Annotated in this window: 49 protein-coding genes (2 of these 49 running past the window's edge); 16 read left to right on the top strand and 33 right to left on the bottom strand. The window is 68.3% G+C overall.

Annotated elements, in window-relative coordinates:
- From sdhA to ACZ5XO_RS15295, 5 genes are all read right to left on the bottom strand, one after another.
- On the bottom strand, window positions 1-634 hold the 5' end (the start) of the coding sequence (gene sdhA / locus ACZ5XO_RS15275) for a succinate dehydrogenase flavoprotein subunit (RefSeq protein WP_312781573.1). The gene continues 1,151 nt to the left of window position 1, outside the view; 634 of the gene's 1,785 nt are visible here — the first part of the coding sequence; it begins with the start codon at window positions 632-634; its stop codon lies beyond the left edge, outside the window.
- 7 nt (window positions 635-641) lie between these two features.
- Window positions 642-1,040: a succinate dehydrogenase, hydrophobic membrane anchor protein gene (locus tag ACZ5XO_RS15280; RefSeq protein WP_314428753.1), complete on the bottom strand. Its 399-nt coding sequence runs from the start codon at window positions 1,038-1,040 to the stop codon at window positions 642-644.
- The gene (gene sdhC, locus ACZ5XO_RS15285; protein ID WP_464163234.1) at window positions 1,037-1,489 is read right to left on the bottom strand and encodes a succinate dehydrogenase, cytochrome b556 subunit; all 453 of its coding nucleotides are present in this window, start codon (window positions 1,487-1,489) and stop codon (window positions 1,037-1,039) included. The genes ACZ5XO_RS15280 and sdhC overlap by 4 nt, the downstream gene beginning before the upstream one ends.
- A gap of 125 nt (window positions 1,490-1,614) precedes the next feature.
- Window positions 1,615-2,031 carry an HIT domain-containing protein gene (locus ACZ5XO_RS15290; RefSeq protein WP_464163235.1) on the bottom strand — a complete coding sequence of 139 codons (417 nt, stop codon included), beginning with the start codon at window positions 2,029-2,031 and terminating at the stop codon, window positions 1,615-1,617.
- A complete protein-coding gene (locus ACZ5XO_RS15295; protein WP_464163236.1) occupies window positions 2,028-2,774 on the bottom strand; it encodes an EcsC family protein in 747 nt (248 codons plus the stop codon). The genes ACZ5XO_RS15290 and ACZ5XO_RS15295 overlap by 4 nt, the downstream gene beginning before the upstream one ends.
- 141 nt (window positions 2,775-2,915) lie before the next feature.
- Here ACZ5XO_RS15295 and mdh point away from each other — a divergent pair, with 141 nt between their 5' ends.
- Window positions 2,916-3,878 carry a malate dehydrogenase gene (mdh, locus tag ACZ5XO_RS15300; RefSeq protein ID WP_300197549.1) on the top strand — a complete coding sequence of 321 codons (963 nt, stop codon included), beginning with the start codon at window positions 2,916-2,918 and terminating at the stop codon, window positions 3,876-3,878.
- 160 nt (window positions 3,879-4,038) lie between these two features.
- Here the strand turns inward: mdh and zapE are convergent, their stop codons facing one another.
- Window positions 4,039-5,172: a cell division protein ZapE gene (gene zapE / locus ACZ5XO_RS15305; RefSeq protein WP_464163237.1), complete on the bottom strand. Its 1,134-nt coding sequence runs from the start codon at window positions 5,170-5,172 to the stop codon at window positions 4,039-4,041.
- Between the two features lie 158 nt (window positions 5,173-5,330).
- Between zapE and ACZ5XO_RS15310 the strand changes: the two genes are divergently transcribed.
- The 3 genes from ACZ5XO_RS15310 (at window position 5,331) to ACZ5XO_RS15320 (ending at window position 8,073) form a co-directional block, all read left to right on the top strand.
- Entirely contained in the window at window positions 5,331-6,377 is a 1,047-nt protein-coding gene (locus tag ACZ5XO_RS15310) for an aspartate-semialdehyde dehydrogenase (RefSeq protein ID WP_464163238.1), read from the top strand.
- A 108-nt stretch (window positions 6,378-6,485) separates the two neighbouring features.
- Complete coding sequence (rarD, locus tag ACZ5XO_RS15315; RefSeq protein WP_464163239.1) at window positions 6,486-7,490, top strand: EamA family transporter RarD; 1,005 nt, start codon at window positions 6,486-6,488, stop codon at window positions 7,488-7,490.
- Between the two features lie 31 nt (window positions 7,491-7,521).
- On the top strand, window positions 7,522-8,073 hold the full coding sequence (locus ACZ5XO_RS15320) for a YybH family protein (protein WP_464163240.1): 552 nt from the start codon (window positions 7,522-7,524) through the stop codon (window positions 8,071-8,073).
- Between the two features lie 7 nt (window positions 8,074-8,080).
- On the opposite strand, the gene ACZ5XO_RS15325 is transcribed toward ACZ5XO_RS15320, so the two are convergent.
- From ACZ5XO_RS15325 to ACZ5XO_RS15335, 3 genes are all read right to left on the bottom strand, one after another.
- Window positions 8,081-9,226, bottom strand: a complete 1,146-nt coding sequence (locus ACZ5XO_RS15325; RefSeq protein ID WP_464163241.1) for a serine hydrolase domain-containing protein — start codon at window positions 9,224-9,226, stop codon at window positions 8,081-8,083.
- 31 nt (window positions 9,227-9,257) lie between these two features.
- Window positions 9,258-10,913, bottom strand: a complete 1,656-nt coding sequence (locus ACZ5XO_RS15330; protein ID WP_464163242.1) for a M28 family peptidase — start codon at window positions 10,911-10,913, stop codon at window positions 9,258-9,260.
- A 77-nt stretch (window positions 10,914-10,990) separates the two neighbouring features.
- Window positions 10,991-12,217, bottom strand: coding sequence for a TIGR03862 family flavoprotein (locus ACZ5XO_RS15335; RefSeq protein ID WP_464163243.1), 1,227 nt, complete (start codon window positions 12,215-12,217; stop codon window positions 10,991-10,993).
- A 49-nt stretch (window positions 12,218-12,266) separates the two neighbouring features.
- On the opposite strand from ACZ5XO_RS15335, the gene greA reads away from it, so the two are divergent.
- Window positions 12,267-12,743 (top strand): transcription elongation factor GreA, encoded by a 477-nt coding sequence (greA, locus tag ACZ5XO_RS15340; protein WP_464163244.1) that lies wholly within the window; start codon window positions 12,267-12,269, stop codon window positions 12,741-12,743.
- Window positions 12,744-12,750: 7 nt separating this feature from the next.
- Here the strand turns inward: greA and ACZ5XO_RS15345 are convergent, their stop codons facing one another.
- Window positions 12,751-14,391 carry a leucyl aminopeptidase gene (locus tag ACZ5XO_RS15345; RefSeq protein WP_464163245.1) on the bottom strand — a complete coding sequence of 547 codons (1,641 nt, stop codon included), beginning with the start codon at window positions 14,389-14,391 and terminating at the stop codon, window positions 12,751-12,753.
- Between the two features lie 351 nt (window positions 14,392-14,742).
- On the opposite strand from ACZ5XO_RS15345, the gene ACZ5XO_RS15350 reads away from it, so the two are divergent.
- The gene (locus ACZ5XO_RS15350; protein ID WP_464163246.1) at window positions 14,743-15,687 is read left to right on the top strand and encodes a LysR substrate-binding domain-containing protein; all 945 of its coding nucleotides are present in this window, start codon (window positions 14,743-14,745) and stop codon (window positions 15,685-15,687) included.
- A 24-nt stretch (window positions 15,688-15,711) separates the two neighbouring features.
- Here the strand turns inward: ACZ5XO_RS15350 and ACZ5XO_RS15355 are convergent, their stop codons facing one another.
- Together ACZ5XO_RS15355 and ACZ5XO_RS15360 are read right to left on the bottom strand one after the other, a co-directional pair.
- Window positions 15,712-16,566, bottom strand: coding sequence for an HAD family hydrolase (locus tag ACZ5XO_RS15355; RefSeq protein ID WP_464163247.1), 855 nt, complete (start codon window positions 16,564-16,566; stop codon window positions 15,712-15,714).
- Window positions 16,567-16,620: 54 nt separating this feature from the next.
- The gene (locus tag ACZ5XO_RS15360; RefSeq protein ID WP_464163248.1) at window positions 16,621-18,930 is read right to left on the bottom strand and encodes a sensor histidine kinase; all 2,310 of its coding nucleotides are present in this window, start codon (window positions 18,928-18,930) and stop codon (window positions 16,621-16,623) included.
- 148 nt (window positions 18,931-19,078) lie between these two features.
- Here ACZ5XO_RS15360 and ACZ5XO_RS15365 point away from each other — a divergent pair, with 148 nt between their 5' ends.
- Window positions 19,079-19,489, top strand: coding sequence for a metallopeptidase family protein (locus ACZ5XO_RS15365; RefSeq protein ID WP_464163249.1), 411 nt, complete (start codon window positions 19,079-19,081; stop codon window positions 19,487-19,489).
- A 160-nt stretch (window positions 19,490-19,649) separates the two neighbouring features.
- The gene (locus ACZ5XO_RS15370) at window positions 19,650-19,796 is read left to right on the top strand and encodes a hypothetical protein (RefSeq protein WP_464163250.1); all 147 of its coding nucleotides are present in this window, start codon (window positions 19,650-19,652) and stop codon (window positions 19,794-19,796) included.
- 7 nt (window positions 19,797-19,803) lie between these two features.
- Here ACZ5XO_RS15370 and ACZ5XO_RS15375 read toward each other — a convergent pair whose 3' ends face one another.
- From ACZ5XO_RS15375 to ACZ5XO_RS15400, 6 genes are all read right to left on the bottom strand, one after another.
- Window positions 19,804-21,147: an RsmB/NOP family class I SAM-dependent RNA methyltransferase gene (locus ACZ5XO_RS15375; protein ID WP_464163251.1), complete on the bottom strand. Its 1,344-nt coding sequence runs from the start codon at window positions 21,145-21,147 to the stop codon at window positions 19,804-19,806.
- A gap of 47 nt (window positions 21,148-21,194) precedes the next feature.
- Window positions 21,195-23,150, bottom strand: coding sequence for a potassium transporter Kup (locus ACZ5XO_RS15380; RefSeq protein WP_464163252.1), 1,956 nt, complete (start codon window positions 23,148-23,150; stop codon window positions 21,195-21,197).
- Window positions 23,151-23,223: 73 nt separating this feature from the next.
- Window positions 23,224-23,991, bottom strand: a complete 768-nt coding sequence (locus ACZ5XO_RS15385; protein ID WP_464163253.1) for a DUF1223 domain-containing protein — start codon at window positions 23,989-23,991, stop codon at window positions 23,224-23,226.
- A 75-nt stretch (window positions 23,992-24,066) separates the two neighbouring features.
- Entirely contained in the window at window positions 24,067-26,268 is a 2,202-nt protein-coding gene (locus ACZ5XO_RS15390; RefSeq protein WP_464163254.1) for a prolyl oligopeptidase family serine peptidase, read from the bottom strand.
- Window positions 26,269-26,412: 144 nt separating this feature from the next.
- Window positions 26,413-28,584, bottom strand: a complete 2,172-nt coding sequence (locus tag ACZ5XO_RS15395; protein ID WP_464163255.1) for a prolyl oligopeptidase family serine peptidase — start codon at window positions 28,582-28,584, stop codon at window positions 26,413-26,415.
- A 100-nt stretch (window positions 28,585-28,684) separates the two neighbouring features.
- The gene (locus ACZ5XO_RS15400) at window positions 28,685-29,488 is read right to left on the bottom strand and encodes a potassium channel family protein (RefSeq protein ID WP_464163256.1); all 804 of its coding nucleotides are present in this window, start codon (window positions 29,486-29,488) and stop codon (window positions 28,685-28,687) included.
- A 49-nt stretch (window positions 29,489-29,537) separates the two neighbouring features.
- Between ACZ5XO_RS15400 and dapF the strand changes: the two genes are divergently transcribed.
- Window positions 29,538-30,392, top strand: a complete 855-nt coding sequence (gene dapF / locus ACZ5XO_RS15405; protein WP_464163257.1) for a diaminopimelate epimerase — start codon at window positions 29,538-29,540, stop codon at window positions 30,390-30,392.
- Window positions 30,393-30,470: 78 nt separating this feature from the next.
- Window positions 30,471-32,750, top strand: coding sequence for an NADP-dependent malic enzyme (locus ACZ5XO_RS15410; protein WP_464163258.1), 2,280 nt, complete (start codon window positions 30,471-30,473; stop codon window positions 32,748-32,750).
- 61 nt (window positions 32,751-32,811) lie between these two features.
- Here the strand turns inward: ACZ5XO_RS15410 and ACZ5XO_RS15415 are convergent, their stop codons facing one another.
- The 10 genes from ACZ5XO_RS15415 to rdgB form a co-directional block, all read right to left on the bottom strand.
- Complete coding sequence (locus ACZ5XO_RS15415) at window positions 32,812-34,491, bottom strand: AmpG family muropeptide MFS transporter (RefSeq protein ID WP_464163259.1); 1,680 nt, start codon at window positions 34,489-34,491, stop codon at window positions 32,812-32,814.
- A gap of 41 nt (window positions 34,492-34,532) precedes the next feature.
- Complete coding sequence (locus tag ACZ5XO_RS15420; RefSeq protein WP_464163260.1) at window positions 34,533-36,071, bottom strand: response regulator; 1,539 nt, start codon at window positions 36,069-36,071, stop codon at window positions 34,533-34,535.
- A gap of 54 nt (window positions 36,072-36,125) precedes the next feature.
- Window positions 36,126-37,712, bottom strand: coding sequence for a YifB family Mg chelatase-like AAA ATPase (locus tag ACZ5XO_RS15425; RefSeq protein ID WP_464163261.1), 1,587 nt, complete (start codon window positions 37,710-37,712; stop codon window positions 36,126-36,128).
- A gap of 76 nt (window positions 37,713-37,788) precedes the next feature.
- Window positions 37,789-38,487 (bottom strand): hypothetical protein, encoded by a 699-nt coding sequence (locus tag ACZ5XO_RS15430; RefSeq protein ID WP_464163262.1) that lies wholly within the window; start codon window positions 38,485-38,487, stop codon window positions 37,789-37,791.
- A gap of 26 nt (window positions 38,488-38,513) precedes the next feature.
- A complete protein-coding gene (gene gshB, locus ACZ5XO_RS15435; protein ID WP_464163263.1) occupies window positions 38,514-39,464 on the bottom strand; it encodes a glutathione synthase in 951 nt (316 codons plus the stop codon).
- A 95-nt stretch (window positions 39,465-39,559) separates the two neighbouring features.
- The gene (locus ACZ5XO_RS15440; protein WP_464163264.1) at window positions 39,560-40,372 is read right to left on the bottom strand and encodes a SirB1 family protein; all 813 of its coding nucleotides are present in this window, start codon (window positions 40,370-40,372) and stop codon (window positions 39,560-39,562) included.
- Window positions 40,369-40,797 (bottom strand): YraN family protein, encoded by a 429-nt coding sequence (locus ACZ5XO_RS15445; RefSeq protein ID WP_464163265.1) that lies wholly within the window; start codon window positions 40,795-40,797, stop codon window positions 40,369-40,371. The genes ACZ5XO_RS15440 and ACZ5XO_RS15445 overlap by 4 nt, the downstream gene beginning before the upstream one ends.
- Window positions 40,794-41,669 carry a 16S rRNA (cytidine(1402)-2'-O)-methyltransferase gene (gene rsmI / locus ACZ5XO_RS15450; protein WP_464163266.1) on the bottom strand — a complete coding sequence of 292 codons (876 nt, stop codon included), beginning with the start codon at window positions 41,667-41,669 and terminating at the stop codon, window positions 40,794-40,796. The genes ACZ5XO_RS15445 and rsmI overlap by 4 nt, the downstream gene beginning before the upstream one ends.
- A 46-nt stretch (window positions 41,670-41,715) precedes the next feature.
- Window positions 41,716-42,870: a radical SAM family heme chaperone HemW gene (hemW, locus tag ACZ5XO_RS15455; RefSeq protein WP_464163267.1), complete on the bottom strand. Its 1,155-nt coding sequence runs from the start codon at window positions 42,868-42,870 to the stop codon at window positions 41,716-41,718.
- On the bottom strand, window positions 42,863-43,465 hold the full coding sequence (gene rdgB / locus ACZ5XO_RS15460) for an RdgB/HAM1 family non-canonical purine NTP pyrophosphatase (protein ID WP_464163268.1): 603 nt from the start codon (window positions 43,463-43,465) through the stop codon (window positions 42,863-42,865). The genes hemW and rdgB overlap by 8 nt, the downstream gene beginning before the upstream one ends.
- Before the next feature lie 457 nt (window positions 43,466-43,922).
- Between rdgB and ACZ5XO_RS15465 the strand changes: the two genes are divergently transcribed.
- From ACZ5XO_RS15465 to ACZ5XO_RS15475, 3 genes are all read left to right on the top strand, one after another.
- A complete protein-coding gene (locus ACZ5XO_RS15465; RefSeq protein WP_464163269.1) occupies window positions 43,923-44,531 on the top strand; it encodes a DUF2975 domain-containing protein in 609 nt (202 codons plus the stop codon).
- Window positions 44,532-44,554: 23 nt separating this feature from the next.
- Window positions 44,555-44,791, top strand: a complete 237-nt coding sequence (locus tag ACZ5XO_RS15470; protein ID WP_464163270.1) for a helix-turn-helix domain-containing protein — start codon at window positions 44,555-44,557, stop codon at window positions 44,789-44,791.
- A 70-nt stretch (window positions 44,792-44,861) separates the two neighbouring features.
- Complete coding sequence (locus tag ACZ5XO_RS15475; RefSeq protein WP_464163271.1) at window positions 44,862-45,383, top strand: Smr/MutS family protein; 522 nt, start codon at window positions 44,862-44,864, stop codon at window positions 45,381-45,383.
- Between the two features lies 1 nt (window position 45,384).
- On the opposite strand, the gene ccmB is transcribed toward ACZ5XO_RS15475, so the two are convergent.
- Both ccmB and ccmA read right to left on the bottom strand, forming a co-directional pair.
- Window positions 45,385-46,050 carry a heme exporter protein CcmB gene (gene ccmB, locus ACZ5XO_RS15480; protein WP_464163272.1) on the bottom strand — a complete coding sequence of 222 codons (666 nt, stop codon included), beginning with the start codon at window positions 46,048-46,050 and terminating at the stop codon, window positions 45,385-45,387.
- Window positions 46,047-46,670 carry a heme ABC exporter ATP-binding protein CcmA gene (gene ccmA / locus ACZ5XO_RS15485; protein WP_464164936.1) on the bottom strand — a complete coding sequence of 208 codons (624 nt, stop codon included), beginning with the start codon at window positions 46,668-46,670 and terminating at the stop codon, window positions 46,047-46,049. The genes ccmB and ccmA overlap by 4 nt, the downstream gene beginning before the upstream one ends.
- Before the next feature lie 198 nt (window positions 46,671-46,868).
- Here ccmA and acnA point away from each other — a divergent pair, with 198 nt between their 5' ends.
- Entirely contained in the window at window positions 46,869-49,595 is a 2,727-nt protein-coding gene (gene acnA, locus ACZ5XO_RS15490; RefSeq protein ID WP_464163273.1) for an aconitate hydratase AcnA, read from the top strand.
- 118 nt (window positions 49,596-49,713) lie between these two features.
- Complete coding sequence (locus ACZ5XO_RS15495; RefSeq protein ID WP_464163274.1) at window positions 49,714-51,327, top strand: NAD(P)/FAD-dependent oxidoreductase; 1,614 nt, start codon at window positions 49,714-49,716, stop codon at window positions 51,325-51,327.
- A gap of 69 nt (window positions 51,328-51,396) precedes the next feature.
- Here the strand turns inward: ACZ5XO_RS15495 and acnB are convergent, their stop codons facing one another.
- The gene (gene acnB / locus ACZ5XO_RS15500; RefSeq protein ID WP_464163275.1) at window positions 51,397-53,979 is read right to left on the bottom strand and encodes a bifunctional aconitate hydratase 2/2-methylisocitrate dehydratase; all 2,583 of its coding nucleotides are present in this window, start codon (window positions 53,977-53,979) and stop codon (window positions 51,397-51,399) included.
- 222 nt (window positions 53,980-54,201) lie between these two features.
- On the opposite strand from acnB, the gene ACZ5XO_RS15505 reads away from it, so the two are divergent.
- Complete coding sequence (locus tag ACZ5XO_RS15505) at window positions 54,202-54,876, top strand: hypothetical protein (protein WP_464163276.1); 675 nt, start codon at window positions 54,202-54,204, stop codon at window positions 54,874-54,876.
- A gap of 10 nt (window positions 54,877-54,886) precedes the next feature.
- Here ACZ5XO_RS15505 and ACZ5XO_RS15510 read toward each other — a convergent pair whose 3' ends face one another.
- Window positions 54,887-55,774 (bottom strand): hydrogen peroxide-inducible genes activator, encoded by an 888-nt coding sequence (locus ACZ5XO_RS15510; protein ID WP_464163277.1) that lies wholly within the window; start codon window positions 55,772-55,774, stop codon window positions 54,887-54,889.
- A 100-nt stretch (window positions 55,775-55,874) separates the two neighbouring features.
- On the bottom strand, window positions 55,875-56,506 hold the 3' end of the coding sequence (gene katG / locus ACZ5XO_RS15515) for a catalase/peroxidase HPI (RefSeq protein WP_464163278.1). Its footprint extends 1,582 nt past the window's final position; the window shows 632 of its 2,214 coding nt (coding positions 1,583-2,214); its start codon lies beyond the right edge, outside the window; its stop codon occupies window positions 55,875-55,877.

The following is a 56,506-nucleotide window of genomic DNA, read 5'->3' on the forward strand; positions in this document are numbered from 1 at the left end:
AGTAGGCGCGGCCGTAACCGCCGGTCGCCAGCACCACCATCTTGGCGCGGAACTGGTGCAGTTGGCCGGTGTCGAGCTGCAGGGCGGTGACGCCAGTGCAGGCGCCGTCCTGCATGATCAGGTCCAGGGCGAAGTATTCGACGAAGAACTTCACTTCGCGGCGGACCGACTGGCCGTACAGGGTGTGCAGGATGGCGTGGCCGGTGCGGTCGGCGGCGGCGCAGGTGCGCTGCACCGGGCCTTCGCCGAAGTTGCGGGTCATGCCGCCGAAGGCGCGCTGGTAGATCTTGCCTTCTTCGGTGCGCGAGAAGGGCACGCCCCAGTGTTCCAGCTCGTAGACGGCCTTGGGCGCGTTACGGACCAGGTATTCGATGGCGTCCTGGTCGCCCAGCCAGTCCGACCCCTTGACGGTGTCGTACATGTGCCACTGCCAGCTGTCCTCGCCCATGTTGCCGAGCGAGGCGGAGATGCCGCCCTGGGCCGCAACGGTGTGCGAGCGCGTGGGGAAGACCTTGGTGACGCAGGCGACCTTCAGGCCCTGTTGCGCCGCGCCCAAGGCGGCACGGAGACCCGAACCGCCCGCGCCGACGACGACGACGTCGTATTCGTGATCGATAAGCTCGTAAGCAGCCATGACGGGATCAGACTCCGGCGGGCAGCGGGGCGGAGCCCATCGCCACACGCACGATGAAGAAGATGCTGGCGGCGGCCAGCACCAGGAAGACGAGGTTCGACAGGTTGATCAGGGTCGTCCGGGCCGAGGGCGTCGGGACGTAGTCCTCGATGATCACCTTCCAGGCCAGGCTGGCGAACAGGAAGAAGACGATGGCGGTCAGGCCCAGCAGGCCGGCGTTCAGGGCGTTGCCGAACCAGGCGAGCACGGCCTCATAGCCGGCGCCGGCCAGGGTGAAGCCCGACGACAGGACCCACAGGCCCAGCGGCATCAGGGCCAGCAGGGCCAGCTTCTCGATCTTCCACTCGCCGGCGCCGTGGCGCTCCGAGATCTTCACATGGTTCTTGAACTTGGGGGCGGCGCTCACAGCGAAACCTTTCCGGCGGCGAACAGGACGACCCAGAACAGCATGGTCAGGACCAGGGGGCCCCAGACGGCGATGTTGGCCATCAGATTGGCGGACTTCAGATCAAGGCCCTTGCCGGCGTCGTTGATCAGGTGGCGGGCGCCGTTCAGCAGGAAGGAGAAGACCACCAGCGACAGGCCGAACCAGATGAAGAGACCAAAGGGCGAGGCCGAGCAGGCCAGAACCTTGGCGTAGGCCTCGGGCCCCGCCGCGACCGCCGCGACCCAGGCCAGCAGCAGGACGGCGCCGACCGTGGCCGCGCCAATGGTGACGCGGAACAGGATGGAGGCCGTCATGGTGATGTGCCACCGCCAGACGTCGGTGAAGGGCGACATCGGCGCCACATGGCCATTGGGATGGCGGACGTAGCGGCCAGTGGGGTCGCCCGCACCCTGGGGAAGGTTCGACATGCGAATGGTTCTCAAAAAACCTGTGGAAAAACAGGTCCGGTTGCAGTGCGATAGGCTTTAGTGACCGCAAAGGCCGGGTGTCAACGAACCGGGCCGGATAAGCGGCGCTGATCGCAATTTCCTGATCAGGCCTCGCGAATCGCTCGCAACAAGACCTCTCGATCGGGCTCCGCCAGCCGCACGGCGCCGGGGCGGCCCCAGATCGGGTCGGGCCACAGGCCGTCGTCGCGGCGGCGGCCGACGACATGGACGTGAAGCTGGCGGGTGACGTTGCCCAGGGCCGCCGTGTTCAGCTTGTCGATGGGGCGTCCCGCCGCGTCGGCGAGGGCGCGCACCACCTCTCCGGCCCGCACCACCTCTTCCATAAGGACCGCACGCTGTTCCGCGGTCAGATCGTCCAGTTCGACCGCCCCCTCGACGCGGGGCAGCAGGATCAGCCAGGGGAAACGGGCGTCGTCCTGCAGCCGGACCTGGCACAGGGGCCAATCGACGGCGAAGACGGATCCGGCCTCAAAGGCGGGGTCAGCTTTGAATTCAGTCATGTCAGATGCTCGTCCTCGAACCAGCGCAGGCGATAGGCGTTCATCGCCGTCGTCGCCAGCCGGGTCGTCAGCCGCCAGTTGACCACGGCCCCGACCGGCGCCCCGATGACCGGGATCAGCTGGGCCAGTTTGGCCAGGTCGATGTAGTCCCGGTACTCCAGCTGGAACTTGCGCCAGTCGAAGTCCTGGATGCGTTCGGGCTGGTGCAGGCCGCGTCCCGCCGCCTCCAGCGCGGACAGGGCCTCGGGCCGATGCTTGGCGCTGGAAAAGGCCAGCTGGAAGATGCGCAGCAGATAGAGCCGCTCCGCCAGGCTCTTGCCCGAGTGGCCGTAAAGGGCGCCGATCTCGGCCAGCAGCTTGACCTTGATGGCCAGAAGGGCCGGGAAGTCCGCCGCCGCCAGCAGGAAGCCGCCCGCCCCCGCCACCCCGCCCTCGGCGCTGGCCGTGGTGCGATAGAGGTCGATGCGGGTGCGGATCAGGTCTTCGCGCGTCCTCAGGTCGCCGTGCAGCAGGGGCTTGGCCGTGGTCCATTCAGCCCCGGCCATGATGCCCCGCGTGGTCAGCTCGACGCCGGAGGTGACGATCTGATGCACCCGTTCGGGGATGATCCTGTTGATCCGGTCCTGGGCGGCGCGGGTGGTCGTGTCCCACAGGCCGGGACGACGCAGCTGGCGTTCACGCCAGGCTTCGGCTTCCCCGAGGACGCGGGCTTCATATTGTCGGTCGTCTTCCGTGGCGGTCATCATGCCCCTCTGGATGCGGCGACCCTCGCAGGGGCCGACCAAAGGCGCAACGCCCGGCGCTTGCTCCCGCTCCCTTGCGGGTCTAGACCGCCCGCCATCGAGTACCGTTTCGCACACGCAACATCGACTGGAGAGACCTGTATGGCTCGCGCGAAGATCGCCCTCATCGGCGCCGGAATGATCGGCGGAACCCTGGCCCACGTGGCCGCGCGCGAAGCGCTGGGCGACGTCATCCTGTTCGACATCGCCGAAGGCACGCCGCAAGGCAAAGCCCTCGACATCGCCGAAGCCTCGGCCGTCTTCGGTCAGGACGTGGCCCTGAAGGGCGCCAACGACTACGCCGACATCGCGGGCGCCGACGTCTGCATCGTCACCGCCGGCGTGCCGCGCAAGCCGGGCATGAGCCGCGACGACCTGATCGGCATCAACCTGAAGGTCATGAAGGCCGTCGGCGAAGGCATCAAGGCCCACGCCCCCAACGCCTTCGTCATCTGCATCACCAACCCGCTCGACGCCATGGTCTGGGCCCTGCAGAAGTTCTCGGGCCTGCCCAAGGAGAAGGTCGTGGGCATGGCCGGCGTGCTGGACTCGGCCCGCTTCGCCTACTTCCTGGCTGAAAAGACCGGCGTCTCGGTGCAGGACATCCACGCCTGGACCCTGGGCGGTCACGGCGACGACATGGTGCCGATGGTGCGCCACTCGACCGTCGGCGGCCTGCCGCTGCCGGACGCCGTCGCCGCCGGCTTCCTGTCGCAAGCCGACCTGGACGCCATCGTCGAGCGCACCCGCAAGGGCGGCGGCGAGATCGTGGCCCTGCTGAAGACCGGCTCGGCCTTCTACGCCCCGGCCGAAAGCGCGATTGCGATGGCCAAGTCCTACCTGCTGGACCAGAAGCGCGTCCTGCCTTGCGCCGTCTGGCTGTCGGGCGAGTACGGCCTGTCCGATCTTTACGTGGGCGTCCCGGCCCTGATCGGCGCCGCCGGCGTCGAGAAGATCGTCGAGTTCACCACCAACGACGACGAGAAGGCCATGTTCGCCAAGTCGGTCGAGTCGGTGAACGGCCTGATCCAGGCCTGCAAGGACATTGAGCCGTCGCTGGCTTAAGCCAACGAAGGGGCGCTATCGCGCGGCTCGCGGAGCCGCGCTGCTTGAGCGCTTAAGCGTTTGAATACGGAAGGGGTCGCGCTGGAAGGTGCGGCCCTTTTTCGTGCGCCATCGCTTGAAGCCGCTCATCCCGGCGTCCGCCGGGGGGGCGGGGCAAGGCTCAGGCGTGAACCGCCTCCGCCTCCACTTCGTCGTCCTCGCCCCGCTGTTCCAGCCACGAGGCGCTGCGCATCTCGTTCAGGCGCGACACCGTGCGCTCGAATTCGAAGGCGCCGACGCCCTCGGCGTAGAGGGCTTCCGGCTCGGCCTCGGCCAGGACCACCAGCCGGGTCTTCGCCTCATAGAGCGCGTCGATCAGGGTCACCAGGCGCCGCGCCTCATGGTGGTTGGCGGGGCTGAGGGTCGGGACGTCGGACAGGAAGAGGGTGTGGAAGCGCCGGGCGATCGCCAGATAGTCCTGCGGTCCCAGCGGCGACCCGCACAACTCGTTGAAGCTGGCCCGCGCCATGCCGCCGACCGTGCGCTGCACCCGAACCTGACGGCCCAGGACGGGCAGGGCGACGGGTTCTTCCGGCTCGCCGCCCCTGAGGTCCGACCACAGGGTCTCGAAGCCGTCACGCGCCGCCTCGTCCAGCGGCGAGAACCAGACCTTGGCCCCCGCCATGCGGTCCAGACGGAAGTCCCGCGCTCCCGCCGTCTCCACCACCTCGCAACGCTCGCGCAGGATGTCGATGAAGGGCAGGAAGAGCTGGCGGTTGATGCCGTTCTTGTAGAGGTCTTCCGGCGCGCGGTTCGAGGTGACGGCCAGAACCACCCGCTTCTCGAACAGGGCCTCGAACAGCCGGCCCAGGATCATGGCGTCGGCGATGTCGGTGACCTGCAGCTCGTCAAAGCACAGCAGGCGGGCTTCGGAGGCGATCAGGGCCGCGATCGGCGGAATGGGGTCGTCGCCCTTGCTGGTCCCGAACACGGCCTTGCGGGTGCGACTGTCGCCGTCCCGCCACTGTTTCACCAGGTCGTGGATGCGGGCCATGAAGGCGTGGAAGTGGGCGCGCACCTTCTTCTGCTCGGGCGTGGCCGAATAGAAGAGGTCCATCAGCATCGACTTGCCGCGCCCCGGTGGTCCCCAGATGTAGATGCCCCTGACCTCGGGCGGGCGGCCGAACAGGCCCTTCTTCGACAGGTCCGCTTCCAGCCTTTCCAGCGCGGTCAGGAGGTCCAGTTGCTGAGGATCAGGGGCGATGACGCCCTCTTCGACGCGGATGTCGTAGGCGTTGCGGATGCGGGAGGTCATGGTCAGCGGCATAGCCCCAAGGGGCGGATCAGGAAAGGCGGAGCGGTTTCATGCCTTCTGAAGCGGCAATTTGGCGAAAACCGGTTGCTTCGCGCCTGCGAAAGACCCAAATGCAGAACCGCTTTTCTCCCCAACGCCCTTACAAGGATATTTTCATCATGGGCTATCGCGTCGCCATCGTGGGCGCCACCGGCAATGTCGGCCGGGAAATGCTGAACATCATCGAGGAGCTGAACTTCCCGGTCGATAAAATGCATGCGATCGCCTCGCGAAAATCCAAGGGCGTCGAGGTGGCCTTCGGCGACAAGACGCTGAAGTGCGAGGACCTGGAGCAGTTCGACTTCTCGACCGTGGACGTGGTGCTGATGAGCGCCGGCGGCTCGGTGTCCAAGGCCTGGTCGGAAAAGATCGGCAAGGCCGGTCCCATCGTCATCGACAACTCCTCGGCCTTCCGCATGGACCCGGACGTGCCGCTGATCGTGCCGGAAGTGAACCCGGACGCGGTCAAGGACGCGAAGAAGAAGAACATCGTCGCCAACCCCAACTGCTCGACGGCCCAGCTGGTCGTGGCGCTGAAGCCCCTGCATGACGCGGCCAAGGTGAAGCGCGTGGTGGTCTCGACCTATCAGTCCGTGTCGGGCGCCGGCAAGGAAGGCATGGACGAGCTGTGGAACCAGACCAAGGCCATCTACGGCCTGGGCGACGCCACGCCCAAGAAGTTCCCCAAGCAGATCGCCTTCAACGTCATTCCCTACATCGGGTCGTTCAACGACGACGGCTACACCGATGAAGAAGCCAAGATGTGGAACGAGACGCACAAAATGATCGACCCGTCGATCAAGCTGACCGTGACCTGCGTCCGCGTGCCGGTCTTCGTCGGCCACTCAGAGGCGGTGACGGTCGAGTTCGATCGCCCGATCGAGCCGGACGAGGCCCGCGAGATCCTGCGCGAGGCCCCGGGCGTCCTGGTCGTCGATAAGCTGGAGCACGACGGCTACATCACCCCGGTCGACGTCGCCGGCGAGCACGCCGTCTATGTCAGCCGCATCCGCAAGGACCCGACCGTCAAGAACGGCCTGAGCTTCTGGGTCGTTGGCGACAACCTGCGCAAGGGCGCGGCTCTGAACGCCGTCCAGATCGCCCAGCTGCTGGACGAGACCGGGACCATCACCCCGTCCAGCGGCTATCGCAGCCTGACTGTGTAAGAAGGGGCCCCTGACGCCCCGCGCGCGGCGCGGGGTTGCTTGAGGGGCTTTGTGTTTCTCTTGAAGCCTCCGTCGCGCATGCCTGCGGCGGAGGTCGAAAGGTCCGCCGTGACCGCGTCCCCCTCCCCGACCTCGTCCGAAGCCCGCGCCGCCCTGATGGCGGGGGTGGGCTGCTATCTGCTTTGGGGCTTCATCCCCCTGGTCTTCCAGCAGATGGCGCATCAGGGCGCCGACGCCTGGGAGATCATGGGCCACCGCGCCGTCTGGGGCGTGCTGTGGGCCCTGTTGCTGGTGCTGATCGCCCGCCAGTGGACGCAAGTTCTAGCCGTTTTCCGCCAGCCCAAGGTGCTGGGCTGGCTGGCCCTGTCGGCGGTGCTGATCGCCACCAACTGGACCACCTATGTGGTGGCGGTGAACAATGGGCGGACGCTGGACGCCTCGCTCGGCTACTATCTCAATCCCCTGCTCAACATGGCCGCCGGAGCCTGGCTGTTCCGTGAACGGATCGACCGCTTCGGCGCCGCCGCCATCGGTCTGGCGGCCGTCGGCGTGGTGCTGCAGACCCTGGCGCTTGGCCACGCCCCCTGGGTGTCCCTGCTGCTGGCCTTCAGCTTCGCGGCCTATGGCATTATCCGCAAGCGCGTCTCGGTCGACGCCCAGACGGGGCTGTTCATGGAGTGTCTGCTACTGGCCGCGCCCGGCCTGGCCTGGGTCATCTTCATCGAGGCGACGGGTCAGGGGCATTTCATCGCCTCGCCCGCCGCCACCTTCTGGCTGCTGTTCGCCGGTCCGGCGACCGTCATCCCGCTGGCCCTCTTCGCCTGGGCGGCGCGGCGGATGCCCCTGTCCAGCATGGGCTTCCTTCAGTTCCTGGCCCCGACCATCGTCTTCTTCATCGGCATGGTTCAGGGCGAGGCTCTGGGGGCGCTGCGCATCGCCTCCTTCGCCTTCATCTGGCTGGGCGCCGTCGTCTTCGCCGTCGGCGCTGTGCTCAAGGTGCGCCGCGCCAGCCGCACCGCCGAGACGATCGTCGCGCCTGAACCCGGCCTGCTGGATGACCCGGCCGAGGACCGCATGGCGGCCCTGGACGAGGAAGCGCGTCCTTCGCGTTGAGATCGGACGCGGTTCCAGCCTAGAAAGGGCGATGATCCGCGCTCGCCCTCTCGCCGCCCTCGCCCGCTCCCTCGTCGTGGCCGTCGCCCTGGCGACCGGTTCGACCGCCTGCGCCCAGAGCGTCGGTGGGGATGAGGTCATCCGCACCGCCCGGACCGAAGCGCCTGCGCCGCTGGCGCCGCCGGTCGCCGTGCCGACCACTGCCGAGACCTTCGACGCGGTCAGCAACACCCTGGACGCCGCCGCCGAGGCCTGGTCCTCGGGCGACGTCGAGGCGGTCATGGCCACCTATGTTCAGGACGAGCCTCTACTGGTTTTTCTGGGGGACACCCCGCTGAAGGGGCCGGACAGCGTGCGCGCCGCGCTTCAGGCCCGCGCCGCCCAGCCCGGCGGCCTGGGCCAGATGACCTATGAGTGGTTCGAGACTCTGCAGTTCGACGTCAACACCACCGTGGTCTCGGGCCGGGTAGTCATGCGCCGCGAAGGCAAGACCGATCGCGGCCTGTTCACCCGCGTTCTGCGGCGCACCGAGGACGGCTGGCGCATCGTCCACGACCAGCTGGCCTGGGGGCCGAACGCCTGACCAACGTCTAAAGGGCCGCGTAGAGGGCTTCGATCAGACGCAGGGCGCGCGGGTCGCCGATCAGGTGCGGTGACTGGCGGGTCATGACATAGGCCGCCGAAACCCCCGTCGCCGGATCGGCGAAAGCCATCGACCCGCCCCAACCGCAGTGACCCACGGCCTCCGGATTGGGTCCGAAGACGTTCAGGCCCGCGTTGCGCGTGAAGCCTGCGCCCCAGCTCATGACATAGGGCAGGACCTTGTCCTGACCGTGGATGCGTTCGCGCGTGGCCTGGGTCAGGGTCTGCTGCGACAGGACGGACAGGTCATCCAGCGCGCCGCCGGTGGCGATGATCGACATCATCCGCGCCAGATCCTTCGCCGTGCCATGCAGGTTAGCCGAGGGGATTTCCGCCATCCGCCATTCGGTCGAGCCGCGTCCGCCCGGCGCCGAACCACGATCCAGGAAGGCGGCCTTCTTGATCACGTCGATGGGGCCGAGGTCCGGGGCGGCCGCCGGTTTGCGAAGCTGGGCCACCCGCCCATGCTCGCTCTCGGGCAGGCCGATCCACAGGTCCAGATCAAAGGGCCGGGCGAAGTCCTCGCGCAGAGCCGTCCCCATGCTGCGTCCATCGACGATGCGGAACAGCTCACCCGCCAGATAGCCGATGGTGATGGGATGATAGCCCGAGGCCGTCCCTGGCTCCCATAGCGGGGCCTGAGCCGCCAGCCGGTCCAGCACCGCCTGGCGGTCGAACCAGATCTCGGGCTCGACCCCGCCGTCGAAGCCGGGCAAGCCCGACTGGTGGCTCATCAACTGGCCGACGGTCAGGCGGTCCTTGCCCGCCGCCCCGAAAGCGGGCCAGTGGTCCGCGACCCGGTCCTCATAGGACAGAAGACCCTTGTCCACGCAGCGCGCGATCATCAGGGCCATGACCGCTTTGCCGGTCGAGAAGACCGGAACCAGGCTCTTGTCGGTGAAAGGCTGGCTTCCCGCCAGATCAGCCGACCCGGCCCATAGATCGACCGCGACCTCGCCGTCGATGGTCACGCTGAACCGCGCCGCCAGCTCGTTCAGCCCCTCGGGGGCGTCGGTGAAGTTGGCGGCGAAGGCGTCCTTCACCGCATTGAAACGGGCGGGGCAGAGGCCGTGGATTTCGGGCGTTTGGGTCATGCCGGGGGTCTAGCGCGTCGGGCGCTTCAGGTCACGGCTTGCGGGCGGCCGCTGAAGCGTTGCGCGCCGCCTCGAACTCGTCGCCCGGCTTCCACGCGGGCCAGTCGCGCGAGTTGGCCAGGGCGGAACCGACCTCGTACAGCAGCTGAACATCGGCGGCGGCGGCGTCCATCTTCCATTCCGGCGTCCATTCGTCCGTCGGCTGATGATAGCGGTTGGCCACATAGTCCCGGCTGGCGGCATTATGGCCGGTGAAGCCCGCTGCAGCGAACAGAGCCGGCACGCCCTTCCTCGCCAGCGGGAAGTGGTCCGAGCGATAGAAGGCCCCGGCCTGGGGCGCAGGGTCGGGGATCAGGCGACGGCCCTCGCGTCCGGCGAAGACGGCCAGCCGGTCGTCCAGATCATTCTTGCCCGCGCCGATGACGACGATGTTGGGGTCGATCTCGGTTCCCGGCAGCAGGCTGTCCATATTGATGTTGGCCACCGTGGTCTCCAGCGGCCAGACCGGATTGGCGGCGTAGTATTCCGCGCCCAGCAGGCTGGTCTCCTCGGCGGCCCAGCTGACGAAGACGGTCGAGCGTTCGGGGCGCGGGCCTTCGGCGAACAGGCGGGCCAGCTCCAGCACCGCGGCGACGCCCGTCGCGTTGTCCACGGCGCCGTTATAGATGTCGTCGCCGTTCTTGGGCGTGGCGCGGCCATAGGCGTCCCAGTGGGCGCCGAACATGACCGTTTCGTCCGGGTGGGCCGCGCCCGGCAGGCGGGCGATGACGTTGCGGGTCTGCACCCGGTCCGCCTTCTGGCCGAAGTCGATGGACATGGTGACGCCGTCCAGCGCCACAGGGCGGAAGTCAGGCGTGCGCGCCTGAGCCTTCAGCGCCTCGAAGTCGAGGCCGGCGTCCTGGAACAGTTTTTCGGCGACCGCGCCCTGGATCCAGCCCTGGGCCGCGACGCGTTCCTTGTCCGGATCGGCGCGGACGATGTCGAACTTGGGCGCCGTCGAGGAGTTTTGCAGCGTCGACCAGGGATAGCCCGCGCCCGGCGTGTCGTGGATGACCAAGACGCCCGCCGCTCCGTGCGCCGCCGCGACCTGGAACTTGTAGGTCCAGCGGCCATAGAAGGTCATGGCCTGACCGTCGAACTTGCCGGCGACCGGATGGCCTTCCGGCGCGCCGAAGTCGGGGTCGTTGACCAGAACCAGCATGATCTTGCCGGCCAGATCGACGCCCTTGTAGTCGTCCCAGCCGCGCTCGGGCGCATCGACGCCATAGCCGACGAAGACCAGGGGCGCGTCCTTGAGCGAGATGTGGCTGACCGGGCGGTCCGAGGAGACGATGACGTCGGTCGCGCGCTGCAGGGCGGTGCTCTGACCATTCGCCGTGACGCTGATCGTCGCCGGGCCGTCCTGGCTGGTGCGGCTGACCTGGGCCACCTGCACCCAGGACCCGTCGGGGCCGCCGGGTTCGAGCCCGAGCGCCTGAAACTGTTGCGTCAGCCATTCGATGGTGCGGTCTTCGCCCGGCGTGACCGGGGCGCGACCCTCGAACTCGTCCGAGGCCAGAACCCGTGTCGCCTCGCTGAGCCGGACCGGATCGACACGGCCGATCGAGGGCTGAGTCTGCGCCAGCGCCGAGGTCGAGGTCATCAGGGCGGCGATCAGGCCGAGGGCGGCGGAACGGGACATCGACATGAAGCGCACTCGAACAGCTTGAGAAGGCGAACACGCTGCCCCCTGGCGATCCGGCTGTCGAGCCCTGCCTTGGTCGATCAGCGCGTCTTGAACCAGTCCGTCACGCCCGCCGCGGCCACGACGCCGGAGGCGAAACAGGCCTGCAGCAGATAGCCGCCGGTCGGCGCCTCCCAGTTGAGCATCTCGCCGGCGATGAAGACGCCGGGGCGCGCCTTGAGCATCAGGCCATCGTCCACGCCGTCCAGCGTGACGCCCCCGGCCGAGGAGATGGCGCGGCTCAGGCCCTGCACCCCGGTCAGGGCCAGGCTCACGCCCTTGATCCGCGCCGCCAGCAGGGCGGGTTCGGTAGGCAGCGGCCCGACCTCGCGCAGCAGGGCGAGGGCTGGCGGATCCAGATGGACGGCCTTCCTCAGCCAATTGGACAGGCTGTCCTTGCCGCGCGGTTTCGACAGGCGTCGCGTCAGGGTCTCAAGCGACTGGCCCGGACGCAGGTCGAGGGTCAGCACGGCCGATCCGTCGCGCGCGACCGCGTCGCGCAGGTCCGCCGACAGGGCGTAGACGGCGCCGCCCTCGATCCCGTAGGCGGCGATCATGGCCTCGCCGCGCACCGTGCGCCCGGCGTGACTCAGGGCGATCCCCTTCAGCGGCTGGCCCGCGAAACGGTCGCGAAACAGGGACGACCAGGCGACGTCGAAGCCGACGTTGGCGGGACGGAAAGCGGCGACGGACACGCCCGCCGCCTCCAGTTCTGGAATCCATGCAGCGTCAGAGCCCAGCCTGGCCCAGCTGGCGCCGCCCAGGGCCAGGATCACGGCGTCGGAGCGCTCAATCCGCTCGCCCTCGGGCGTATCGAACCTCAGGGCGCCGTCAGTCCAGCCGGTCCAGCGCGAACGGGTGCGGATCTCGACGCCCAGCCCTTCCAGCCGCGCCAGCCAGGCCCGCAGCAGGGGCGAGGCCTTCATGGCCCGGGGAAAGACCCGGCCCGAGGAGCCGACGAAGGTCCCCTGCCCCATCCCCTCGGCCCAGGCGGTCAGATCGGCGGGCGAGAAGGCGTCCAGCCAGCCGCTGATCCGCGCCCGCGCCGGGGCGTCGTAGCGGTTCAGAAAGGGCTCCAGCGGCTCCGAATGGGTCAGGTTCAATCCGCCCCGCCCGGCCATCAGGAACTTGCGCGCGACCGAGGGCATCCGCTCATGCACGACGACACGCAGGCCGGCGGTCGCCAGCCGTTCGGCGGCCATCAGCCCGGCGGGACCCGCGCCGATCACGGCGACGGTCGGAAGTGTGGAGGAAGGGGCGTCGGTCATCACGCCTTCCTAGACCGGAACGTCCGCGAACGGCATACGCTCTGTCCTCATGAGCGTCGCCTTCACCCGAGAAGAAGATCTGGAAGCCACGGCCGCCGACCTGGTGGACCGTCCGATCTCGCCCCATCCCAACCATGTCACGCCCGAGGGCCTGGCCCAGATCGAGGCCGAGCTGGCCTCGGCTCGGGCGGCCTACACCAAGGCCCAAACCGAAGGCTCGATCGAGGCCGACCGCACCGCCATGGCCCGGGCCACGCGCGACCTGCGCTACTGGTCGGCGCGACGGGCCTCGGCGCAACTGCTGGAGACGACGCCGGACGGACGGGTGCGCTTTGGCGGCGCCGTGACCATCGAGCGCGAGGACGGCCGCACCCAGACCTGGCGCATCGTCGGCGAGGACGAGGCCGATCCGGCCAAGGGCTCGGTCAGCCACGTCTCGCCCCTGGCCCGGGCCCTGATGGGCAAGCGCGAGGGGGACGAGGCGACGGTCGCGGGCCAGTCGGTCGAGATCGTCGCCGTCGACTGAGGACGGTCTAGAAGCCGCCCGTCCCCTTTTCTTTCGCCACCGGCTGGAAGTCGCGCACGAAGCGTTCCAGCAGACGCACGCTGAAGCCCGCCGATCCCGCCGGCTTGACGTCGTTGGCGCCGCCGAAGGCCATGTTGGCGATGTCCAGATGGGCCCAGGGCGTTTCGGGGCGGGCGAAATAGCCGATGAAGTGGGCGCCCGTGCCCGCGCCGGCGCCGCCATCGCCGGAGTTCTTGATGTCGGCGATGGTCGAGCTGGTCGCCCCGACATAGGAGGGATGCAGCGGCAGGCGCCACAGGCGCTCGCCGGTCGCGTCGCCCGCGATCCGCAGCTGATCGGCCAGGGCGTCGTGGCGGCTGAACAGGCCGGCGTAGTCGTTGCCCAGGGCGCCGCCGACCGAGCCGGTCAGGGTGGCCACATCCACGATGGCCGCGGGCTCCAGCCGGGTGTCGGCCCAGACCACGGCGTCGGCCAGAACCAGACGCCCCTCGGCGTCGGTCGAGATGATCTCGATGGTCTTGCCGTTCATGGCGGTCAGGACGTCGCCAGGACGGATGGCGTTCCCGTCGGGCATGTTTTCCGCCAGGGCCGCGACGGCGGCGACGTCGACCGGGGCCCCCGCCCGGGCCAGGGCCAGAACGGCGCCGACGACGCTGGCGGCGCCCGACATGTCCATCTTCATATTGCCCATGTTGGCGCCCGGCTTGATCGAGATCCCGCCGGAATCGAAGGTGATGCCCTTGCCCAGCAGGGCGACGGGACCGGCGTCGGGCGCGCCCTGTCCACGATAGCGCACCACCAGCAGGCGCGGCGGACGCGTCGAGCCCTGACCGACGCCCAGCAGGGACCCCATGCCGAGGCGCTGCATGGCCGGCACGTCCAGCACCTCGATCTCGACGCCGGGGACACCGGCGAAGGCGGCGCGGGCGCGCTCGACGAAGCTCTCGGGATAGATGACGTTGGCGGGCTCGTTGGAGATGTCGCGGGCCCAGGCCATGGCCTCGACCAGGGCCGCGCCGCGACGATAGCGGGCCTGAGTGGTCGCCACGTCGTCGGCGATGACCGTCATGCCGCCGGGCGCCGCCGTGTCTCGGCCGGTGGTGCGGTGCAGATCGGAACGGTACTGGCCGAGGCCGAGGCCTGTCGCCAGTTCGGCGGCGCCGTCGGCGGACAGACCAGCCGTCAGGACAGTCATATCGCCTGGCTGCGCGATCAGGACGCGACCGGCGACGATCCCTGCGGTCTGGAGATCGACGGCCCTGGCGTCGATGGGAAGGCCAACAACGAGAATACGATCCCAGCCGCCGACGCCGTGCAGGCTGAGAGTCTGGCGCGCCTTGTAGTCGAAGCGGGCGGCGTTCACGGCCGCGGCGACGGCCTCGCGCACGGCGGGGGTCAGGGCCGCGCCGCGCTTGGCCAGATCGGCCTCCGTCTCCAGCGGCAGCACCAGGACGCCTGCGGCCCGGCCGGGCGTGGCGGCGAAATTCACGGCGCGCTGCGCGGCCGGGGCGGCGCGCGGCGTCAGATCGGCAGGCGCAGTCACAACGTTGCGACGGGATTGCGCCTCAGCGGGCAGAGCGACGCTCAGGCTGGCGGCGGCCAGGGCGGCCACAGCGGCGAAGGTCGAAATGGTCTTGGTGCGGCGCATTGGTCAGAGCCCCCTCGATGACGGTGAAGGTGCGTTTATGGCCAGGCTCGCCGGAGCGGCGCAAACCGTTCCGGCGACGCAAGGCGCGACCGCGACGCCGTGTCGCGGCGTCCGGTCAGCAAGCCGCACGGCCGGGACGCAGGTCTCGCTTCGGCTCGGCGAAAGGCTTGGTCCTGACAGGGACGGCGATCTTGCGCGCCTCAAGCAGGGCGCCGACCCAGCCCCACGCGGGCTCCTTATGAGTGCTGTAAATGTAGTCCATCGGTCGTCCTCCTTTCCTGTGAGCGAAATATGCCGTTGACGGACAGGGAGAACAAACGAGACGATGGAGATGATACATAAGGTCTGCTTATGATTGACGTTCTGTCCCGCATTCCCGTCGACGCCCTGAGGGTGTTCGAGACCGCCGCGCGGCTGCTCAGCTTCACCCGCGCCGCAGAGGCCCTGGGCATGAGCCAGGCGGCGGTCAGTTGGCGCATCCGCGATCTGGAGCAAAGGCTGGATCGGGCCCTGTTCGTGCGCGGCGTACGACAGGTGTCGTTGACGCCGGAGGGAGAACGGCTGGCCACGGCGGCGACAGAAGCCATGACCTTGCTGCGACGCGCCGTGACCGACGTGGTCGAAACCGATCAGGGCGTGCTGGCGATCACCACGCTTCAGACCCTGGCGACCCAGTGGCTGGCGACCCGACTGGGAAGCTTTCAACTGGCCAATCCCGACCTGGCGGTGCGGGTAGACACCAGCTCGATCCTGTCCAGTCTCGGCGCCGACGGGCTGGACGTGGCCCTGCGCTTCGGTTCGGGTCAATGGTCGGGGCTGGAGAGTCGCTTCCTGATGCCCGCCGTCTTCACGCCTGTCTGCACGCCCGCCATGCGCGATCAACTGGATCTGAAGACCCCCGCCGACCTGAAGCGGGCTCATCTGGTGGGCGAACCGGCCGAATGGGCCGCATGGTTCGCCGCCGCCGGGGTGGCGCCCGCCGACGCCGCTCCGCCGCCCCGCCTGACCGCCGACAACCAGGCCATGGAGGTGGCGGCCGCCCTCGGTGATCAGGGCGTGGCTCTCGGCTCGCCGATCCTCTACGGCCGCGAAATCAAGCGGGGCCTTCTGGTCCGGCCCTTTGACCAGACCGTCGCCCTGGCCGAAGGCTACTGGCTCTGCTACCCGCCCGCCCGCCGCCTGACCCCCAAGATCGCCCGCTTCCGCGACTGGATCCTGGAGACAGCCCAATCAGACCCTGAGGTGGTCGCCGGAGCGCGGCTGGCCGGACGCAAGGTAGGAGAGATCGGGGCCTGATCCTGACTGTTCAGGCCCGGCGCTTCAGTCCGCCGGCATGCGGCCGTAGTTGACGGCGATACGGCCGATCAGGCCCTTGACGATCAGGTCGACCGGCGTGCCCTCGCGATAGTCGCCCTCGGCGACGAAGTTGACGCGGTCTTCCGAAATCAGGCGGTGGATCTTGTTGTGGTCGCGCGGGGTGTTGTCGGGATCGTAGACGGCGATCGAGAAGCCGCCCTTGGTGTGCATCATCTTCATGGTCGGCACGTCGGTGTCGCCGTCGCCGAGGAAGATCATCCGGTCAAAGGGGATGGGACGCTCCTCGTCCGGAATGAAGCGGTTGATACGCTCGTCGTCCCAGTGGTTGTGCACGCCCTTGTTGATGCGGAACAGGTACTGGGTCTTGGTGGTGTAGTTGACGCCCACGGCGGGCCAGACAGCGACCTCGTTGTCATCATAGGCGTATTTCGAGGCGAAGACGTGGGTGAAGGCTTCGGCGATGGGGCAGCCCTGGATCATCTCCTCCAGGCCGGCCGAGATGATGTAGTGCTCGATCTCCAGGCCGTACTGGGCGCCGAATTCGTTCATGCGATCGAACCAGCTGCGGTCCCGCAGCCCCTCGAACAGGGCCACGTCGCGGCCGTGGTCCTGCAGCGTCTGACGCGTGACGGGATTGCCCTGCTCGCGCGCGGCCAGCAACATCATCTGCATGTACATCAGGATGCCGTCGCCGTCGGAGGCGATGGTCCGGGGACGGACGGTCTCGTTCCAGAACTGGGCCGGCGTCATCCCGATCGAGGGAATGAAGCTGACCTCCTGCATGTTTCCCCGCGCCAGGGTGCCGTCGAAATCATAGATGATGGCGGTCTTGAGCAGGGGGCGGGTCGTGTCGGCCATGAGAGCGTCCTGAGGGGGCTTGGACAGGCCCTCTAGCACGAGATCAGGCGAACATCAGCCCAGCAGCAGTTCCGGCGCCGCCGTGGGGGCCGCGGCCTCGACCGGCAGGTGCAGGATGAAGGCCGCGCCCTTGCCCGGCTCGGACTGGACCTCGGCCCAGCCGCCGTGCAGTTCGACCAGGGCCTTGACCAGGGCCAGGGCCACGCCCGGCCCACCGCGTTCGCGCCGCACGAAGCGATCGAAGACATGGGCCTGAAGGTGATAGGGGATGCCCCGGCCGGTGTCCTCGACGCGGATGCGGATCTCGCCCGGTCCGGTCTCGGCGGTGAGGGTCACAGCCCCGCCCTCTGACACGGCGCGACAGGCGTTCTCGAGCAGGTGATCGACCGCCTGGGCGATACGGCGGGCGTCGGCGCGCACCGGCTTGAGCCCGGCCGGGCAGGCCACCGTCAGGACGGCGCCACGCCCCTCGACCTTGGCCCGCACCTTGTCGGCGGCGGCGTCCAGCAGGTCGCGAACCCGCATGTCGCCGAGCGTCAGCTCCATCTCCCCGGCGTCGATCTGGGCCATGTCCAGCACATCGTCGATGGAGCGGGCCAGGTGGCTGGCGGCGACGCGGATGGCCCCGGCGTGCTGGCGACTGCGCTCCGGAAGGTCGCCCATGGCCTCGAGCAATTCGGAATAGCCGACGATGGTGGTCAGGGGCGTGCGCAGCTCATAGGACACGCTGCCGACGAACTCGCGCTTCAGCGCCTGGCTCTCGGCCAAAGCCGCCTCCTTGGCCGCCAGGGCCTGTTCCAGCTCGCGCCGGGCAGTGACGTCGGAGAAGGCGACCAGGGTGGCGCCGTCAGGCAGGGGCCGGGTCTGCCATGCCACCATCCGCCCGTCATCGGTGCGCGCTTCGCCCGAGATCGGCACGCGGCTTTCCGGATCAGGATCGGCCACCCGCGCCTTCAGCCCCAGCCACAGGGCGGCGTCGTCCAGCACGGGGCGGCACAGGGCGGCCACGGCGTCGAAATCCCCGGCCTCGACCAGCTTCTCCGCCGACACGCCCCAGAAGGCCTCGAAGGCGTCATTGTTGAGCCGCAGCCGACCGTCCGAGCCGAACACCGCCACGGCGTCGTTCAGCTTGTCCAGAGTCGCCGTCTGGACCTGGATCTGGGCGTTGTAGCGACTGCGAAGTTGCAGCTCGTCGGTGATGTCCGAAAAGATCAGCAGGATGCCGCCCAGCGGATGCGGCTGACGCACCACGCGCAGGGTGCGCCCGTCGGGCAGGGACCAGCTATCGTCAGGCGCCGCCTGGGCCGCGCCGTAGAACTCCAGTTCTTGCGCCTTCCACCCAGCATAGTCGATCACCTCGGGCAGCTGGCGCTTCTGACGCAGACGGTCCAGCAACTCGGCGTGGGTCGGGCGCTCGTCCAGCCAGGCCGGATCGATGTTGAACAGTTGCTGGAAGGCGGTGTTGTGGAAGGCCAGCCGCTTGGCCGGGCCGAAGATGGCCACGGCGTCGGCCAGATGGTTCAGGGTCTCGTCATGAGCCTCGACGTGACGACGCAGGGTGTCGCGCGTCTCCTCGGCCTCGGTCATGTCGATGGCGAAGGCGATGACGGCGCCGCGCCCGCCCGCCAGAGGCTCGGCCAGGATGCGCCAGGCCTTGCGTCGTCCGTCCGAGGACACCCAGCGGAAGCCCTCCTGCCGGGCGTTGAGACGCGAAGCCTCGGCGACGATCAGATCTGCGCCGCGATCAAAACTGAGGCCCTGCTCATGCGCCTCGGCCAGGGTCTCGGCCCTGATCTCGGTCAACCAGGCCTTGTTGGCCCAGATCAGCTGGCCGGCGCCGTCGACCACCCAGGTCGGAACCGGCGAGGCCTCGGTCAGGGCGCCCAGGCCGGCGTCGGCGGTTTCCGCTCCACCCAGCCTGGACAGGCGCAGCCAGGCCGATCCACCCAGGGCGCGGCCCTCGACCGCCCAGGCGCCGTCGACGGATTCCAGCAAGGTCTCGAACGGCTCGCCGCGCTGGACCAGGCCGTCCATGTGGCCGGTATGGGCTTCGTTCAGGGCCACGACGATGGCCTCGGCCGCCGCTGCGCCTTCGCGCCCCGGGGCCAGAACCGCCAGGGCCTCGGGCGCGCCAAAGACCGACTGGGCCGCGCCCTCGGGCGTCAGGGCCAGGCGCACGTCGTCAAAAACGTTCAGGGCGCCTTCGCAGGCGGCGGCGTGGGCGCGTTCGCCCGACAGCCATGCCTCGACCTCGGCCTCGCGCACGCCCAGACGCTTGCGCAGCCGCCAGGCCCAGGCGCTGATCGCCAGCGCCAGTCCTGCCGCGCCTGCGGTGGCCACATAGGCGATGTCGGCCTCGGCCATGCCTTCCCCAAGAAACCCGTCCGTCCTCGATCACGGCCGCCTTGCCGGGCGCCGCACCGATTCGCGTTTACCATACCCTGATTGCGCCGATTGCGATGCGGCGAGACGACGGATTGCGGCGCGCCGTCGCGCGGGCGATATCCGAGCCATGACCCAGACGTGGAACGATCAGGCCGCCCCCTCGCTCGACGACTTCGCCCGCCTGGCCGAAGCAGCCTTCGCCGGCCTGCCCGACCTGTTCCGCCAGGCGGCGGGCGAGGTGGTGATCCGCGTCGATGACTTCGCCGACGAAGACACCCTGGCCGACCTGGAGATCGAGGATCCGTTCGAACTGACAGGCCTCTACTCAGGCGTCCACATCGGCGGACGCGACGCCATGGGCCCCGCCGCGGAGCCGTCGCGCATCTTCCTCTACCGCCGTCCCATTCTCGACGAATGGTGCGAACGCGGCGACGTCGGCCTGGCCGAAATCATTACTCATGTCCTGATCCACGAAATCGGCCATCACCTCGGCCTGGATGACGATCAGATTCACGCCATCGAAGACGAGGACGACTGACCCGGCTCCCGACGCCGGTGAAACCTTTCGCCGAACATCGAAATCTCGACATTCCCCGGCATGGACCGTGCGTCGAAGACCCCAGGATCAAGAAAAGGTGCTTCGAGAGTCTCGACATGAGACAGGTTGTCGCACATGACTGTCAGCGGGAGGCGTCAGTATGGTCAGCATCGCGCTAGGCGAATTTCTCTGGTGGGCGCACCGTTTTCGGCGGTTGCTCATACTCACCCCCGGTCTGGCCATGGCGGTCGCAGCCGCAGCCTTGATCGTCCGCAACTGGCGCTACGTCCTGCCCCTGTTTCAATAATGGAAACCTAGTCGGCGATCCGCTCCAGACGGGCGGCGAAGAAACCGTCCATCCCGCCGCACTCTGCCCATTGCGACGGCAGGATGCGAAGCCAGCCTTCGGCCGTCAGGGATTCGTCGGCGGCGCCGACCTCGGCGGGAACGGCGGGCGCCGTGCGGAAGGCCGGGTTGCGGCGCAGGAAGGCGATGACCTGGGTCTCGCCCTCTTCGCGTTCCAGCGAGCAGACGCAATAGACCAGACGGCCGCCGGGCTTCACCTTCTCCGCCGCCACGTCCAGCAGGCGGTGCTGCACGTCGGCCAGCTTGGCGACCTCGGCTGGGCGGGTGGCGCGCAGAACCTCGGGGTTGCGGCGGTAGGTGCCGGTGGCGGTGCAGGGCGCGTCCAGCAGGACGGCGTCGAAGGTGCGCTCATCCTCCCAGTCCTCGACCGGTACGGCCACGACCTCGACCGACAGGCCGGTGCGATGGAAATTCTGACGCAGGCGCTTCAGGCGGGCGGCCGAACGGTCCACGGCGACGACCTCGGCGCCGGCGGCGGCCAGTTGCAGGGTCTTGCCGCCGGGCGCGGCGCACATGTCCAGCACCGTCTCGCCGGCCTTGACGCCCAGAAGACGGGCGGGAACGGCAGCGGCCGCGTCCTGGACCCACCAGTCGCCGGCCTCGAAGCCGGACCAGCCGGCCACATCGCCGCGCTTGCCGGTGCGGACCGTGCCGCCGGGCAGGACCTCGCCCTCGACGTCCTGAGCCAGAACATCGAGATCAACGCCGGGCTTGGCGCTGAGGTCGGTGGCGGGCTCCTCGCGGGTGGCCAGGGCCAGACCGATCAGATTGGCCTCGCCGTAGGTCGCCTTCCAGCGGGCGGCCAGCCAGTCGGGCAGGTTGGCTTCCGCCGTCGTCAGGCCGGGGCCGTCGCGGTCGACGCCGCGCAGGACGGCGTTGACCAGGTTCTTGTAGGGACGGGTCTTGGCGTCGCGTTCAGCCAGCTTCACGGCCGTCGAGACGGCGGCGAAGGCGGGCGTGCCCAGCACCAGGGTCTGGGCCAGGGCGACACGCAGGATGGTGCGGACCGGAACCGGCGGGGCCTTCTGCAGGCGACGATCCAGAATCTGGTCGATCTCGCCCAGACGGCGCAGGGCGGCCATGGCGACAGCGCGCGCGAAGGCGCGGTCGGGACCGGCGAGATCCTTGGCCGGGGACTGACTGAGAGCCTCGTCCAGACCCGTACGCTTCTCCAGAGCGGCGTTCAGCAGGATGCCGGCGACCAGGCGGGCCTCGACGCCGATGTCGGCGTGGGGATCCTCGGCGATCACCTCGGGCCTGGCCTCGCGACGCGGACGCGCCTTCTCAGCCATACGGCGGCCGCGCGCGGCCGAGCTTTTGCCCTTGGGCGTACCACCACTCATACGGAAACCTGCGTGCCCAGTTCGACCACGCGGCCGGGGGGGATATGGAAGAAGTCGGTCGGATTGGCCGCATTGCGCATCAGGAAGATGAACAGCTTGTCCTGCCACAAAGGCATGCCCTGACGCGCCGACGGCACCACCGAGCGACGGCCCAGGAAGAAGCTGGTCGACATGATATCGAACTTCAGCCCCTGCTTGCGACACAGGCCGAGGGCGCGGGGCACGTTCGGCGTCTCCATGAAGCCATAGGTGATGGTCAGGCGTTTGAAGTCGTCGCTGATCGGCTCCATCGTCACGCGGTGGCTGTCGGCGACGCGCGGCCGGTCGGCGGTGTGGACGGTCAGGATGACGTTCTTCTCGTGCAGCACCTTGTTGTGCTTGAGGTTGTGCATCAGGGCCACCGGCGCGACCTCGGGATCCGAGGTCAGGAAGATGGCCGTGCCCGGCGCGCGATGCGGCGGACGGGCTTTCAGCATCTCGATCAGGTCGCTGAGCGGCAGGCTGTCCTTGCGCGTCTTCTCGGTCAGGATCTGGGTTCCGCGCACCCAGGTCCACATGATCAGAACCAGACCGCCGCCCATCACCAGCGGCATCCAGGCGCCGTCCGGGATCTTGAGCAGGTTGGAGGTCAGGAAGACCGCGTCGATGAAGCCGAACGGAATAAGGACTGCCAGCACGGCCCACAGGGGCCAGCGCCACTTCTTGGTCACCACCGAGAAGGACATCAGCGTGTTGACCAGCATGGTCCCGGTCACGGCCACGCCGTAAGCCGCCGTCAGATTGTGCGACGACTGGAAGGTCAGCAACAGGAAGAGGACGCCGATCATCAGCAGACTGTTGACCGCCGGGACATAGATCTGGCCCGCCAGGGTTTCGGAGGTGTTGCGAATGTCGATACGGGGCAGGAGGCCCAGCTGGACCGCCTGCTGCGTCACCGAGAAGGCGCCGGTGATGACCGCCTGGCTGGCGATGACCGTGGCCGCCGTGGCCAGGATCAGCATGGGCCAGTAGATCATCTGCGGCACCATGTTCCAGAATGGATTGTCGGCCGCGCCGGGGTTGTCGAGCAGGAAGGCGCCCTGCCCCAGATAGTTGAGCGTGAGGCAGGGCAGGACCACGAACAGCCAGCCCTGGCGGATCGGCGCCTTGCCGAAGTGGCCCATGTCCGCATAGAGGGCCTCGGCTCCCGTCACGGCCAGGAAGACGCTGCCCAGGATGACGAAACCGAGGAAGCCGTCCTTGAGCAGCAACTCGATCCCGTAAAGCGGCGACAGGGCGCGCAGGATGGTGATGTCGTCGAAGATGTGCGTCAGGCCCAGCACGCCGAGACTGAGGAACCAGACGGCGGTGATGGGACCGAAGAACTTGGCCAGGCCGGCGGTGCCGCGCGACTGGACCAGGAAGAGGGCGATCAGGATGCCCGCCGAGATCGGCAGAATGAAGGGATCCAGCTCGCCGTTGAGACCAGGGGCGTCCTTCAGGCCTTCAACCGCCGACAGCACCGAAATGGCGGGGGTGATGACGCCGTCGCTGTAGAAGAGAGCCGCGCCGCAGACGCCGAGAATGAACAGCCAGGCGCTGCGTCGGCCGACCGCATGCTGGGCCAGGGCCATCAGCGACAGGGTGCCGCCCTCGCCCTTGTTGTCGGCCCGCATCAGGAACATGACGTATTTGAACGTCACCACCACCATCAGGGCCCAGAAGGCCAGCGACACGACGCCGATGATGGCCAGCTCGCCGCCGACGCCCTTCTGGGCGTGGCCTATGGCCTCGCGCAGGGCGTAGATGGGGCTGGTGCCGATATCGCCGAAGACCACGCCGATGGCGCCCAGGATCAGGGCGCGATGCGTCGCCTTACCGTGCCCCGGAGGAGACGGAATCTGGGCGTTCGGTTGTTCTGAAGCTTTTGCGGCGGACGTCTCGGCGTCGCCGCGGGGCGTATCCCCGGCCATGCATAACCTCCGGGTCGCGCGAAGGGCGCGCCCATCAAGAGCGGCGGGCCTTTAGCCCCTTTCGGTCAGCGGTTCAATCGCGCGCCCGTTCCACGCCCCGTTCAGCACGACGGGCCGCCGAAAGGATACGCCGGTCCGTCTTGGCCTGAAGCAGGACTACGACATTGTCTTCAGAGGTGGAATCCGCCGGAAGGCCGTACAGGACCGGTCGTCCGGTCCAGTCGCCCAAACGATGCACATGGCGCACCACATTGACATGGCGCACGGCCTGGCCGCGATTGTCGCCCTGGCGCACCTCAACCGTTTGAAGACCCGGCTGATAAACGACGGCCATGACCTCTGCGCCGCCGGCCGGCGGGCGGCCGGAGCCGACGCCGACCCGGTCGCCGGTCTCGCGGAACTCGATTTCCGGCGGATGCAGACGAGCCGACGCCTCGGCGTCGATGGCGGCCTGAAGCTCGGGCGAGCGGGCGCCCGACAGGTGCCGCCGACCGTCGATCACCACCTGGGGCGTCGAAACATTCCTCAGCTTCAGGGCCTGGCGATAGGCCTGCTGGCGTGCGGCGAACTCGGGCTTGGCGAAGGTGTCGGGCCAGCCGAGATAGTCCCAGTAGTCGACGCCGTAGGTCAGGGCGATGACGCCCGGCTCATTCGCCACGGCCTCAAGCGTACGATTGGCGTCAGGGCAGCCGGAACAGCCCTGGGCGGTGAAAAGCTCGACCACCACCGGCTGGACCGAAGCGTCGCGTTCGCGCGGCGGCGCGCCCGCGCCGGTCAGCAAACCGACACCCACGAGCGCCGCCGTCGCCATCCCGAGCCTGATCGAACCTCGTGCCGTCATTTGACGATCCTAGCCCCTCGATCCGTCTGCGCCGCTCATAAAAGCGTGAAGGACATCATCCCTGGCCTGTCGCCCTCAGTCCATCAGCTGTTGGGCCAGATAGACATAGTGCCGGGCCCAGCGGCGAGCGTTGGCGACCGGATCGGCGTCGTTGGAGTGACCGCCGGCCGTGTCCTCGTAATAGAGGTGGTCGTGGCCCTGATCCCCCAGGCGCGCCGCGAACTTGCGGGCGTGGCCGGGATGGACCCGGTCGTCGCGCGTGTTGGTCGTGATGTAGACGCGCGGGTATTTCGTCTCGGGGCGCAGCTGCTGATAGGCCGAGTAGCGGGCGATGAACTCCGCGTCGCCGGGAATGCGCGGGTCGCCGTATTCGCCGATCCACGAGGCGCCAGCGGGCAGGTCCTGATAGCGCAGCATGTCGATCAGCGGGCTTTCGATCACCGCCGCGTTGAACAGTTCCGGGTGCTGGGTGATCGACACCGAGGTCAGGACCCCGCCGTTCGAACGGCCGTAGATGCCCAGGTGGCGCGGGCTGGTGATGCGGCGCTGCTCCAGATCGCGGGCCACGGCAGCGAAGTCGTCAAAGGCGCGCTGGCGGTTTTCGCGCAGGGCCGCCTGGTGCCAGCCGGGACCGAACTCGCCGCCGCCGCGGATGTTGGCCTGGACGAAGACGCCGCCGTTCTCGAGCCACAGCTTGCCCATCTCGGGCTTGTAGGCGGGCGGGAAGCTGGCCTGGAAGCCGCCGTAGCCGAACAGGATCGTCGGGCCGGTCCCGTCCATCACCAGATCCTTGGGCCGGGTGACGAAGTAGGGAATCTTGGTCCCGTCGGTCGAGGTCGCCTCGAACTGCTCGACCACATGGGTCGAGGCGTCGAACTTGGCTGGGGCCGATTTCAGCTCGGTCAGGGCGCCGGTGGAGACGTCGGCCAGGCTGAGGGTCGGCGGCGTCAGGAAGCCCTGGGTCGAGACGAAGACCTGACCCTTGCTCTTGGAACTGTCACCCAGACCCACGGCGCTGTTGGTCGGCACGGCGATGTCGGTCGCGGTCCAGCCGTTCTCAGTCGGGGTGAAACGCTTCAACGTGCCGACGACATTGTCGGCGATGACGGCGACGATGCTGTCGGACAGGACCGTCACGTTCTGCAGCGACTGGCGCGGCGTCGGCGTGAAGACGGTCGCCCGTTCAGCGCCGATGGCGATATCCAGCCGAACCGGCCCCAGAACGCCAAGCGGCAGGGACAGCAGCGAACCCGCCGCATAGTCCTGACCGTCGAAGCGCCAGGCCTGATCCGGCGAGAAGACAAGATTGCCGCCCATGACGCCTTCGACAGCGACGCGTTCGGGCAGGCTCAGCTTGTATGGCCTGCCCTCCCCGCCCATGGCCCAGATTTCCGACCGGAAGGTGTCCAGCGGGCGACTGAACAGGACGGCCTCGACCGCGCCCGCCATGTCGCGGAAGACCATGGGCGAGACGCCATAGCCGCCGTCGGACTGCTGGCCGCGATAGACCTCGGTCGCGTGGGCCAGAGGATGGCCGCGCTTCAGGGATTTGACGATGTAGGGATAGCCCGACTCCGTCATCGTGCCGGGACCGAAGTCAGTGGCGATCAGCAGGGTGTCGCGGTCCAGCCAGGTCAGGCGATGCTTGCCCTCGGGGATGACGAAGCCGCCCTCCACGAAGGTCCTGGTGGTCAGGTCGAACTCGCGCACCGTCACAGCGTCCTTGCCGCCGTCCGACAGGTTGACCAGGCAGCGGGTCTCGTCCGGGGCCAGGCAGTCGGCGCCCTTGAACACCCAGTCCCGGCCCTCGGCCTTGGCCAGGGCGTCGATATCCAGCAGGGTCTCCCACTGCGGCTGGTTGCTGCGATAGCTGTCCAGGGTCGTACGCCGCCAGACGCCCTTGGGATTGGCGGCGTCCTGCCAGAAATTGCCCAGGCCCTCGCCCAGGAAGCTAACGCCGGGGATGCGGTCGGTGGCCGTCAGGATGGCCTCGGCCTGCTGGCGGAAGGTCTCGTAGCGCCGGTCGCCGGTCAGAGCCGACAGCGCCTTTTCATTCGAGGCGGCCACGAAGGCCCGGGCCTCGGCCCCGTCCACCTCTTCCAGCGCCAGATGATCGTCGGCGGCCTTGACCCCTTCGGGCGTCAGGTCGCGCGGGAAGTGCGGCGGCGGATTGGTCGCGGCGGCTGCGATCGGATCGGCCGCAGAACCCTCGGCCAAAGCGGGCGCCGCAGCCAACATCAGCGCGGGCAGGGCGACGCTAAGAAACAAGGTTTTCATGACTTCACTCCGCTCACCCCCGCGGAGGCGGGGACCCAGTGCTTTGGCCTGATAAGCCGCCGTCAAAGTTTTCGCCCATGGCCCAGGTCTGAGCGCGCGGTTCAAACCTGGGTCCCCGCCTCAGCGGGGATGAGCGGGCAAGGCTTACTGCTGCGCCGGTTCGTCCATCAGGCGACGCGTCAGATAGGTGTATTCCAACGCGATGCGGCGGGCCGTTTCGCGCAGGTTGGCGCCGGCCGCGTGGCCGCCGTCGGTGTTTTCATAGAAGAGCACCGGATAGCCCAGTTCCTCCATCCGCGCCGCCGCCTTGCGGGCGTGGCCGGGGTGGACGCGGTCGTCCTTGGTCGAGGTGTGGATGAAGACCTCGGGATAGGGCTGGCCCGCCGCCAGACGCTGATAGGGCGAGTATTCCTCGATCCAGGCGCGCTGTTCGGGGATGTCCGGGTTGCCGTATTCGCCGATCCACGAGGCGCCGGCCAGCAGCTTGTGGAAGCGCAGCATGTCGAACAGGGGCACCTGGATGACCGCCGCGTTGATCAGGTCCGGGCGCTGGGTCAGCATGGCGCCCATGAACAGGCCGCCCTGCGACCCGCCCATGATCCCGAGGTGCGGCTGGCTGGTGATCCCCCGCGTGATCAGATCCTGGGCCACGGCCTGGAAGTCCTCGTGGGCGCGCTGGCGGTTTTCCTGCTGGGCCGCCTGGTGCCACTTGGGACCGAACTCGCCGCCGCCGCGCGTGTTGGCGATGACATAGACGCCGCCCCGCTCCAGCCACAGCTTGCCGACCGTCGGCGAATAGCCGGGCAGCAGCGACGACTGGAAGCCGCCGTAGCCGTAGAGCAGGGTCGGGTTCGAGCCGTCCATCGCCATGGCGTCCTTGTGGACGACGAAATAGGGGACCATCGTGCCGTCGGCCGAACGGGCCTCGAACTGATCGACGCGCATGCCGCTGGCGTCGAACTTGTCCGGCAGGGCCTTGGTCAGGGCGACCGCGCCCGTGGCCGCGTCGGCCAGATAGAGGCTGGACGGGTTCAGATAGCCGGTGACGCTGACGAAGATCTTGTCGTCGCGCTCCGACGCCGAGCCGACGCCGACCGAGACGTTCTGCGGCAGGTCCAGGCGCGTGCGGCTCCAGTCGGCCGGGTCATAGACATCGACTGAGCCGCGCACGTTTTCATAAAGGGCCACGACCAGCTTGTTGCGGGTGGCGGTGATGCCCTCGATCGCCTCGCGCTCGCCGGGACGCAGGACCAGGCGGGCGGGCGTCTTCGGATCAGCCAGCCAGGCCTGCAGCGGCCAGGCGATGACGTCGCCGGTCTTGAATTCCTGGCCCGAGGGCGCGGTCCAGTCCTGATCCGTCGTCACCACCAGCTGGCCGGAAACCAGGGCGTTGATGTTGGACTTGAGCGGCAGCTCCAGCTGGGTCGTCGAGCCGTCGGCGTTCAGGCGCCAGGTCTCGCTTTCGTAGAAGTTGATCCCCCGGTTCAGCAGCACCGCCTGAACCACGCCGTCGGCGTCGCGCAGGGTGTAGCCCGAAACCGAGACGTCGGTCTGTTGCCCGGCGAAGACCTCGACCGCCTGATCGACGCTCTGGCCGCGCTTCATCAGACGCACCGTGCGCGGATAGCCCGAGTCCGTCAGCGAACCCTCGCCGAAGTCACGCGAGATCAGCAGCGTATCCTTGTCGATCCAGCTGGCGCCGCCCTTGGATTCGGGCAGGCTGACGCCGCCCTCCACGAAGGTCTTCGTGACGCTGTCGAACTCGCGGATCGTCACCGCGTCCTTGCCGCCGTTCGACAGGGAGATCAGGCAGTAGCGTTCTTCCGGCGCCAGGCAGGTCGCGCCCTTGTAGACCCAGTTGGCGCCCTCGGCCGCCGACAGGGCGTCGATGTCCAGAATGGTCTCCCACTGCGGCGCGTCGGTGCGGTAGCTGTCCAGCGTCGTGCGGCGCCAGATGCCGCGCACGTGCTCGGCGTCCTGCCAGAAGTTGTCGATGTGGCCGTCATGGGTGAAGCCGGGCGAGGGGATGCGGTCGCGCGACTGCACCAGGTCCAGGGCCTGCTGGTGCAGGCCCTCATAGCGCGGGTCGCCCTGCAAGGTCCCCAGTGAGGTTTCGTTGTGCGCCTTGACCCATTCCATGGCGCGCTCGCCCTCGACCTCTTCCAGCCAGATATAGGGGTCGGTCGCGTCGCTGGTGGCGAAGCCCGGCGTGGAGGATGCGGCGGCGACGGGCATGTCGGACGAATGGGCCATGGCGACGGGTGCGGCTCCGGCGGCGAGAAGAAGGGCGGCGGCGGACGCCAGAGTGCGGATCATGTGTCAGTCCCCAACAGATTTGCGCGGCACCTTGGCGAGCGACGAAGGCGGCGGCAAGCGGTGGAAACCTTACAAGCCTGTCATCTTTGGTCGCAGGAGCTCAGTCGCCCTCGTCGGGGATGCACAGAATCTGGCCGCAGGCCTTGCAGTGAACGGCGTCCGGGTCGTGCTTCTGCAGCCCGCAGGTGGGGCAGGGGAACTTGACCTTGTGCGGCCGGATCAGGGTCTGGGCCAGACGGATGAACAGGGTGATGCCCACCAGCATGACGACGATGGAGATGACCCGCCCCCAGTTGCCGGGCAGGGTGATGTCGCCGAACCCCGTCGTCGTCAGCGTCGCCACCGTGAAATACAGGGCGTCCAGATAGCCGTTGATGTGCTCGGCCTTGCCCCGGAAATAGGCGTAGACGAAACCGGTCGTCACGAAGACGAAGGTGACCAGCGCCGTCAGGGCGCGCGTGACCTCCTCGACCCGCGTGTCGTCGAAGCGCCGCCCGATGGTGCGCCAGAACAGGTCGCTGTTCAGCAGACTCCAGAACCGCAGCAGCCTCAGGAAGCCCAGATTGGCCAGCCAGGCTGGGAAGAGCAGGGTCGCCAGCACGAACAGATCGACCCAGACGATCGGCCGTTTCAACCAGGATCGAATGTCGGAATAGGCGTAGGCCCGCGCCGCCAGATCCAACCCCAGGACGGCGGCGATCAGATAGTCCAGCACATAGAAGGCCCAGCCCGCCTCCTTCAGGATCGGCGTGGCCAGGAAGAAGCCGATAATGATCAGATCGATGACGATGACCATCAGGCGGAACTTCACCGCCGCCGGCTGGGATCCGTGATAGAGGTAGCGCAGGCGCGCCCTCAGCCGCAGTCCGTCGGGTTTGGCGGTTTCGCTCTGGTCAGACGTCATCGCCGCCAGCGATACATGAACCGGCGAAAAATCCTATATGAAGACGATCATGAGCCAGCCCGCACGCCCCTACATCCGCATGAACGGCGCCGGAAACGCCTTCATCGTCGTCCAGGCCTTCGAAGCGCCCTTCCACCCGACCGAGGACCAGGTGCGCGCCCTGGCCGACCCGGCGGCGGGTCTGGGCGGGTTCGACCAGTTGATCGGCGTCGAACCGTCCGAGACGGCTGACGCCTTCATGCGCGTGTGGAACGCCGACGGCTCCATGGTCGAGACCTGCGGCAACGCCCTGCGTTGCGTGGGCTGGCTGTTGCTGGAGGCGACCGGCAAGGAAGAGGTCGTCATCGACACGCTCGGCGGACCGACGACGGCGCGACGGGTGGGGGACCGCCTGGTTCAGGTCGACATGGGGGCGCCCCGTCTGGATTGGGCCGAGGTGCCGCTGGCCGAAGAGATGGACACGCGCGGCATCGAGCTTCAGGTCGGGCCGATCGACGCCCCGGTGCTGCACACCCCCGGCGCGGTCTCGATGGGCAATCCCCATGTCGTCTTCTTCACCGACCAGCAGGACGACGCCTTCGTGAAGGGCTCCGGCTCCCTGGTCGAACATCACCCCCTCTTCCCCGAAGGGGTCAACGTCGGCTTCGCCAAGGTCATCGACCACGACCATATCCGGCTTCGGGTGTGGGAGCGCGGCGCGGGCCTGACCCTGGCCTGCGGCACCGGCGCCTGTGCGGCCCTGGTGGCCACGGCCCGACGCGGCCTGACCGGACGAAGGGCGACCGTGGTCGTCGATGGCGGCGAACTGACCATCGACTGGGACGAGGCCACCGACCATGTCTTCATGACCGGCCCGGTCGAAGTCGAGCGCACGGGGCTTTTACCACAGGTCCAGCCAATCTGACCTGACGTAGCGTCAGCGGTTGTCCCCAACGGCCCCGCGATCTAGGAACAGAAGGCGCCTGCCCTTCCCGAGATCAAAATGCCTGAACTGACCGACAAACAGACCTTCTCCGACGACGACGCTCTGGAGTTCCACAGCGATCCGATCCCGGGCAAGATCTCCATGGCCCCTACCAAGCCGATGGCGACCCAGCGCGACCTGTCGCTGGCCTATTCGCCGGGCGTGGCCGTGCCGGTCCTGGCCATCGCCGAGGACGTGGACAAGGCTTACGACTATACGTCCAAGGGCAATATGGTCGCCGTCATCTCGAACGGTACGGCCATCCTGGGCCTGGGCAACCTCGGTCACATGGCGTCCAAGCCGGTGATGGAAGGCAAGTCCGTCCTGTTCAAGCGCTTCGCCGACGTGGACAGCTTCGACGTCGAGGTGAAGACCACCGACCCGGACGAGTTCGTCACCGTGGTCAAGAACATCGGCGACACCTGGGGCGGCATCAATCTGGAGGACATCAAGTCCCCGGAGTGCTTCGAGATCGAGGCCCAGCTGCAAGACCTGCTGGACATTCCCGTCTTCCACGACGACCAGCACGGCACGGCCATCATCTCGACCGCCGGTCTGATCAACGCGGCCCATATCGTCGGCAAGAAGCTGGAAGACCTGAAGGTCGTCCTGTCCGGCGCCGGGGCCGCCGGCCTGTCGTCCATCGCCCTGATGAAGGCCGCCGGCGTCAAGGCCGAGAACACCGTGATCTGCGACCGTGAAGGCGTGATCTACAAGGGTCGCTCGAACGTCTCGCAATGGCAGGCGGCGCACGCCACGGACACCTCGCTTCGGACCCTGGCCGAGGCCATGGTCGGCGCCGACGTGGTTCTGGGCCTCTCGGCCAAGGGCGCGATCACCAAGGAGATGGTCGCCTCCATGGCGCCCAATCCGATCATCTTCGCCATGGCCAACCCCGATCCGGAAATCACCCCGGAAGACGTCAAGTCGGTGCGGTCGGACGCCATCATCGCCACTGGCCGTTCGGACTATGTGAACCAGGTCAACAACGTCCTGGCCTTCCCCTACCTGTTCCGTGGCGCGCTGGACGTGCGCGCGCGCCAGATCAACCACGAGATGAAGGTCGCCTGCGCTCACGCCCTGGCCGCCCTGGCTCGCGAGGACGTGCCGGACGAGGTCGCCGCCGCCTATCGCGGACGCAAGCTGAAGTTCGGACCGGAATACATCATCCCGACCCCCTTCGATCCGCGCCTGATCTGGTACATCCCGCCCTTCATCGCCCAGACGGCGATGGAGACGGGCGTGGCGCGCAAGCCGATCGCCGACATGGACGCCTATCGCATCGCGCTGAAACAGCGCGTCGATCCGTCCGCCGCCCTGATGCAGAAGATCTCCTCGGCCGTGCGTTCGGGACCGAAGCAGCGGGTGGTCTTCGCCGAGGGCGAGGAACAGTCCGTCATCCGCGCGGCCTGGGCCTTCAAGCAGGCTGAGCTGGGCACGCCCATCCTGGTCGGCCGCGAGGACCTGATCCGGCAGAACGCTGCGGAAGCCGGTCTGAACTTCGACGAACTGGGCATCGACATCGTCAACGCCCGCACCTCGGGCCACAATGTCGAATACACCGACTGGCTGTATGAACGTCTGAACCGTCGTGGCTACCTGCGCCGCGACGTGCAGCGGATGATCAATCAGGACCGCAACTACTTCGGCGCCACCATGATCGCGCGCGGCCAGGCCGACTGCATGGTCACGGGCGTGACCCGCAATTTCAACATGGCCCTCAAGGAAGTCCGCCGCGTCCTCGACGTTACGGACCGCATGATCGGCCTGTCGATCCTGCTGGCCAAGGGCCGCACCCTGTTCGTGGCCGACACCTCTATCCACGAGCTGCCCAACGCCGCCGAACTGGCCGAGATCGCCATCAAGGCCGCCGCCACGGTCAAGAAGCTGGGCCGCAAGCCGCGCGTCGCCTTCCTCAGCTACTCGACCTTCGGCGACCCGCCCGGCGATCGCGGCGAGAAGGTCCGCGAGGCCATCCGCATCCTGGACGGCATGGAGGTCGACTTCGAATACGAGGGCGAAATGCCGCCCGAGCTGGCCCTGAACCCCGAGGCTCGCGCCAACTATCCCTTCATGCGCCTGACCGGTGACGCCAATGTCCTGGTCATGCCGGCCATCCATTCGGCGGCCATCTCAACGCGTCTGGTGCAGTCCCTGGGCGGCGCCACGGTCATCGGTCCGCTTCTGGTGGGCCTGGAGAAGTCGGTGCAGATCGTGCCCCTGGGCGCCTCGGTCAACGAGATCATCACCGCCGCCACCTTCGCCGCCTACGCCCAAACGGCCGAGGTCGAGGACTGACGTCCCCGCACGGCGACCACCTCGAGAGGCGGCCTTCGGGCCGCCTCTTTGCGTTCAGGCTCTAGGCTTCCCTTTTCAGACGCCGCAGTTCGACCGTCTGCCGCACCCACTCGGCCGCGCAGAAGACAACGGCGATCAGTCCCAGCCAGGCGGCCACCACGAACATGGCGGCATAGCCCTGACGCTCGATCAGTTCGCCGAGCGCGCCGCGCCCCAGGGTGCCGATCAACAGCGCCAGGGAGGTGAAGACCGCGAACTGAACCGCGCCGAACATCTTGTTCGACAGGGCCGACAAATAGGCGACGAAGGCGGCCCCGGCGAAACCGCCGGCGATGTTCTCGCCTGCGATGGCCAGCATCAACCGGGCCAGGGGCTCCCCGACATGGAACAGGCCAAACAGCTTGTACAGGCCGCTGACCTGCATGAAGCCGTGGATGACGGGCGCGCCCATGGCCAGGTCCATCATCAACAGGTTCGTGGCCGCCGAAAGCGCCGCGCCCAGCAACAGGCTGGCCATCCGGCCGATGACCAGCAGGGCCCAGCCGCCCAGGCCGATGCCCAGGATGGTCATGACCACGCCGAAGGTCTTGGACGCCAGGGCGATCTCGGTCTTGGTGTGGCCCAGGGCGCCGCCGGTGTCCCCCATGTAGAAGGGGAAGGCGAAAGGCCCCCAGACCCCGTCGGTGATGCGATAGGTCAGGATCAGACCCAGGACGATGACCGCGCCCCAGCCCAGACGGCCCATCAGTTCGACCAGGGGCGCCAGGATGGCGTCATAGAGGGTGTTGACGACAGGCGGCGCATCGCGCTCGCCTGCAACCGGTCCGGTCTTGCCGCCGCGCCAGACGATCAGTCCCGCCAGCAGGGCGGGCAGGATGACGGCCCCGCCGACGATCCACGGCCCCCAGGTCGCGGTGAACTCGCCCGCGCTGGGCGCCGGGGTGACGCTCAGCGCCGTGACCATGAAGCGGATCAGCATGAAGGCGGCCCAGACCCAGGCGGCGAGGGTGACGGCCAGGGCCGTCATGCGCAGACGCGGCGAACCGATGCGCTCGCGGGCGATGGCCTGTTTCGGCGCGGGTTTCGGCTCAGGCGCGATCAGGGTTCCCAGCAGGCCCAGACCCATGAGGCCGGCGCCGATGACGAAGGTCGAGGACCAGCCCAGATGATCCGCCAGGACCAGAGCCCCCGCACCGCCGACCAGGGCCGCCGTGCGGAAGCCCAGCTGATAGACGGTGGACAGCAGATCGACGGGAACCCGCTCGTCGGCGACCTCGATCCGCCAGGTGTCGATGACGATGTCCTGGGTCGCCGAAGCGAAGGCGCCCAGGGCCGCCGCCCCGGCCAGCATGGCGATCGCGCCCGTGCCCGGATGCGACAGGGCGATGGTCAGCAAGGCGCCGACCAGAACGATCTGGCAAAGGATCAGCCACGACCGGCGCCGTCCCATCCGTCCGATGATAGGCGGCGTCAGGCCGACCGAGGGCGACCAAAGGAACTTGAACGCCCCGAACAGGCCCACCCAGGACAGGACGCCGATGGTGGCCACAGATACGCCCGCATCCGACAGCCAGGCGTTCAGGGTGCCGAACAGCATGGCGAAGGGCAGGCCGGCGGAGAAGCCCAGCAGCAGCATGGCCAGGGTGCGGCGCTCGCGGAAGGCCGCCTTCAATACACCCAGACCTTTCGGCGCCGGCTGCAGGGCCGCGACCTCGGAGGCGAGCGTCTTGGTGTCGGTCATGCAGGTCTCCGGCGGACGCCGCCGGAAACAGGCGGTCGTGGTTACTGGGCGCCGACCTTGGCGCGGTTGCCGACGTTCGTCCAGCGGGTCAGGGCCGTGCGCAGGGCGTCAGCCTCCAGCGGCTTGGTCAGGTGGTCGTTCATGCCCGCTTCCAGGCAGGCGATCCGATCCTCGGCGAAGGCGTTGGCGGTCAGTGCGATAATGGGAGTCCGCTCGCCCCGCGCCCGCAGCGCCCGCGCCGCTCCCGGACCATCCAGACGCGGCATCCGCATATCCATGAAGATCAGGTCGAACCGCGCGTCCTTGAGCGTCTGCAGGGCCTCATGGCCGTCCGCCGCCGTCTGGACCACGCAGCCCTCGCGGCGCAGCAGGGTCTTGGCCAGCAAGGCGCCGACCGGATTGTCCTCGACCAGCAGGACCCGCAGACCCTTGAACGCCACGGGCGTGACGCGGTCATCGTCCGACGCACGGCCGGGCGCGGGCGTCAGGCCCTTGCGGCGTCCGGCCGCCGCCTGAACCCTTTCAGCCAGCGAGGCCCGGCGCAGCGGCTTGATCAGATAGCCGTGGAAGCCCGCCGACCGGTAACGGTCGATCAGGTCGCGCTCATTGGGCTTCAACAGGATGATGGCCTCGCCCTGCGACGGGCGCGCCATCAGGGCGCCGTCCTCGGCCATGGCGTGGTCGATCAGGGTGACGCCCGCCTGGCGGGCGACACGCCCGCCCGAGGCCTCGATCTGAGCCGTCGCCGCCTGGCGAACAAAGGGATCGGAGGTGCGCACGGCCACCACCGTCCCATCCAGCAGTTGCGCGCGCGGCGCAGCTTCAGCGGCGGCGGGGAAGGGCGCTTCGAAACGGAAACGGGCGCCGGGACCGTCAGGGCGATCGGACACGGTCACGGTCCCGCCCATGGCCTGAGCCAGACGCCGCACCACCGCCAGACCCAGACCGGCCCCGTCGAAACGGACGGCGTCGGAGGCGTCGGCATGGCCGAACTCGTCGAAGATACGGTGCCGCGCCTCTTCGGGCACGCCGGGGCCGGTGTCATCGACGACGAAGGCCAGGCGCGGACGCGCAGCGGTCCCGCCCGCGCGCTCGACCGTCAGGCGGACCCCGCCCCGGTCTGTGAATTTCACGGCGTTGCCGGCCAGGTTGAACAGGACCTGACGCAGGCGGCCCTCGTCCGCGATCACATCGGGCGCGTCGGCGGCGACAGACCAGACGATCTCCAGCCCCTTGTCGTGGGCCTTGGGGCTGAGCAGTTCGGCCACGCCGCGCGTCAGGCCTTCCAGATCGACGGGGGAGGCGTCGAATTCCAGGGCCCCGGCTTCCAGTCGGGCGAAATCCAGCAGGTCGTTGACGAGGCCCAACAGGTGTTCCGCCGACTTCTGCGCCGCCTCGGCATAGGCGCGCTGCGCCCCGTCCAGCCTGGTGCGCGACAGCAGGCCCAGCATTCCGATCACCCCGTTCAGGGGTGTGCGCATCTCATGGCTCATCAGCCGCAGGAACTGCTGTTCCGGCGCGTCCGACGGCGCGGCGAGCGTGGTCTCGGTCGGTGCGTGCGTTCTGCGTGCCTGTCCCATGGCGGCCACCCTAGCGCCCAAGGGTTAAGCGTGGCCGAACGAGGATTTCAGTCGTTAGAAGGCGGGGGTTTCACTGCGATGCGCGGTCTGACGGTCGAAATCGCCCTGGGCCCCGACCGTGGTGCGGCGATACATCAGGGCCTCGGCCACATGGCGGCGCAGCACCCCGGTCGAACCGTCCAGATCGGCGATGGTGCGCGCCAGACGCAGGGTCCGGGTCCATCCACGCGCGGTCAGCCCGCCTGCTTCGCCCGCCCGCATCAGCAGAGCCCGCCCCGCATCATCTGGCGCGGCGAAGCGGTCCAGGGTCTCGCCCGAGGCGCGGGCGTTGATGCCCTGATCGCGCGCCTTGACGGGATCAAAGCCCGCCGAACGAACACGGTCCTCCTGCTGGGCGCGAGCCGTCGCCACGCGAGCGGCGGCCTCGGCGGTGCCTTCGGCGGGCGCGGGCAGGGCCATGTCGGCGGCGGTGACCGGCGGGGTCTCCACCGTCAGATCGATGCGGTCGAACATCGGACCGGAAATGCGGTTCTGGTAATCCTTCTGACAGCGGGGCGCCTTGCCGCAGGCGCCCCGTCCCGCCCCGCCGAGGCCGCAGCGGCAGGGGTTCATCGCCGCCACCAGCTGGAAGCGGGCCGGATAGCGGACATGGGCGTTGGCCCGCGCCACGACGATCTCACCCGTCTCCAGCGGCTGGCGCAGGCTGTCCAACGCCTGGGCCGAGTATTCGGGCAGTTCGTCGAGGAACAAGACGCCGTTGTGGGCTAGCGAGGCCTCGCCCGGCCTGGCCCGCAGACCGCCGCCGGTCAGGGCGGCCATCGACGCCGAATGATGCGGCGCGCGGAAGGGCCGGTCGCGGGTCAGGGCGCCGCGATCAATCAGGCCCGCCACCGACCAGACCATGGAGGTTTCCAGCAGCTCCTGCGGCGTCAGCGGCGGCAGGAGACCGGGCAGGCGCTGGGCCATCATCGACTTGCCGGAGCCTGGCGGACCGACGAAGAGCAGATTATGGCCGCCCGCCGCCGCGATCTCCAGCGCCCGCTTGGCGCTTTCCTGCCCTTTGACCTCGCGCAGATCCGGGACCGCGCCGCTCGCCTTTACCGGGCCGGGTTCCGGCGCCCGCAACACCTGGGTTCCCCGGAAATGATTGATCAGACCGATCAGGGAACGGGGCGCCAGAATAGCCGTGTCGCCCGCCCAGGCGGCTTCAGGACCATTGGCCTCGGGACAGATGAGGCCTAGCCCCATGGCCCCGGCGGCCATGGCGGCGGGCAGGGTTCCGCCCACCGCCGCGATCTGACCGTCCAGCCCCAGTTCGCCGACCGCCGCCCAACCGTCCAGGGCGTCGGGCGCGATCACCCCCATCGAGGCCAGCAGCGCCAGGGCGATGGGCAGGTCGAAATGGCTGCCCTCCTTGGGCAGGTCGGCGGGCGCCAGGTTGGCGATGACCTTCTTGGGCGGCAGGGCCAGGCCGATGCCTGCGAAGGCCCCGCGCACCCGTTCGCGACTCTCGGCCACAGCCTTGTCCGGCAGGCCGACAATGGCGAAGGCGCCCGGCGGGTTGGCCACCTGCTGCACCTCGACATCAACCCGACGCGCCTCGACCCCGTCAAAGGCGACCGTCACCACCCGCGCGACCATGGGCTCCCTCCCGCTGACCGAAAGAGAACAAACCACGAACCAAAACGAACTGCAAGAGCGCCGTTACGTCACTCGATCAGGGCAGGTCAGCTTCGGGCGCCAGGGTATGGATCACCTCGCCCGCCGCATTGAGGAACTGGATGGCGCCGAAGCCTTCCTCGGTCACCGTCATTCGCACGCGCGGCCGGTCGTTCTTGTCCGACAGGGCCACGGCGGGCGTCCCGTCGGCGGCGACCGACAGCCGCATCCGCGTCGGCGTCTGCACCCCGGGCACAAGGGCGTCGCCCAGACCCGGTTCACGGATCAGGGGCGGCGCCTGGTTGATGACAAAACTGACCGCGCCGTCAGGCGACACGCGCCAGCCGATCGCATCCATGGCCGGATGATCCAGGGCCAGCACCGCCATGCCGCCATCCACATCGGCCGTGCCGAAACCGCCGCGCTCGCTGCCCTTGTCGTCATAGAGGATCAGACCGGCGACGTTGAAGGCGCGCTTGTACTGGATGCCGTCGATGATCGGCGCGGGCGTGGCTCCTGACAGGGTCATGCGGATGACGCCGTCGGCGTCGACGATGTCGATGCGGCGAGCGGTGATGCGATCGTGGTCCGGCGTCTCGACGCGGGTCTGGGGCGTGCGCGTTTCGATGATCCGCTCCAGCACCTCCATCGACGGACGCTTCGGCGCCGTGTTCTGGACCGCCTCCTGGGCCGATGCGGGCGCCGCGATCAGCAGCGCCAGACCGGCCAGAGATCCGGCCTTCATCATCCTGGTCATGGGTTCCCCTCCCCTTGCACGCGATCTCAGACGGTCGCGCGCTTCTTCTTCTCGATCACGTCCCACATCAGGGCCGTGGCGTCGACGCCGCTGAACTTGAGCAGTTGCTGGGCGCCGGTGGGCGAGGTGACGTTGATCTCGGTCAGGTAGTCGCCGATCACGTCGATGCCGACGAAGATCAGGCCGCGTTCCTTCAGATAGGGGCCGATGGCGGCGCAGATCTCCAGATCGCGCGGCGTCAGTTCGACCGGCGCCGCCGTGCCGCCGACCCGCAGGTTGGAGCGCACCTGATCCTTGGCCGGAATGCGGTTGATGGCGCCGACCGGCTCGCCGTCGATCAGGATGATGCGCTTGTCGCCCTTGGAGACGGCCGGGATGAATTTCTGGATCACCAGAGGGTCGCGCGACCCGGCGGCGTGAATCTCGATCAGGGCTTCCAGATTGGGATCGTCCGCCTTCAGCCGCACCACGCCCGAGCCCGCCGCGCCGTGCAGGGGCTTGAGCACCACGTCGCCGTGGCGGCCATGGAAGTCGACCAGGGCCACGGGATCGGACGACACCAGGGTCGGCGGCTGCAGGCCGGGGAAGAGGGTGGCGATCAGCTTCTCGGGCGCCGAGCGCACCTCGGCCGGATTATTGACCACCAGGGCCTTGGGGTGCACCCGCTCCAGCAGATAGGTGGCGGTGACATAGGCCATGTCAAAGGGCGGGTCCTGACGCATCAGGATGACGTCCACGTCCTCGGCCAGGTCGAGAACGACCTCGGGGCCGAAGTCGGCGTGCTCGCCCTGGACCGCATTCACCGTCACCGGACGGGCGCGGCAGAACAGACGGCCCTCGTCCAGCGCCAGGGTGCGGAAGTCATAGACCCACAGCCTGTGCCCGCGCGCCTGCCCCGACAGGGCCATCAGGAAGGTGGTGTCGGACTCGACGTTCACCGCCTCGAGCGGGTCCATCTGGATGGCGACTTTCAGCATGGAGGTCCTTTCACGTCTGAGCTTTGCAGATGCGCGGCGAGGAGCCCGGACGCAAGGGCGCGCGCCCCTCTTTGCCCTCGCTTCAGCGGCCAGACCTAGTTCAGGCGCATCCGCACCCGGTCCATGCTGACCCGACAGGCGTCAGCCGGATCACCCAGGCGGCGCGCCCGCGACAGGGCCTCCAGAGCGCCGGTCAGGGCGCCCTGCTTCTCTCGGGCCGCAGCCACATCCAGCCAGGGCCGGTGATCCTCGGGGTCCAGCAGGGCGCGGCGCAGGGCCGAGCGTTCGGCGCCCTCATAGTCCTCCAGACGCAGGGCGCGGGTGAAAAGAATGTTCTGCAGCCGGATCAGGGCCTGGCGGTCGCTGACCGGGGCCATCAACAGATCCAGCCGGTCCGCCACATGCGGCGTCAGACCAGCCAGAAGGGCGCGACGCGTCAGTTCGCTGGGCAGGACCAGACGTCCCTGGCTGAAGGGGTCCAGGGCCACGGGCCCCTCGGGCGTCTCGACCCGCAAGAGGACGTGGCCGGGAAAGTCCACGGCCGCCGCCTTCAGACCGGCGCGACGGGCGGCGTCCAGATAAAAGACCGCCAGGGTCGCCGACAGACCCCGTCGCCGCTCGGCGACGTCGATGACATCGGTGTTCCCCGGGTGATCATAGTTCAACAGGTCGCCGTTCAGACGGAAGTCCGCGGCCATGGTCTCGGTCAGGGCGTCGTCGGGACTCTCATTGGCCGCCCGCTCCTTTAACCGTTGGGTCGCCTGATCCGCCAGATTCCGCACCGGTTCGGGATCGCGGAAGGGGTAGTCGTGAATGGCGCAGGCGACAGCGCATTCAAGCAGGGGAAAGCGGTCTTCCTCGACGGTTCCCGCCTGAGCCAGAATGGTTTCCGCGTCGTCCCGGGTCACCCGATGTCCGCTCCTGTGGTCGTCACGCCGCGAAGATGACGCGGAAATCGTCCGGGAGCCAGCGCCACCATATCAATCCGCAGGTTCAGCCCCTGCAACGAGGGCCGACCGCGAGCCACGGCCTGCCCGGCGGCCGACAGTCGGGCGTGTTGATCCGGCCCCAGAGACAGGATGGCGGCCTCGATGGTCCGCCGCCGCTTGACCTCGACCACCGCCAGGGTGCGGCCCCGTTTCGCCAGAATGTCGATCTCGCCGCCGCGCCCCTTCAGACGAAAGGCCAGGATCTGATAGCCCTTGAGCATCAACCAGGCGGCGGCGATCCATTCGGCGGCGTGGCCTTCGCGGTGCGAGCGCCCGCCCAGCGTCCGGCGCCAGCCCGCCTTTGGCCGTTGCGGCGCGGGGGAAGGCCGCAGACCGGGCTTCACCCCCGGCCCTGCATTTCCAGCGCCCGCTTGTAGAGCGGCTTGCGGGGCAGGTTCAGCGCCCTGGACACCTCGGCGGCGGCCTCGCCCGGCGGCAGGCGGGTCAGGGCCTCGGCCAGGGCGGCGTCGGCGTCAGCGGCGCTGGCGACCTCGGCCTCGCCCGGCCCGACGACGACGACGATCTCGCCCTTGGGCGCGTCGCAGCGCGGATCGACGGCCAGTTCGGCAAGTGTGCCGCGCACGGCCTCCTCATAGAGCTTGGTCAGTTCGCGGGTGACGGCGGCGGGGCGGTCGCCCAGCACCTCGGCCATGTCGGTCAGGCTGTCCTTCAGGCGCGGGCCGCTTTCGAAGAAGACCAGGGTCTGACGCCCGGTGCGCAACTCCTCCAGCATGGTCTTTCGCGCCCCCGACTTCGGCGGCAGGAAGCCGGCGAACAGCACCCGGTCGGCGGGCTGGCCGGCCAGACATAGGGCGGCCAGCAGGCTGGAGGCGCCGGGAACGGGATGGACCGGCAGGCCCTTGGCGATGGCGGCGCGGGCCACGACATAGCCGGGGTCCGAAACCAGAGGCGTGCCCGCGTCCGAGACCAGGGCCACGACCTCGCCGACCTTCAGCCGCTCGACGGCGATCTCGGCGGCGCGCGCCGAGGCGTGGTCGTCGCAGCGCTCCAGCCTGGCCCGCAGGCCATAGGCGGTCAGCAGCTTGGCGGTGACGCGGGTATCCTCGGCCAGGACCAGGTCGGCGGCGGCCAGGACGTCCAGCGCCCTCAGCGTCATGTCCCGCAGATTGCCGATGGGCGTGGCCACCAGATAGAGACCCGGCGCGACAGAGCGGGCGGGCGGGGCGGTCGGCGGAAACAGCGAGGCGTCGGACATCGGCGCGACCCTGCCAGCCCCGGCCCTCCGGGTCTAGCTCGAGACCCTATGTCAGCAAGGCTTTCAGCACGGCGTCGAGCAGGGGCCGTCCCTGCGGGGTGGCGGCCACGCGGTCGGCTTGCCGCCCGAGAAAGCCGTCGGAGATCAGTTCCGCCAGCGTCCCGGTCGCCTCGGACAGACCCAGGGCCCGCAACAACGCCAGCGGCACGCCCTCGACCGTGCGCAGGCCCAGCAGGACCCGTTCCTCGGCGGCGCCCAGCGGATCCAGCCGCTCGCGCTCGGCCCAGGGCGTTCCGACGGCGACGCCCGCCACATAGTCGGCGATGCGGCGATGGGCGACCGTGGCGGTGCGTTCCTCGTCCAGCGTCAGCCGACCGTGGGCGCCGGGGCCGAGGCCCAGATAGTCGCCGCCGCGCCAGACATGCAGGTTGTGGCTTGACCGCGCCGCCTCGCCGCGAGCGTGGTTGGAGACTTCATAGGCCTCGAACCCGGCGCCCTCCAGGACGACCTGCGTCGTCTCATACAGCTCGGCGGCCAGGTCCTCGTCCGGCGGGGTCAGGGTTCCGCGCGCGAAGGCCCGGCCAAAGGCGGTCGTCGGCTCGATGGTCAGTTGATAGGGCGAGACGTGTTCGAAGCCGAGGTCCAGCGCCGTCGTCAGCTCGGCCGTCCATTCGGCGACCGACTGACCCGGACGGGCGTAGATCAGGTCGATCGACAGGCGCGGGAAGGCCCTGCCCGCCGTCTCGACCGCCCGCCGAGCCTCCGCCGCCGAATGGTCGCGACCGAGGAATTTCAGCGCCGCGTCGTCGAACGACTGCACCCCCATGGACAGACGGTTGATCCCGGCGTCGGCCAGGGCGGCGTAGCGGCCCGCCTCGGCGTCGGTGGGGTTGGCCTCCAGGGTGATCTCGATCTCGTCGGCGGGCGGAAACAGGGTCTTGGCCCGCGCGATCACCGCCGCCACGGCTTCGGGCGGCATCAGCGAGGGTGTGCCGCCGCCCAAGAAGATCGAGGCCAGACGGCGCGGCCCGACCAGACGGCTCTGCGCCTCCATGTCGGCCAGGATGGCCTGAACCAGCCCCGCCTGTTCCTCGACCCGGCCACGATCGCGCACGACGTTGAAGTCGCAATAGGGGCAGATGCGGGCGCAGTAGGGCCAGTGGACGTAAAGGGCGAGGGAGGAGGGCGGAGCCTCAGTCAATCAGCGCCGCCTTGAGCCGGGCGAAGGCGCGGGCGCGGTGGCTGAGGGCGTCCTTTTCCACCGGATCCATCTCGCCGAAGGTCAGTTCCGAGCCTTCGGGCCGGAAGACGGGGTCATAACCGAATCCCCGGTCGCCGCGCGGCGGGAAGACCAGCTCCCCGTCAATCCGTCCCTCGACCACCACGCAGGGACCGTCGGGCCAGGCCACGGCCAGAGCGGAGGTGAACCAGGCCCGACGGTCTGTAGCCCCGACCTCTTCCAGCCGCTCCTCGACCTTCTTCATGGCCAGGTCGAAATCCTTGCCCGGTCCGGCCCAGCGCGCCGAAAAGATGCCCGGCGCCCCGTCCAGGGCGGCGACCGACAGGCCGGAGTCGTCGGCCAGGGCGACTTCTCCCGAGGCCTCGGCGGCGTGACGCGCCTTCAGCATGGCGTTGCCCACGAAGGTGCTCTCGGTCTCGTCCGGCTCGGGCAGGTTGAGGCTGCCGGCCGTGACGATCCTGTAATTTCCATCCAGCAGGGCTTCGATCTCGCGCGCCTTGCCCGGATTGTGGGTCGCGGCCACCAGCCGCATCCCCTTGATCAGCTTGAGATTCATGACGCGACCTTAGTCCTGTCCGATGCATTGCGGAAGTTTAACATCGTTAAACGATATGTAACGTGCTTTTCGAGGAGGCATGGCGCATCTTCAATCTCAAGAACGGGGGCCGCACCGTTCAAACGAAGCGAGAAACACGCAACGTTCATCCGGCGGAATCACATAAACGCACGAAAATCGTGCAATCACGGAGAGATACGATGCAAGCGATGAAAACCTCGATCTGGATGGACCGCGTCGGCCACGGCTTCTTCAACGCCATGCTGCTGGCCGCCCTGCCCACCGCCGCCGTCGCCCTGATCATCCAGAGCCTGTGATCCGGCTCTGGATCGCCCCAAAGGGCAAACGGGGGCTTTGACGATCAGCATGAACACCGCGAAGAATAGCGCCGCGTGAGGGTTCGCCGGACCCCACGCGGCGAACGCCGCCCAAGCCACCCGGCCTGAGACCTGACTTCATGCACCTCCCGAAATTGGCTTCCATCGGGATTCGTGCGCCGCGTCTGACGGGCGGCAATCTGCGCACTCCCAATCTGCGCACCCTGGGGCCCGGCTCCGTGTCCAGCCTGCTGAAGATCGCGCTGGACGTCGCCTATATCCTTCTGGCCCTGATCACCGGCGTCCTGCTGCTGCTCTGGGTCGCTTCCGTCTTCATCCCCCTCGACAATCTGAACGTCACTGTCACGGACGGCGACAACGGTCGCCAGATCCCCCTGACCCGCCCCCTGCTGCTGTTCGGCGTGGGCGCCATGACCGCCTATTTCGGCGGCTTCCTGATGATCCTGCGCGGTCTGAGAAAGATTTTCCGCACCCTGACCCTGGGCGACCCTTTCCAGCCCGACAACGTCCGTCGTCTGCGCCAGATCGGCCTGATCCTGGCCGTCGTGACCGGCGGCGTCTGGGTGGCGCAAGGCCTGGTGGCCGCCCGCCTGGCCCCCGGCGTCATGGAGCCGCAAGGCGTCAGCGACCTGCTCACCCCCGTCTTCTCCATCCTCGTCGTCTTCGTCCTGGCGGAGGTCTTCCGCGAAGGCGCGCGCCTGCGCCGCGAATCCGAACTGACGATCTGATCTGGAAACGCTAAGCTCACCCCATGGCCATCCGCGTCCAACTCGACCGCATCCTCGCCGAACGGCGCATGTCGCTGACCGAGCTCGCCGACCGCGTCGGCGTGACGGTCGCCAACCTGTCCATTCTGAAGACCGGCAAGGCGCGCGCCGTGCGCTTCTCGACCCTGGACGCCCTGTGCCGCGAACTGGACTGTCAGCCGGGCGACCTGCTGGCCCATGAACCGGGGCCCGGCGACGCCTTCGACACCGCCGAGGACTGAGGTGGCCCGCAAAGGCCCCTCAAACCCCACCGACGACGACAAACGCATCTGGGCCCGGGTGACTGGAACAGTGACCCCGCCCGCGCGCCGCAAGGCCGCCCGCGTCACCCCCGGCGCCGTCCTGCCCGATCCCGAGGCTTCACCCGTCATGGCCAAACCCGCGCGCGGCGTCGCCGGCAAGAAGCGCAACGCCCCCGATCAGACGCCCCGCTTCGAGGCCCTGGGCATCGTGGCCCCCGCCAAACCGACGCCGACCCGCGCTCGCCCCACCCCCGAGGAGCTGGAGCCGCGCCGCCAACGCCGCCTGTCGCGCGAACGCGACCCCATCGAGGCCCGCATCGACCTGCACGGCTTCGGCCGCTTCGAGGCCGAGGACCAGCTTCGCGGCTTCCTGATCAGTTGCCAGATGCGCGGGCTGCGCTCGGTTCTGGTCATCACCGGGCAGGGACGACGCGGCGGCGGGATCATTCGCGGCTCGGTGCACGACTGGCTGACCGGGCCGCACCTGCGCGGCGTGGTGTCCGGCTTCGCCTCGGCCCACCGCCGCCACGGCGGCGACGGCGCCCTCTATGTCACGCTCAAGCCGCGCTGACCTACCCTTGGGCGTTGCGGATCGCCGCCGCTCCAGCCACCGGCGCGATGACCACCGCGAACAGGACATAGGCGCCCAGCAGGGCCAGGGCCGACAGGGGATCCCCGCCGTTCGCCGCCCGCGTCAGGGCGCCCGCGCCGAACACCACCGGCGGAATGAAGAGCGGCAACACCACCACCGCGATCAGCAGACCGCCTCGCTTCGCTCCCAGAGCCAGAGCCGCGCCCAGCGCCCCGGTGAAGGCGAAGCCCAGACCGCCGATCGCCGCCGCCAAGGCCGTCAGACCGATCAGGTGGGCCGGCTGACCCAGGGCCAGAGCCGCGACCGGCGCTGCCACCGCCAGCGGCAGACCCGTCGCCAGCCACTGGGCCAGGGCCTTGATCGCCACCGTCGCCTCCAGCGGCAAGGGGCCGAGCGCCAGCAGGTCCAGCGCCCCGTCCTCCAGATCGCGCTCGAACAGACGCTCCAGCGACAGCAGCGAGGCCAGGGCCAGGGCCATCCAGCTGGCGCCCGAGGCCGCCGGGGCGAGGACGCGCGGATCGCCGCCTGCCGCCAACGGCAGGATGGCGGTCAGACACAGCATGAAGCCGCAGGCCAGCAGGGGCCCGCCGCCGCCGCCCCAGGCCAGCGACAGTTCACGGCCGAACAGGACGCGGGCGGCCCTCACGCCAGGCCTCCGAGATCGAGATGGCGCGCCGGAACGGGCAGGGGGTCATGCACCGCGGCCAGAATCATCCCGCCCCCTGCCAGATGCGCCGCCATCAACTCGGCCGCGACAACCCGCCAGCGCTCGTCCAGCGGCGCCAGGGGTTCGTCCAGCAGCCACAGGGCGCGCGGCGCGGCGATCAGTCGGGCCAGGGACAGCCGCCGCTTCTGTCCCGCCGACAGCTTGCGCGTCTCCAGATCCAGCAGGGGCGTCAGGGACAGACGCGCGACAGCCGCCTCTCGCGCGGCCTCGTTCCCGCCCAGCCAAGCCGTCTGGAAGTCGAACTCCTGACGCGCCGTCCGCGTCGGCTTCAGCCCTTCGAGATGGCCCAGAAGGTGGACGCCGTCGCGCCGCGCGGTCCCCGAATCCAGCGCCTCACCGTCCGCGCCGCCAAAAGTGATCGCCCCCGAATCCGGCCGGATGAAGCCCGCCACGGCGCGCAGCAGGCTGGTCTTGCCCGCCCCATTGGCCCCGGTCAGGGCCACGGCCTCGCCCGCCGAAAGGCCCAGCGACAGGCCCCGGAACAGGACGCGCTCGCCGCGCGACAGGCTCAAGGCCTCAATGTCGACCGTCTTCAGCATGGCCCCGCCGATTTGCGAACCCTTCTCAATGTCCATGACACGGGTGTGGATACATGGACGACCCCCGCGCGCAGGACTATATCCGCAAGCGCCGCAGCAGGCTTTCGCCGCGCGCGCCTGGGACCTGTGCGCCCCGGCGTCCAGCGCGCGAAGGCGCAACCGAATTGTCGGGCGGCGTTAGTCAGAGGACTTATCTCCATGCCGTCGATTGACAGCCTCAAGACCCGTCAGGACCTTTCGGTCGGGCGCAAGAAATACGCCTATTACAGCCTTCCCGCCGCCGAGGAAGCCGGTCTGGCCGGGATTTCCCGTCTGCCGCGCTCGATGAAGGTGCTGCTGGAGAACCTGCTGCGCAACGAGGACGGCGTCTCGGTCACCGAAGCCGACCTCAAGGCCGTCGCCGCCTGGATCGAGAACAAGGGCGCCGTCGAGCACGAGATCGCCTTCCGTCCGGCCCGCGTCCTGATGCAGGACTTCACCGGCGTGCCCGCCGTGGTCGACCTGGCCGCCATGCGCGACGCCATGGCCAAGCTGGGCGCCGACGCCGCCAAGATCAATCCCCTGGTCCCCGTCGACCTGGTCATCGACCACTCGGTCATGGTCGACCACTTCGGCAACGCCAAGGCCTTCGGCCAGAACGTCGAGCGCGAGTATGAGCGCAACATCGAGCGCTACAACTTCCTGCGCTGGGGCTCCTCGGCCTTCAACAACTTCCGCGTCGTGCCGCCCGGCACCGGCATCTGCCACCAGGTCAACCTCGAGAACCTGGCCCAGACCGTCTGGACCCTGGACGAAGGCAAGAAGACCGTCGCCTATCCCGACACCGTCGTCGGCACCGACAGCCACACCACCATGATCAACGGCCTGGCCGTCCTGGGCTGGGGCGTCGGCGGCATCGAGGCCGAGGCCGCCATGCTGGGCCAGCCGATCCCCATGCTGATCCCGGAAGTCGTCGGCTTCAAACTGACCGGCAAGCTGCCGGAAGGCGCCACCGCCACCGACCTGGTGCTGACCGTCACCCAGATGCTGCGCAAGAAGGGCGTCGTCGGCAAGTTCGTGGAATTCTTCGGCGACGCCATCGCCGGGATGACCATCGAGGACCAGGCCACCATCGCCAACATGGCCCCGGAATACGGCGCCACCTGCGGCTTCTTCCCGGTGTCGCGCGCGACCATCGACTATCTGACGGCCACCGGCCGCGACAAGGCGCGCGTCGCCCTGGTCGAAGCCTACGCCAAGGCCCAGGGCCTGTGGATCGACGAAACCTCGGAAGACCCGGTCTTCACCGACGTGCTGGAACTGGACATCTCGACGGTCGTGCCGTCGCTGGCCGGTCCCAAGCGTCCGCAGGACCGCGTTGAACTGACCGTCGCCGCCCCGTCGTTCGAGACCGCCCTGGCCGACGTCTTCGGCCGCCCGACCGACGCCGAGCGCGCCGCCGTGGAAGGCGAGAAGTTCACCGTCGGCGACGGCGACGTGGTCATCGCCGCCATCACCTCCTGCACCAACACCTCGAACCCCAGCGTTCTGATCGCCGCCGGTCTGGTGGCGCGCAAGGCCCACGCCCTCGGCCTGAAGGTCAAGCCCTGGGTCAAGACCTCGCTGGCCCCCGGCTCGCAGGTCGTCACTGACTATCTGACCGACGCCGGGCTCCAGAAAGATCTGGACGCCATGGGCTTCAACCTGGTCGGGTACGGCTGCACCACCTGCATCGGCAACTCGGGCCCGCTGGACCCGGCCATCTCGAAGGCGATCAACGACAACGGCCTGGTCGCGACCTCGGTCCTGTCGGGCAACCGCAACTTCGAAGGCCGCGTGAACCCGGACGTCCAGGCCAACTACCTGGCCTCGCCGCCGCTGGTCGTGGCCTACGCCATCGCCGGTTCGATGCGCATCGACATCACCAAGGACGCCATCGGTCAGGACAAGAAGGGCAAGGACGTCTTCCTCAAGGACATCTGGCCGACCTCGCAAGAGATCGCCGACATCCAGAAGAAGTCGGTCACCCCGGCCATGTTCGCCAAGCGCTACAAGGACGTCTTCAAGGGCGACAAGCACTGGCAGGCCATCAAGGTCACCGGCGGCCAGACCTATGAGTGGGAGGACACCTCCACCTACGTCCAGAACCCGCCCTACTTCGAAGGCCTGTCGATGGAGCCGGCCCCGGTCAGCGACATCGTCGAAGCCCGCATCCTCGGCATCTTCGGCGACTCGATCACCACCGACCACATCAGCCCGGCCGGTTCGATCAAGAAGGCCTCGCCCGCCGGCGTCTATCTGACCAACCACGGCGTCGACGCCCTGGACTTCAACAGCTACGGCGCCCGCCGCGGCAACCACGAAGTCATGATGCGCGGCACCTTCGCCAACATCCGCATCCGCAACAAGATCACTCCCGACATCGAGGGCGGCGTCACGAAGCACTTCCCGTCGGGCGACACCATGTCGATCTACGATGCAGCGATGCGGTACCAGTCGGAAGGCCGTCCCCTGGTCGTCTTCGCCGGCAAGGAATACGGCACCGGCTCGTCGCGCGACTGGGCGGCCAAGGGCACCCGCCTTCTGGGCGTCCGCGCCGTCATCGCCGAAAGCTACGAGCGCATCCACCGCTCGAACCTGGTCGGCATGGGCGTGGTCCCGCTGCAGTTCAAGCAGGACGGCTGGCAGAAGCTGGGCCTGACCGGTGAGGAGATCGTCACCATCCGCGGCCTGACCGACGCCAACATCGGCAAGCTGAAGCCGCGTCAGGACCTGTGGGTCGAGATGTTCCGCCCCTCGGACGGCAAGATGGCCCGCTTCCCGGTCCGCTGCCGCATCGATAACCAGACCGAGCTGGACTACCTGCTGGCCGGCGGCGTCATGCCCTACGTCCTGCGCAACCTGGCCCGCGGCCCGGAAGCCGAGGCGCCCGCCGCCGCCGAATAAGGCGCAGTTTCAGGCAGAAACAGGAAAGGCCGGTGGAGCGATCCACCGGCCTTTTTCTTCGGTCATCCGCCGCCTCTTGCCTCATGCGTTTGGCGTCACGAACGGCTACAAGACACCGATGTTGCGCCTGTCAGAACTGAAGCTGCCTCTCGATCACCCGCAGGAGGCCTTGCCCGCCGCGATCGCCGCCCGCCTGGGCGTACCGCCCGGTGATGTCGTTTCCTGGTCAATCTGGAAGCGGGCGCACGACGCGCGTCGGAAGTCCGCGATCCTGAAGGTCTATATTGTCGACGTCGAAGTCAGGGACGAGGCTGCGTTGCTGGCCCGCTTCAGGGACGACGCCCACGTGCAGCCCGCGCCGGACGTCGCCTATCATCCGGTTGCGGTCGCGCCCAAGGATCAGCGCCTGAGGCCCGTCGTGATCGGAGCCGGGCCATGCGGCTTGTTCGCCGGGCTGATCCTAGCCGAAATGGGCTTCAAGCCCATTATCCTCGACCGCGGCAAGGTGGTGCGGGAACGCACCAAGGATACCTGGGAGCTGTGGCGCAAGAGCAAGCTGCACCCGGAATCCAACGTGCAGTTCGGCGAGGGCGGCGCCGGCACCTTCTCCGACGGCAAGCTCTACAGCCAGATCAAGGACCCGCGCTTCCTCGCTCGCAAGGTGCTGACCGAGTTCGTCGCGGCCGGCGCGCCGGAGGAGATCCTGACCGAGGCCCATCCGCACATCGGCACCTTCCGCCTGGTGACCATGGTCGAGGCCATGCGCGAGAAGATCGAGGCCCTGGGCGGCGAATACCGCTTCGAACATCGGGTGGTCGATATCGAGCTCGACAATGGCAAGCTGCGGGGCGTGCATCTGCACACCGGGGAGTTCCTGGAGGCCGACCATGTGGTCTTCGCCATCGGCCATTCGTCGCGCGACACCTTCCAGACCCTGTACGACCGGGGCGTCCATATCGAGGCCAAGCCCTTCTCGATCGGTTTTCGGATCGAACATCCGCAGTCCTGGATCGACCGGGCCCTGTTCGGTCCCTGCGCCGGGCACCCCGATCTGGGGGCGGCCGCCTATTCGCTTTCTCACCACTGCTCGAACGGGCGGACCGTCTACAGCTTCTGCATGTGCCCGGGCGGGACGGTGGTGGCGGCCACCAGCGAGCCGGGCCGCGTCGTGACCAACGGCATGAGCCAGTATTCGCGCAACGAACGGAACGCCAACTCGGGCTTCGTGGTCGGCATTTCGCCGGAAGACTATCCGAGCGACCACCCGCTGGCGGGCATCGAACTGCAACGGGACCTGGAAACCCGCGCCTATGCGGCGGGCGGGGGCGACTATTTCGCGCCGAGCCAGCTGGTCGGCGACTTCCTGGCCGGGCGCCCCTCAACCGAACTGGGCGAGGTGGTCCCCAGCTACAAACCCGGCGTCCGCCCCACCGATCTGGCGCCCCTGATGCCGGACTATGTGATCGCCGCCATGCGCGAGGCCCTGCCCGTCTTCGGCCGCAAGATCGCCCGCTATGACGATGCCCAGGCCGTTCTGACGGGGGTGGAGACGCGCAGTTCGTCACCGATCCGCATGACACGGGGCGCGGACTTCCAGAGCCTGAACGTGCGCGGCCTGTTTCCCGCCGGCGAAGGCGCGGGCTATGCGGGAGGCATCCTGTCCGCCGCCGTCGACGGCATCAAGGTCGCCGAGGCCGTCGCGCGATCGATGATCGGACAGACGGCGACATAGACGCGCCGCCCATGAAAACGGCCGATGGATCGCTCCACCGGCCGTTTGTCGTTCAGACTGTCGTCCGCCTTATTCGGCCGCGACGCGATCCGCGTATTCGGGGATCTGGTCGAAGTTCATGTAGCGATAGACCTCGTCGCGGTCGGCGTCGATGACGCCCATCTCGGCCATGTATTCCGCCACGGTGGGGATGCGGCCCATCTTGGAGGCGACGGCGGCCAGTTCGGCCGAGGCCAGATAGACGTTCGAGCCCTTGCCCAGACGGTTGGGGAAGTTGCGGGTCGAGGTCGAGACCACGGTCGCGCCCTCCTTCACCTGGGCCTGGTTGCCCATGCACAGCGAGCAGCCCGGCATCTCCATGCGGGCGCCGGCGCCGCCGAGGGTCGAGTAGTGGCCCTCCTTGGTCAGCTCCGAGGCGTCCATCTTGGTCGGCGGGGCGACCCACAGGCGGGTCGGGATGTCCTTCTTGCCCTTCAGCAGCAGCGAGGCCGCACGGAAGTGGCCGATATTGGTCATGCACGAGCCGATGAAGACCTCGTCGATCGGGGTCTCTTGCACTTCCGACAGCAGGCGCGCGTCGTCGGGGTCGTTGGGGGCGCACAGGATGGGCTCCCTGACGTCCGCCAGGTCGATCTCGATGACGTGGGCGTACTCGGCGTCGGCGTCGGCCTCCAGCAGGTTCGGCGCGGCCAGCCAGGCCTCCATGGCGTCGATGCGGCGCTGCAGGGTGCGGGCGTCGGCGTAACCGTCGGCGATCATGTTCTTCATGAGCACGATGTTCGAGGTCATGTACTCGATGATCGGCTCCTTGTTCAGCTTGACGGTGCAGCCCGCCGCCGAACGCTCGGCCGAGGCGTCGGTCAGCTCGAACGCCTGCTCCACCTTCAGGTCCGGCAGGCCCTCGATTTCAAGGATGCGGCCCGAGAAGGCGTTGACCTTGCCCGCCTTGGCCACCGTCAGCAGGCCCTGCTGGATGGCGTAGTAGGGGATGGCGTGGACCAGGTCGCGCAGGGTGATGCCCGGCTGCATCTCACCCTTGAAGCGGACCAGGATCGACTCGGGCATGTCCAGCGGCATGACGCCGGTGGCGGCGCCGAAGGCCACCAGACCCGAACCGGCCGGGAAGGAGATGCCGATGGGGAAGCGGGTGTGGCTGTCGCCGCCGGTGCCGACGGTGTCGGGCAGCAGCAGGCGGTTCAGCCAGGAGTGGATCACGCCGTCGCCCGGACGCAGGGCCACGCCGCCGCGGTTGGAGATGAACTGCGGCAGTTCGCGGTGCGTCTTGACGTCGACAGGCTTGGGATAGGCGGCGGTGTGGCAGAAGGACTGCATCACCATGTCGGCCGAGAAGCCGAGGCAGGCCAGGTCCTTGAGCTCGTCGCGCGTCATCGGACCGGTCGTGTCCTGCGAGCCGACCGTGGTCATGCGCGGTTCGCAATAGGTGCCCGGACGGATGCCCTGGCCTTCCGGCAGACCGCAGGCGCGGCCGACCATCTTCTGGGCCACGGTGAAGCCCTTGCCGCTGTCTTCCGGCGTGACCGGCAGACGGAACTCGGTCGAGGCGGCCAGGCCCAGGGCCTCGCGGGCGCGGGCGGTCAGCGACCGTCCAATGATGAGATTGATGCGGCCGCCGGCCTGGACCTCGTCCAGCAGGACCTGCGACTTCAGCTCGAAGTCGGCGATCTTCTGGCCGTCCTTCTCGATCTTGCCCTCATAGGGATAGATGTCGATGACGTCGCCCATGTTCAGGTTCGAGACGTCGACCTCGATCGGCAGGGCGCCGGAGTCTTCCTGGGTGTTGAAGAAGATCGGAGCGATCTTGCCGCCCAGGGTCACGCCGCCGAAACGCTTGTTCGGCACGAAGGGGATGTCCTGGCCGGTGGCCCAGATGACGCTGTTGGTCGCCGACTTGCGCGACGAGCCGGTGCCGACCACGTCGCCGACATAGGCGACCAGATGGCCCTTGGCCTTCAGGTCCTCGATGAATTGCATCGGGCCGCGCACGCCGTCCTGCTCGGGCGTGATGCCGTCACGCTTGTTCTTCAGCATGGCCAGGTAGTGCAGCGGAATGTCGGGGCGCGACCAGGCGTCGGGCGCCGGGGACAGGTCGTCGGTGTTGGTCTCGCCGGTGACCTTGAAGACGGTGACGGTGATCTTGTCGGCGACCTTGTCGCGGCTGGTGAACCACTCGGCCTCGGCCCAGGACTTCAGCACAGCCTGGGCGTTGGCGTTGCCGCCCTTGGCCAGTTCGGCGACGTCATGGAAGAAGTCGAACATCAGCAGGGTCTTCTTCAGACCCTCGGCGGCGACGGCGCCGACCACGGCGTCCGTCAGCAGGTCGATCAGCGGCTTGACGTTATAGCCGCCGACCATGGTGCCCAGCAGCTCGGTGGCGCGTTCGCGCGACAGCGACGGCACGGCGAAGTCGCCATGGGCCACGGCGGACAGGAAGGAGGCCTTGACCTTGGCCGCATCGTCCACGCCGGGCGGCACGCGGTGGGTCAGCAGATCCAGCAGCTCCTGCTCGGATTCACCCGCCGGCGGCGCCTTGATCAGCTCGATCAGGTCGGCGGTCTGCTCGGCCGACAGCGGCAGCGGCGGAATGCCCAAGGCCGCGCGTTCGGCGACGTGAAGACGATAGGTTTCGAGCATGAGCGGCCTTCCTTGGTCCAGTCGCGACATGACTGGCCCGTCGGCCCGCCAAAACCGCGCGTGGCCTTTCCCACATAAGGCCTGGGGTCGCAAGGGAAGGGGACCGGTTCGGCCTTCGACCTCCGTCGTAGAGGGCGATCCGGCTTACCGACCATTGTTTGTCATCCGAGAAAAAGCTTAGCTTGTCTCCTGCGCCAAACATCTGGCCCCGGAGCTTCCTGAATGCGCGGTCTCGGCGTGGGTCTAACGGTTCTGGTTGTCGCCTTTGCGTTATTTGCAGGGCTGCTGGCCTCCAAGCGCGAGAACTATTTCGATCCGAAGCTCTACCGGACAACCTACCCCTGCTCATTGAGCGCAAACGTCGCGCCCGGCCCACTGGATTCCGACATCGAAAGCTGGTTCGCCGATCCGCTTCGCAGCGTTGGCGAAAGGCCGCTCTGGAACGCAAAGACCGACGGCAAGACCACCCTCCGCTTCACCTTCCTTCCAGCCTTCGTTGAACCCGTCATTGTCCGGATTGACGACCTGAATGGATCGAGTCCCCGCCTGACCGCGACGCGCCATGTCGATCAGGTTCATGTGAAACCCGTCTCCAATCACCTCGTTCGCGACCTGTCAAAAGACGAGGTGGCCCCGATCATCGAGCTCGTAAACAACAGTGCTGTTCTTGATCTTCCCCCGGACTCCTGCATCTCAGGTGTCGATGGCGTGGTCTATCTGATCGAAGCCAACGGACCGGACGGCTATCGCTTTATCAATCGCTGGGCCGTCGAGGAGGGCGCAGTCTATGATCTCGCCAATGCCATGTATCGCCTGACGGGTTGGCCCAACAGTTGGCAAGGTCCGGATCGAACGGACGTCAGCGGGCCGCCTAGGACCGCCCATGCTGGAAGCTAATTAAGCCGCCTCAATCCAGCTTGAGGGCTTCGGCCAGGAGGCGGGCTTCGGCGGCGCGGCTGGAGCCGGCGCGCCAGGCGACGACGATCTCGCGGCGGGGGGCGTCGGCGGAGATGGGACGGATGACGACGCCGGGGTTGTCGGCCAGACCGGCCTGCACCGCCATCTGCGGCAGGAAGCTGACGCCCAGGCCCGAGGACACCATCTGGACCAGGGTATGGAGCGAGGTGGCGGCGAAGACGTCCTCGCCGCGCGGGGCCTCGATGTTGACGGCGGCCAGGGCCTGATCGCGCAGGCAGTGGCCGTCCTCCAGCAGGATCAGGTCGTCGGCCTTGAGCATGCCCTCGGGGATGGGCCCGGCGCCCGCCAGCGGGTGGCCGATGGGCGCGGCGGCCAGGATCTCGTCGTCGCCGATGCGGGCGTGGTCGATGCCCGGCGCCTCATAGGGCAGGGCGATGACGGCGGCGTCCAGCTGGCCCGCCTTCAGCCCGGCGATCAGGCGCGGGGTCAGGTCCTCGCGGATGAAAAGCCGCAGGGCCGGGTATCTGTCGCGCAGACCGGGCAGGGCGCGCGGCAGCAGGAAGGGGGCGACGGTGGGGATGACGCCCAGACGGAACCGGCCCGACAGGGGCTTGCCGGCGTTGCGCGCCGCCTCGACCAGATCCTCGGTGCGGGCCAGGACGTCCTCGGCGCGCTTGACCGCCTCGGCGCCGACGGCGGTCAGCTGGACCGCGCCGCGCGTGCGTTCGACCACCGGCGCGCCCAGGATCTTCTCCAGCTCCTGCACCCCCGCCGACAGGGCCGGCTGGCTGACGTGAGCCGCCTCGGCCGCGCGGCTGAAGGAGGCGTGCTCGGCCAGGAGCTTGAGATAGTGGAGCTGTCGCAGGGTGGGGAGCATTCGCCCCACATAGGCGCGACCTATGGTGTTTTCAAAGACAATCGAAGTCATTGATGAAGGAAGGCGCCGCGAACCGATCGGCCCGCGGCGCTCCTTACGCCTAGTTCAGATCGAACCGGTCGGCGTTCATGACCTTGGTCCAGGCCGCGACGAAGTCCCGGACGAACTTCTCGCCTGCGTCGGCCGAGGCGTAGACCTCGGACAGGGCGCGCAGCTGGGCGTTAGAACCGAACACCAGGTCGGTGCGGGTGGCGGTCCACAGCTCTTCGCCGGTCAGGCGATCGGAACCGACGAAGGTTTCGTCGCCCTCGCCGTCCACCTGTTTCCAGCCGGTCTTCATATCCAGCAGGTTGACGAAGAAGTCGTTGGTCAGCTGGCCCGGACGGTCGGTGAAGACGCCGTGCTTCGACCCGCCGTGGTTGGCGCCCAGAACCCGAAGACCGCCGACCAGGACCGTCATCTGCGGCGCCGTCAGGCCCAGCAGTTGCGCCCGATCGATCAGCAGCTCCTCGGTCGGGACGTTGAAACGGACCTGCAGATAGTTGCGGAAACCGTCGGCGCGCGGCTCCAGCACCGCAAAGCCCTCGACGTCCGTCTGCGCCTGAGAAGCGTCGGTGCGGCCCGGCGTGAAGGGGACGGCCACGTCATGACCGCCAGCCTTCGCCGCCTGCTCGACCCCAACGCCGCCGCCCAGAACGATCAGGTCGGCGATGGAGACGTTGAGGCCGGACG

This window comes from Brevundimonas sp. T2-11 (assembly GCF_055397675.1).

What these genes read in the sequence shown, in the direction of transcription:
- ACZ5XO_RS15380 (WP_464163252.1), bottom strand. Translation starts at nt 23,150, where the DNA reads ATGGCCGGGGATACGCCCCGCGGCGACGCCGAGACGTCCGCCGCAAAA.
- ACZ5XO_RS15470 (WP_464163270.1), top strand. Translation starts at nt 44,555, where the DNA reads ATGGCCATCCGCGTCCAACTCGACCGCATCCTCGCCGAACGGCGCATG.
- ACZ5XO_RS15370 (WP_464163250.1), top strand. Translation starts at nt 19,650, where the DNA reads ATGGTCAGCATCGCGCTAGGCGAATTTCTCTGGTGGGCGCACCGTTTT.
- greA (WP_464163244.1), top strand. Translation starts at nt 12,267, where the DNA reads ATGAGCGTCGCCTTCACCCGAGAAGAAGATCTGGAAGCCACGGCCGCC.
- ACZ5XO_RS15355 (WP_464163247.1), bottom strand. Translation starts at nt 16,566, where the DNA reads ATGGCCGACACGACCCGCCCCCTGCTCAAGACCGCCATCATCTATGAT.
- ACZ5XO_RS15415 (WP_464163259.1), bottom strand. Translation starts at nt 34,491, where the DNA reads ATGACCGACACCAAGACGCTCGCCTCCGAGGTCGCGGCCCTGCAGCCG.
- ACZ5XO_RS15430 (WP_464163262.1), bottom strand. Translation starts at nt 38,487, where the DNA reads ATGACCAGGATGATGAAGGCCGGATCTCTGGCCGGTCTGGCGCTGCTG.
- ACZ5XO_RS15510 (WP_464163277.1), bottom strand. Translation starts at nt 55,774, where the DNA reads ATGCTCCCCACCCTGCGACAGCTCCACTATCTCAAGCTCCTGGCCGAG.
- rsmI (WP_464163266.1), bottom strand. Translation starts at nt 41,669, where the DNA reads ATGTCCGACGCCTCGCTGTTTCCGCCGACCGCCCCGCCCGCCCGCTCT.
- ACZ5XO_RS15360 (WP_464163248.1), bottom strand. Translation starts at nt 18,930, where the DNA reads ATGGCCGAGGCCGACATCGCCTATGTGGCCACCGCAGGCGCGGCAGGA.
- ACZ5XO_RS15350 (WP_464163246.1), top strand. Translation starts at nt 14,743, where the DNA reads ATGATTGACGTTCTGTCCCGCATTCCCGTCGACGCCCTGAGGGTGTTC.
- rdgB (WP_464163268.1), bottom strand. Translation starts at nt 43,465, where the DNA reads ATGAATCTCAAGCTGATCAAGGGGATGCGGCTGGTGGCCGCGACCCAC.
- dapF (WP_464163257.1), top strand. Translation starts at nt 29,538, where the DNA reads ATGAGCCAGCCCGCACGCCCCTACATCCGCATGAACGGCGCCGGAAAC.
- gshB (WP_464163263.1), bottom strand. Translation starts at nt 39,464, where the DNA reads ATGCTGAAAGTCGCCATCCAGATGGACCCGCTCGAGGCGGTGAACGTC.
- ACZ5XO_RS15365 (WP_464163249.1), top strand. Translation starts at nt 19,079, where the DNA reads ATGACCCAGACGTGGAACGATCAGGCCGCCCCCTCGCTCGACGACTTC.
- ACZ5XO_RS15335 (WP_464163243.1), bottom strand. Translation starts at nt 12,217, where the DNA reads ATGACCGACGCCCCTTCCTCCACACTTCCGACCGTCGCCGTGATCGGC.
- ACZ5XO_RS15420 (WP_464163260.1), bottom strand. Translation starts at nt 36,071, where the DNA reads ATGGGACAGGCACGCAGAACGCACGCACCGACCGAGACCACGCTCGCC.
- ACZ5XO_RS15345 (WP_464163245.1), bottom strand. Translation starts at nt 14,391, where the DNA reads ATGCGCCGCACCAAGACCATTTCGACCTTCGCCGCTGTGGCCGCCCTG.
- ACZ5XO_RS15310 (WP_464163238.1), top strand. Translation starts at nt 5,331, where the DNA reads ATGGGCTATCGCGTCGCCATCGTGGGCGCCACCGGCAATGTCGGCCGG.
- ACZ5XO_RS15295 (WP_464163236.1), bottom strand. Translation starts at nt 2,774, where the DNA reads ATGACCGCCACGGAAGACGACCGACAATATGAAGCCCGCGTCCTCGGG.
- ACZ5XO_RS15390 (WP_464163254.1), bottom strand. Translation starts at nt 26,268, where the DNA reads ATGAAAACCTTGTTTCTTAGCGTCGCCCTGCCCGCGCTGATGTTGGCT.
- ACZ5XO_RS15425 (WP_464163261.1), bottom strand. Translation starts at nt 37,712, where the DNA reads ATGGTCGCGCGGGTGGTGACGGTCGCCTTTGACGGGGTCGAGGCGCGT.
- zapE (WP_464163237.1), bottom strand. Translation starts at nt 5,172, where the DNA reads ATGACCTCCCGCATCCGCAACGCCTACGACATCCGCGTCGAAGAGGGC.
- ACZ5XO_RS15325 (WP_464163241.1), bottom strand. Translation starts at nt 9,226, where the DNA reads ATGACCCAAACGCCCGAAATCCACGGCCTCTGCCCCGCCCGTTTCAAT.
- ACZ5XO_RS15320 (WP_464163240.1), top strand. Translation starts at nt 7,522, where the DNA reads ATGATCCGCGCTCGCCCTCTCGCCGCCCTCGCCCGCTCCCTCGTCGTG.
- ACZ5XO_RS15495 (WP_464163274.1), top strand. Translation starts at nt 49,714, where the DNA reads ATGTTGCGCCTGTCAGAACTGAAGCTGCCTCTCGATCACCCGCAGGAG.
- ACZ5XO_RS15375 (WP_464163251.1), bottom strand. Translation starts at nt 21,147, where the DNA reads ATGGCTGAGAAGGCGCGTCCGCGTCGCGAGGCCAGGCCCGAGGTGATC.
- ACZ5XO_RS15400 (WP_464163256.1), bottom strand. Translation starts at nt 29,488, where the DNA reads ATGACGTCTGACCAGAGCGAAACCGCCAAACCCGACGGACTGCGGCTG.
- acnA (WP_464163273.1), top strand. Translation starts at nt 46,869, where the DNA reads ATGCCGTCGATTGACAGCCTCAAGACCCGTCAGGACCTTTCGGTCGGG.
- ACZ5XO_RS15330 (WP_464163242.1), bottom strand. Translation starts at nt 10,913, where the DNA reads ATGTCGATGTCCCGTTCCGCCGCCCTCGGCCTGATCGCCGCCCTGATG.
- ACZ5XO_RS15505 (WP_464163276.1), top strand. Translation starts at nt 54,202, where the DNA reads ATGCGCGGTCTCGGCGTGGGTCTAACGGTTCTGGTTGTCGCCTTTGCG.
- ACZ5XO_RS15395 (WP_464163255.1), bottom strand. Translation starts at nt 28,584, where the DNA reads ATGATCCGCACTCTGGCGTCCGCCGCCGCCCTTCTTCTCGCCGCCGGA.
- ACZ5XO_RS15465 (WP_464163269.1), top strand. Translation starts at nt 43,923, where the DNA reads ATGCACCTCCCGAAATTGGCTTCCATCGGGATTCGTGCGCCGCGTCTG.
- mdh (WP_300197549.1), top strand. Translation starts at nt 2,916, where the DNA reads ATGGCTCGCGCGAAGATCGCCCTCATCGGCGCCGGAATGATCGGCGGA.
- ACZ5XO_RS15290 (WP_464163235.1), bottom strand. Translation starts at nt 2,031, where the DNA reads ATGACTGAATTCAAAGCTGACCCCGCCTTTGAGGCCGGATCCGTCTTC.
- acnB (WP_464163275.1), bottom strand. Translation starts at nt 53,979, where the DNA reads ATGCTCGAAACCTATCGTCTTCACGTCGCCGAACGCGCGGCCTTGGGC.
- ACZ5XO_RS15410 (WP_464163258.1), top strand. Translation starts at nt 30,471, where the DNA reads ATGCCTGAACTGACCGACAAACAGACCTTCTCCGACGACGACGCTCTG.
- ccmA (WP_464164936.1), bottom strand. Translation starts at nt 46,670, where the DNA reads ATGCTGAAGACGGTCGACATTGAGGCCTTGAGCCTGTCGCGCGGCGAG.
- sdhC (WP_464163234.1), bottom strand. Translation starts at nt 1,489, where the DNA reads ATGTCGAACCTTCCCCAGGGTGCGGGCGACCCCACTGGCCGCTACGTC.
- ACZ5XO_RS15385 (WP_464163253.1), bottom strand. Translation starts at nt 23,991, where the DNA reads ATGACGGCACGAGGTTCGATCAGGCTCGGGATGGCGACGGCGGCGCTC.